At 71.2% G+C, this 55,566-nt stretch carries 54 protein-coding genes and 5 pseudogenes (2 of these 59 running past the window's edge); 11 read left to right on the top strand and 48 right to left on the bottom strand.

Features of this window, described 5'->3' with window-relative positions:
- The 7 genes in view from argF to argC are tightly spaced (at most 43 nt apart) and all read right to left on the bottom strand, a layout consistent with a single transcriptional unit that may run on beyond the window.
- Positions 1-802 carry the 5' portion of an ornithine carbamoyltransferase gene (argF, locus tag ABD907_RS10365; RefSeq protein WP_345216171.1) on the bottom strand. The gene continues 215 nt to the left of window position 1, outside the view, so only the first 802 of its 1,017 coding nucleotides appear in the window; its start codon is at positions 800-802; its stop codon lies beyond the left edge, outside the window.
- A gap of 4 nt (positions 803-806) precedes the next feature.
- Positions 807-2,075, bottom strand: coding sequence for an argininosuccinate synthase (locus ABD907_RS10360; protein ID WP_345216170.1), 1,269 nt, complete (start codon positions 2,073-2,075; stop codon positions 807-809).
- Positions 2,076-2,118: 43 nt separating this feature from the next.
- Entirely contained in the window at positions 2,119-2,670 is a 552-nt protein-coding gene (locus ABD907_RS10355) for an arginine repressor (protein WP_345216169.1), read from the bottom strand.
- Positions 2,667-3,890 carry an acetylornithine transaminase gene (locus tag ABD907_RS10350; protein ID WP_345216168.1) on the bottom strand — a complete coding sequence of 408 codons (1,224 nt, stop codon included), beginning with the start codon at positions 3,888-3,890 and terminating at the stop codon, positions 2,667-2,669. The genes ABD907_RS10355 and ABD907_RS10350 overlap by 4 nt, the downstream gene beginning before the upstream one ends.
- Complete coding sequence (gene argB, locus ABD907_RS10345) at positions 3,887-4,813, bottom strand: acetylglutamate kinase (RefSeq protein ID WP_345216167.1); 927 nt, start codon at positions 4,811-4,813, stop codon at positions 3,887-3,889. The genes ABD907_RS10350 and argB overlap by 4 nt, the downstream gene beginning before the upstream one ends.
- Positions 4,810-5,991, bottom strand: coding sequence for a bifunctional glutamate N-acetyltransferase/amino-acid acetyltransferase ArgJ (gene argJ / locus ABD907_RS10340; protein WP_345216166.1), 1,182 nt, complete (start codon positions 5,989-5,991; stop codon positions 4,810-4,812). The genes argB and argJ overlap by 4 nt, the downstream gene beginning before the upstream one ends.
- Complete coding sequence (argC, locus tag ABD907_RS10335; RefSeq protein ID WP_486334072.1) at positions 5,988-7,061, bottom strand: N-acetyl-gamma-glutamyl-phosphate reductase; 1,074 nt, start codon at positions 7,059-7,061, stop codon at positions 5,988-5,990. Before argC ends, argJ begins: the two co-directional genes overlap by 4 nt.
- 73 nt (positions 7,062-7,134) lie before the next feature.
- Here argC and ABD907_RS10330 point away from each other — a divergent pair, with 73 nt between their 5' ends.
- Complete coding sequence (locus ABD907_RS10330; protein ID WP_345216164.1) at positions 7,135-8,142, top strand: quinone oxidoreductase family protein; 1,008 nt, start codon at positions 7,135-7,137, stop codon at positions 8,140-8,142.
- Here the strand turns inward: ABD907_RS10330 and ABD907_RS10325 are convergent.
- The 4 genes from ABD907_RS10325 to ABD907_RS10310 all read right to left on the bottom strand — a co-directional run bounded on the left by ABD907_RS10325 (position 8,123) and on the right by ABD907_RS10310 (position 13,990).
- Positions 8,123-8,932, bottom strand: a complete 810-nt coding sequence (locus ABD907_RS10325) for an SDR family NAD(P)-dependent oxidoreductase (RefSeq protein ID WP_345216163.1) — start codon at positions 8,930-8,932, stop codon at positions 8,123-8,125. The two genes, ABD907_RS10330 and ABD907_RS10325, sit on opposite strands and share 20 nt — an antisense overlap.
- A complete protein-coding gene (gene pheT, locus ABD907_RS10320) occupies positions 8,925-11,585 on the bottom strand; it encodes a phenylalanine--tRNA ligase subunit beta (RefSeq protein ID WP_345216162.1) in 2,661 nt (886 codons plus the stop codon). Before pheT ends, ABD907_RS10325 begins: the two co-directional genes overlap by 8 nt.
- 1 nt (position 11,586) lies before the next feature.
- Positions 11,587-12,687 carry a phenylalanine--tRNA ligase subunit alpha gene (gene pheS, locus ABD907_RS10315; RefSeq protein WP_345216161.1) on the bottom strand — a complete coding sequence of 367 codons (1,101 nt, stop codon included), beginning with the start codon at positions 12,685-12,687 and terminating at the stop codon, positions 11,587-11,589.
- A gap of 286 nt (positions 12,688-12,973) precedes the next feature.
- Positions 12,974-13,990, bottom strand: a complete 1,017-nt coding sequence (locus ABD907_RS10310) for a hypothetical protein (RefSeq protein WP_345216160.1) — start codon at positions 13,988-13,990, stop codon at positions 12,974-12,976.
- A gap of 104 nt (positions 13,991-14,094) precedes the next feature.
- On the opposite strand from ABD907_RS10310, the gene ABD907_RS10305 reads away from it, so the two are divergent.
- Entirely contained in the window at positions 14,095-14,706 is a 612-nt protein-coding gene (locus tag ABD907_RS10305; protein WP_345216159.1) for a TetR/AcrR family transcriptional regulator, read from the top strand.
- Positions 14,707-14,724: 18 nt separating this feature from the next.
- Here ABD907_RS10305 and ABD907_RS10300 read toward each other — a convergent pair.
- Positions 14,725-14,895: pseudogene (locus tag ABD907_RS10300) on the bottom strand (SDR family oxidoreductase); the annotation flags it as partial.
- 253 nt (positions 14,896-15,148) lie between these two features.
- On the opposite strand from ABD907_RS10300, the gene ABD907_RS10295 reads away from it, so the two are divergent.
- The 3 genes and pseudogenes from ABD907_RS10295 to ABD907_RS10290 form a co-directional block, all read left to right on the top strand.
- Positions 15,149-15,376 carry a hypothetical protein gene (locus ABD907_RS10295; RefSeq protein ID WP_345216158.1) on the top strand — a complete coding sequence of 76 codons (228 nt, stop codon included), beginning with the start codon at positions 15,149-15,151 and terminating at the stop codon, positions 15,374-15,376.
- A gap of 352 nt (positions 15,377-15,728) precedes the next feature.
- Positions 15,729-15,977 (top strand): annotated as a pseudogene (locus ABD907_RS21100) (YfbU family protein); the annotation flags it as partial.
- Positions 15,978-16,003: 26 nt separating this feature from the next.
- Positions 16,004-16,330: pseudogene (locus ABD907_RS10290) on the top strand (YfbU family protein); the annotation flags it as partial.
- 56 nt (positions 16,331-16,386) lie between these two features.
- Here ABD907_RS10290 and ABD907_RS10285 read toward each other — a convergent pair.
- Positions 16,387-16,842: a DUF5946 family protein gene (locus tag ABD907_RS10285; protein ID WP_345216157.1), complete on the bottom strand. Its 456-nt coding sequence runs from the start codon at positions 16,840-16,842 to the stop codon at positions 16,387-16,389.
- Positions 16,843-17,305: 463 nt separating this feature from the next.
- On the opposite strand from ABD907_RS10285, the gene ABD907_RS10280 reads away from it, so the two are divergent.
- From ABD907_RS10280 to ABD907_RS10270, 3 genes and pseudogenes are all read left to right on the top strand, one after another.
- Positions 17,306-20,158 (top strand): RHS repeat domain-containing protein, encoded by a 2,853-nt coding sequence (locus tag ABD907_RS10280; protein WP_345216156.1) that lies wholly within the window; start codon positions 17,306-17,308, stop codon positions 20,156-20,158.
- Positions 20,155-20,841 carry an RHS repeat-associated core domain-containing protein gene (locus ABD907_RS10275; protein WP_345216155.1) on the top strand — a complete coding sequence of 229 codons (687 nt, stop codon included), beginning with the start codon at positions 20,155-20,157 and terminating at the stop codon, positions 20,839-20,841. Before ABD907_RS10280 ends, ABD907_RS10275 begins: the two co-directional genes overlap by 4 nt.
- A 638-nt stretch (positions 20,842-21,479) precedes the next feature.
- A pseudogene (locus ABD907_RS10270) lies at positions 21,480-22,038 on the top strand (recombinase family protein).
- A gap of 334 nt (positions 22,039-22,372) precedes the next feature.
- On the opposite strand, the gene ABD907_RS10265 reads toward ABD907_RS10270, so the two are convergent.
- From ABD907_RS10265 to ABD907_RS10190, 15 genes and pseudogenes are all read right to left on the bottom strand, one after another.
- Complete coding sequence (locus ABD907_RS10265; RefSeq protein ID WP_345216154.1) at positions 22,373-22,936, bottom strand: dihydrofolate reductase family protein; 564 nt, start codon at positions 22,934-22,936, stop codon at positions 22,373-22,375.
- Positions 22,933-23,427 carry an SRPBCC family protein gene (locus tag ABD907_RS10260; RefSeq protein WP_345216153.1) on the bottom strand — a complete coding sequence of 165 codons (495 nt, stop codon included), beginning with the start codon at positions 23,425-23,427 and terminating at the stop codon, positions 22,933-22,935. Before ABD907_RS10260 ends, ABD907_RS10265 begins: the two co-directional genes overlap by 4 nt.
- Entirely contained in the window at positions 23,427-23,813 is a 387-nt protein-coding gene (locus ABD907_RS10255; RefSeq protein ID WP_345216152.1) for an ArsR/SmtB family transcription factor, read from the bottom strand. Before ABD907_RS10255 ends, ABD907_RS10260 begins: the two co-directional genes overlap by 1 nt.
- Before the next feature lie 1,136 nt (positions 23,814-24,949).
- Positions 24,950-26,722, bottom strand: a complete 1,773-nt coding sequence (locus ABD907_RS10250; protein ID WP_345216151.1) for an ATP-dependent nuclease — start codon at positions 26,720-26,722, stop codon at positions 24,950-24,952.
- A gap of 140 nt (positions 26,723-26,862) precedes the next feature.
- On the bottom strand, positions 26,863-27,594 hold the full coding sequence (locus tag ABD907_RS10245) for a hypothetical protein (RefSeq protein ID WP_345216150.1): 732 nt from the start codon (positions 27,592-27,594) through the stop codon (positions 26,863-26,865).
- Positions 27,595-27,671: 77 nt separating this feature from the next.
- Positions 27,672-28,049 (bottom strand): hypothetical protein, encoded by a 378-nt coding sequence (locus ABD907_RS10240; RefSeq protein ID WP_345216149.1) that lies wholly within the window; start codon positions 28,047-28,049, stop codon positions 27,672-27,674.
- 168 nt (positions 28,050-28,217) lie between these two features.
- Positions 28,218-28,664: a DUF4913 domain-containing protein gene (locus ABD907_RS10235; RefSeq protein WP_345216148.1), complete on the bottom strand. Its 447-nt coding sequence runs from the start codon at positions 28,662-28,664 to the stop codon at positions 28,218-28,220.
- Positions 28,661-30,041: pseudogene (locus ABD907_RS21250) on the bottom strand (type IV secretory system conjugative DNA transfer family protein); the annotation flags it as partial. The gene ABD907_RS10235 and the pseudogene ABD907_RS21250, both read right to left, overlap by 4 nt.
- 31 nt (positions 30,042-30,072) lie before the next feature.
- Entirely contained in the window at positions 30,073-30,702 is a 630-nt protein-coding gene (gene thpR, locus ABD907_RS10220; RefSeq protein WP_345216145.1) for an RNA 2',3'-cyclic phosphodiesterase, read from the bottom strand.
- Between the two features lie 66 nt (positions 30,703-30,768).
- Positions 30,769-31,794 (bottom strand): ABC transporter substrate-binding protein, encoded by a 1,026-nt coding sequence (locus ABD907_RS10215; protein ID WP_345216144.1) that lies wholly within the window; start codon positions 31,792-31,794, stop codon positions 30,769-30,771.
- Positions 31,791-32,726, bottom strand: a complete 936-nt coding sequence (locus tag ABD907_RS10210; RefSeq protein ID WP_345216143.1) for an ABC transporter ATP-binding protein — start codon at positions 32,724-32,726, stop codon at positions 31,791-31,793. Before ABD907_RS10210 ends, ABD907_RS10215 begins: the two co-directional genes overlap by 4 nt.
- Entirely contained in the window at positions 32,723-33,772 is a 1,050-nt protein-coding gene (locus tag ABD907_RS10205) for a FecCD family ABC transporter permease (RefSeq protein ID WP_345216142.1), read from the bottom strand. The genes ABD907_RS10210 and ABD907_RS10205 overlap by 4 nt, the downstream gene beginning before the upstream one ends.
- A 4-nt stretch (positions 33,773-33,776) precedes the next feature.
- Positions 33,777-34,832 carry a FecCD family ABC transporter permease gene (locus ABD907_RS10200; protein WP_345216141.1) on the bottom strand — a complete coding sequence of 352 codons (1,056 nt, stop codon included), beginning with the start codon at positions 34,830-34,832 and terminating at the stop codon, positions 33,777-33,779.
- A 9-nt stretch (positions 34,833-34,841) separates the two neighbouring features.
- Entirely contained in the window at positions 34,842-35,861 is a 1,020-nt protein-coding gene (locus ABD907_RS10195; protein WP_345216140.1) for a siderophore-interacting protein, read from the bottom strand.
- 150 nt (positions 35,862-36,011) lie between these two features.
- On the bottom strand, positions 36,012-36,422 hold the full coding sequence (locus tag ABD907_RS10190) for a nitroreductase/quinone reductase family protein (protein ID WP_345216139.1): 411 nt from the start codon (positions 36,420-36,422) through the stop codon (positions 36,012-36,014).
- Between the two features lie 114 nt (positions 36,423-36,536).
- Here ABD907_RS10190 and ABD907_RS10185 point away from each other — a divergent pair, with 114 nt between their 5' ends.
- Positions 36,537-37,199: a hypothetical protein gene (locus tag ABD907_RS10185; protein ID WP_345216138.1), complete on the top strand. Its 663-nt coding sequence runs from the start codon at positions 36,537-36,539 to the stop codon at positions 37,197-37,199.
- Positions 37,200-37,258: 59 nt separating this feature from the next.
- Here ABD907_RS10185 and ABD907_RS10180 read toward each other — a convergent pair whose 3' ends face one another.
- From ABD907_RS10180 to ABD907_RS10115, 14 genes are all read right to left on the bottom strand, one after another.
- Complete coding sequence (locus tag ABD907_RS10180) at positions 37,259-37,945, bottom strand: nucleoside/nucleotide kinase family protein (protein WP_345216137.1); 687 nt, start codon at positions 37,943-37,945, stop codon at positions 37,259-37,261.
- A complete protein-coding gene (locus ABD907_RS10175) occupies positions 37,942-38,826 on the bottom strand; it encodes a TrmH family RNA methyltransferase (RefSeq protein ID WP_345216136.1) in 885 nt (294 codons plus the stop codon). Before ABD907_RS10175 ends, ABD907_RS10180 begins: the two co-directional genes overlap by 4 nt.
- 32 nt (positions 38,827-38,858) lie before the next feature.
- Positions 38,859-39,239 carry a 50S ribosomal protein L20 gene (rplT, locus tag ABD907_RS10170; protein WP_345216135.1) on the bottom strand — a complete coding sequence of 127 codons (381 nt, stop codon included), beginning with the start codon at positions 39,237-39,239 and terminating at the stop codon, positions 38,859-38,861.
- A 27-nt stretch (positions 39,240-39,266) separates the two neighbouring features.
- Positions 39,267-39,461 (bottom strand): 50S ribosomal protein L35, encoded by a 195-nt coding sequence (gene rpmI, locus ABD907_RS10165; RefSeq protein ID WP_345216134.1) that lies wholly within the window; start codon positions 39,459-39,461, stop codon positions 39,267-39,269.
- 107 nt (positions 39,462-39,568) lie between these two features.
- Positions 39,569-40,186, bottom strand: coding sequence for a translation initiation factor IF-3 (gene infC / locus ABD907_RS10160; RefSeq protein WP_345216185.1), 618 nt, complete (start codon positions 40,184-40,186; stop codon positions 39,569-39,571).
- 335 nt (positions 40,187-40,521) lie between these two features.
- Positions 40,522-42,612, bottom strand: coding sequence for an NAD(+) synthase (locus ABD907_RS10155; protein WP_345216133.1), 2,091 nt, complete (start codon positions 42,610-42,612; stop codon positions 40,522-40,524).
- Between the two features lie 25 nt (positions 42,613-42,637).
- A complete protein-coding gene (locus ABD907_RS10150) occupies positions 42,638-43,432 on the bottom strand; it encodes an SseB family protein (protein ID WP_345216132.1) in 795 nt (264 codons plus the stop codon).
- The gene (priA, locus tag ABD907_RS10145; protein ID WP_345216131.1) at positions 43,429-44,160 is read right to left on the bottom strand and encodes a bifunctional 1-(5-phosphoribosyl)-5-((5-phosphoribosylamino)methylideneamino)imidazole-4-carboxamide isomerase/phosphoribosylanthranilate isomerase PriA; all 732 of its coding nucleotides are present in this window, start codon (positions 44,158-44,160) and stop codon (positions 43,429-43,431) included. The genes ABD907_RS10150 and priA overlap by 4 nt, the downstream gene beginning before the upstream one ends.
- Positions 44,161-44,213: 53 nt before the next feature.
- On the bottom strand, positions 44,214-44,864 hold the full coding sequence (hisH, locus tag ABD907_RS10140; protein WP_345216130.1) for an imidazole glycerol phosphate synthase subunit HisH: 651 nt from the start codon (positions 44,862-44,864) through the stop codon (positions 44,214-44,216).
- Positions 44,861-45,595 (bottom strand): hypothetical protein, encoded by a 735-nt coding sequence (locus tag ABD907_RS10135; RefSeq protein WP_345216129.1) that lies wholly within the window; start codon positions 45,593-45,595, stop codon positions 44,861-44,863. Before ABD907_RS10135 ends, hisH begins: the two co-directional genes overlap by 4 nt.
- Positions 45,592-46,197 (bottom strand): imidazoleglycerol-phosphate dehydratase HisB, encoded by a 606-nt coding sequence (gene hisB, locus ABD907_RS10130; protein ID WP_345216128.1) that lies wholly within the window; start codon positions 46,195-46,197, stop codon positions 45,592-45,594. The genes ABD907_RS10135 and hisB overlap by 4 nt, the downstream gene beginning before the upstream one ends.
- On the bottom strand, positions 46,194-47,381 hold the full coding sequence (locus ABD907_RS10125; protein ID WP_345216127.1) for a histidinol-phosphate transaminase: 1,188 nt from the start codon (positions 47,379-47,381) through the stop codon (positions 46,194-46,196). Before ABD907_RS10125 ends, hisB begins: the two co-directional genes overlap by 4 nt.
- Positions 47,382-47,396: 15 nt before the next feature.
- Positions 47,397-47,966, bottom strand: a complete 570-nt coding sequence (locus ABD907_RS10120; RefSeq protein WP_345216126.1) for an NUDIX hydrolase — start codon at positions 47,964-47,966, stop codon at positions 47,397-47,399.
- 6 nt (positions 47,967-47,972) lie between these two features.
- The gene (locus tag ABD907_RS10115) at positions 47,973-48,764 is read right to left on the bottom strand and encodes a methyltransferase domain-containing protein (RefSeq protein ID WP_345216125.1); all 792 of its coding nucleotides are present in this window, start codon (positions 48,762-48,764) and stop codon (positions 47,973-47,975) included.
- Positions 48,765-48,918: 154 nt separating this feature from the next.
- Between ABD907_RS10115 and ABD907_RS10110 the strand changes: the two genes are divergently transcribed.
- Together ABD907_RS10110 and ABD907_RS10105 are read left to right on the top strand one after the other, a co-directional pair.
- The gene (locus ABD907_RS10110) at positions 48,919-49,341 is read left to right on the top strand and encodes a YccF domain-containing protein (protein WP_345216124.1); all 423 of its coding nucleotides are present in this window, start codon (positions 48,919-48,921) and stop codon (positions 49,339-49,341) included.
- A 135-nt stretch (positions 49,342-49,476) separates the two neighbouring features.
- Positions 49,477-51,732 (top strand): RecQ family ATP-dependent DNA helicase, encoded by a 2,256-nt coding sequence (locus tag ABD907_RS10105; RefSeq protein WP_345216123.1) that lies wholly within the window; start codon positions 49,477-49,479, stop codon positions 51,730-51,732.
- 27 nt (positions 51,733-51,759) lie between these two features.
- On the opposite strand, the gene ABD907_RS10100 is transcribed toward ABD907_RS10105, so the two are convergent.
- The 6 genes from ABD907_RS10100 to ABD907_RS10075 all read right to left on the bottom strand — a co-directional run.
- Positions 51,760-52,197: a GNAT family N-acetyltransferase gene (locus ABD907_RS10100; RefSeq protein WP_345216122.1), complete on the bottom strand. Its 438-nt coding sequence runs from the start codon at positions 52,195-52,197 to the stop codon at positions 51,760-51,762.
- Positions 52,198-52,291: 94 nt separating this feature from the next.
- Positions 52,292-52,984: a winged helix-turn-helix transcriptional regulator gene (locus tag ABD907_RS10095; protein ID WP_345216121.1), complete on the bottom strand. Its 693-nt coding sequence runs from the start codon at positions 52,982-52,984 to the stop codon at positions 52,292-52,294.
- A gap of 13 nt (positions 52,985-52,997) precedes the next feature.
- The gene (locus ABD907_RS10090; RefSeq protein ID WP_345216120.1) at positions 52,998-53,438 is read right to left on the bottom strand and encodes a VOC family protein; all 441 of its coding nucleotides are present in this window, start codon (positions 53,436-53,438) and stop codon (positions 52,998-53,000) included.
- Between the two features lie 90 nt (positions 53,439-53,528).
- Positions 53,529-53,999 carry a nitroreductase family deazaflavin-dependent oxidoreductase gene (locus tag ABD907_RS10085; protein WP_345216119.1) on the bottom strand — a complete coding sequence of 157 codons (471 nt, stop codon included), beginning with the start codon at positions 53,997-53,999 and terminating at the stop codon, positions 53,529-53,531.
- Complete coding sequence (hisD, locus tag ABD907_RS10080) at positions 53,999-55,348, bottom strand: histidinol dehydrogenase (protein ID WP_345216118.1); 1,350 nt, start codon at positions 55,346-55,348, stop codon at positions 53,999-54,001. Before hisD ends, ABD907_RS10085 begins: the two co-directional genes overlap by 1 nt.
- Before the next feature lie 39 nt (positions 55,349-55,387).
- Positions 55,388-55,566, bottom strand: partial view of an HNH endonuclease gene (locus ABD907_RS10075; protein WP_345216117.1) — the 3' end only. The gene runs 1,195 nt beyond the window's last position; only the last 179 of its 1,374 coding nucleotides appear in the window; its start codon lies off the right edge, out of view — the gene reads right to left on this strand; its stop codon occupies positions 55,388-55,390.

The following is a 55,566-nucleotide window of genomic DNA, read 5'->3' as shown; positions in this document are numbered from 1 at the left end:
CCAGGAGCCCGGAGCTCACCTGGTAGTCGCGCAGCAGCGCGACCCGCTCGTCCCAGGCCTCCTTCTTCTCCCCCATCGACACCCAGACGTCCGTGGAGACGAAGTCCGCCCCGCGAACGCCCGCTCCGACGTCGTCCGTCACCGTGACGCGGGCCCCGGTACGGGCTCCGACGTCGCGTGCCCGGGCGACCACCTCCGGCGCCGGCTGCAGGCCGAGGGGTGCGACCAGGCGGACGTCCATCCCGAGCAGGGCGCCGGAGACGAGGATCGAGTGCGCCGTGTTGTTCCGTGCGTCGCCGACGTAGACGTGCACCATCTCGCCGAACGGTTTGGGTGCGCCGCCGACCACCGGCGCGTGCTCACGCATGGTGAGCCCGTCGGCGAGCATCTGCGTGGGGTGCCACTCGTCGGTCAGCCCGTTGAGCACCGGGACGCCGGCGTGCTCGGCCAGGACCTCGAGGTCGGCCTGGCTGCTGCCGCGGTACTCGATCGCGTCGTAGAACCGGCCCAGCACCCGTGCGGTGTCCTTGAAGGACTCCTTGTGACCGATCTGGGAGCCGCTCGGGTCCAGGTAGGTCACGTGCGCGCCCTGGTCGAAGGAGGCGACCTCGAACGCGGTCCGCGTCCGGGTGGAGGTCTTCTCGAAGATGAGCGCGATGGTCCTGCCGGTGAGCCGCTGGACCTCGGTGCCGGTCTTCTTCTCCGCCTTCAGGTCGGCGGCGAGGTCGATGAGGCCGACCCACTCCTCGGGCGTGAGGTCCAGCTCCTTGAGGAAGCTGCGGCCGCGCAGGCTGGCAGTCATCCGGTCACTCCGCCCCACCGGCCGCCGTCCCACCTGCCGCCGTCCCGTCGGCCGCGGCCTCGCGGGCGGCGGCCAGCTTCGAGGTGAGCCCGTAGATCTCGATGAAGCCTCTCGAGTGCGACTGGTCGAAGGCGTCGCCGGTGTCGTACGTGGCGAGGTTGAAGTCGTACAGGCTCTGCTCGGAGCGGCGCCCGGTGACCGTCGCGCGCCCGCCGTGCAGGACGAGGCGGATGTCGCCGGAGACGTAGCGCTGGGTGTCGTCGATGAAGACGTCGAGCGAGCCCTTGAGCGGGGAGAACCACTGGCCGTCGTAGACCAGCTCGGTCCAGCGCTGGCCGACGGTCTTCTTGAACCGGGCCTGCTCGCGCTCCACGGTGACGTTCTCGAGCTCCTGGTGGGCGGCGATGAGTGCCATGGCACCGGGCGCCTCGTAGACCTCGCGGGACTTGATGCCGACGAGGCGGTCCTCGACGATGTCGATCCGGCCCACTCCCTGGGCGCCGGCGCGGCGGTTCATCTCCTCGATCGCCTGCAGCGGGGTGACGCGCTCGCCGTCGATGGCGACGGGGACACCCTGGTCGAAGGTGATGGTGGCCTCGTCGGGGAGCGGCGGGTAGGTCGGGTCGTCGGTGTAGCTGTAGACGTCCTTGGTCGGCTCGTTCCAGATGTCCTCGAGGAAGCCGGTCTCGATGGCGCGGCCCCAGACGTTCTGGTCGATGGAGAACGGGTTGTTCTTGGTGGTGGCGATCGGCAGGTTGTGCTCGTTCGCGTAGTCGATGGCGACATCGCGGGTCAGGGCCAGGTCGCGCACCGGGGCGAGGCACTTCAGGTCCGGCGCCAGCGAGGTGATGCCGACCTCGAAGCGGACCTGGTCGTTGCCCTTGCCGGTGCAGCCGTGCGCGACCGTGGTGGCACCGAACTGCCTGGCGGCCTTGACGAGGTGCTTGACGATGACCGGGCGCGAGATCGCGCTCACCAGCGGGTAGGCGTCCATGTACATCGCGTTGGCCTTGAGCGCGGGCATGCAGTACTCGTTCGCGAACTCCTCGCGGGCGTCCGCCACGTACGCCTCGACGGCGCCGCAGTCGAGGGCGCGCTGGCGGATGACCTCCAGGTCCTCGCCGCCCTGCCCGACGTCGACGGCGACGGCGATGACCTCCGCGCCGGTCCGCTCGCCGATCCAGCCGATGGCGACGGAGGTGTCCAGGCCGCCGGAGTAGGCAAGGACCACACGGTCTCGTCCGCTGTGTCCTTCGTTGTTCTGCTCGCTCATGGTTCTCCTGTGATGGTCCGGATGGTCGTGGTGGTGCTCGCGGTCAGAAGGCGCCCGGCCCTGGGCTCGACGTCGGGCCGGGCCCCGTTCGTCCTCGGCGGGCGAGGTCGAGGAGGCGGGCGGTCAGCGCCTGGGCGCCGGCGGTGTCGCGGACGACGACGAGCACGGTGTCGTCCCCGGCGATGCACCCGAGCACCCCGGGGAGCACGGAGTGGTCGAGCGCCGACGCGAGCAGCTGGGCGGCCCCGGGCGGGGTCCGCAGCACCACCTGGTTGGCGGTGGTGTCGGCCGAGACGAGCACCTCGGCGCACCAGCGCTGCAGCCGGGCACCGACCTGCTCGCCGTCCTCGGCCACCACCGGCGGCCCGCCGCCGCCCTCGACGGGCAGCGCGTAGATCTGTGCGCCGCCCGGGCCGCGCACCTTCTGGGCGCGCAGCTCGTCGAGGTCCCGCGAGATCGTCCCCTGGGTGGCCGGCACGCCACGCTCGGCCAGCGCGTCGCGCAGCTCGGACTGGGACCGGACGGCATGGTGGGCGAGGATCTCGGCGATCATCGCGTGGCGCGCGGCCTTGGTCCCGGCGGTCTGCGCCGTCATGCGGGCAGCCCCGCTCGGGCGAGCGCCGCGGGCAGCGCGGCGACGAGGGTCTGGGCCTGTGCGTCGGTGAGGATCAGCGGCGGCGCGAGCCGGATGGTGTCCGGGGCGACGGGGTTGACGATGAACCCGTCGTCGAGCAGCGCTGTCGCGACGTCCTTGGCGACGGCGGCGTCGAGCCGGGCCGCGAGGAGGAGGCCGGTGCCGCGGACCTCCGCGACGCCGTCGATGTCACCCAGGGCGGTCGCCAGGGCCTTGCCGGTGACGGTGACGTGGGCGAGCAGGTCCTCCCGCTCGATCGTGTCGACGACGGCGAGCGCGGCGGCCGCCACCACCGGATTCCCGCCGAAGGTGGTGCCGTGCTGCCCGGGACCGAGCAGGGAGCCGGTGTGCTCGCCGAGCGCGATCATGGCGCCGATCGGCATGCCACCACCGAGACCCTTGGCCAGGGTGACGACGTCGGGCACCACTGCTCCGCCGTCGATGGCGTGGTGGGCCATCCACTGCCCGGTGCGGCCCATGCCGGACTGGACCTCGTCGAGAACCAGCAGGGCACCCGCCGCGGTGGTCAGCTCGCGCGCCGCGGCGAGGTAACCCTCGGGCAGCGGCCGAACACCGGCCTCACCCTGGATCGGCTCGAGGAACAGCGCACCGACGTCGTCCCCGAGTGCCCGCTCCAGGGCGTCGAGATCGCCGAAGGGCAGGAACTCGACACCGCCCGGGAGCGGCTCGAAGGGTTCGCGGTACGCGGCCTTGTGAGTCAGCGACAGGGCACCCATGGTCCGGCCGTGGAAGGCGCCCTCCAGGGCGAGCACGCGGGGGCGCTGACCGCCCCCGTGGCGGCGGACCAGCTTGAGGGCCGCCTCGTTGGCCTCCGTGCCGGAGTTGCCGAGGAAGACGCGCGAGCCGGTCGGCGCGCCGCCCGGGGTGACGATCTGCAGCAGCCGCTCCGCGAGGCGGACGTGCGCGGGCGTGGTGAAGAAGTTCGAGACGTGGCCCAGGGTGCCGAGCTGCTCGGTGACGGCCTGGAGCAGCGCCGGGTGGGCGTGGCCGAGCGCATTGACGGCGAGGCCGCCGAGCAGGTCGAGGTAGCGGTTGCCGTCGGCGTCCCAGACGTAGGCCCCCTCGCCGCGCACGAGGATGCGCTGCGGGGCACCGAAGGTGTTCATCACGGCGCCGCGGTAGCGCTCGGCCCAACCGGCGTCGGGCGGCTCTGGCGTCATGACTCCTCCTCGGTGTCGCGCTCGGTGTCCGGGACCACGAGGGTGCCCACTCCGGCGTCGGTGAAGATCTCGAGCAGCATGGAGTGCTCGCGGCGCCCGTCGATCACGTGCGCCTGCGGCACGCCGCCTTGCACGGCCCGCAGGCACGCCTCCATCTTCGGCACCATCCCGGACTGCAGGGTCGCCAGCATGGGCTCGAGGTCCCGGGCCTGGATCTCGGAGACGAGCGAGGACGTGTCGGGCCAGCCGGCGTACAGCCCCTCGACGTCGGTGAGCATCACCAGCTTCGTGGCGCGCAGGGCGACGGCGAGCGAGGCCGCCGCGGTGTCCGCGTTGACGTTGAGGACCTGCGTGGGCTCGTCGGCGTCGATCGCGACCGTCGAGACCACGGGGATGCGGCCGGCGTCGAGGAGATCCTCGACGGCCTGCGGGTCGACGTCGACGACGTCACCGACCAGGCCGACGTCGGTGGGCCGGCCCTCGACCAGCGCCTGTCGGCGCTCGGCCTGCAGCAGCCGCCCGTCCTCGCCGGAGAGCCCGACGGCGTGGGCGACGTCGGCGTTGAGGAGGGAGACGAGCTCGCGCTGGACCTGTCCGGTCAGCACCATGCGCACCACAGACATGACCTCGGGGGTGGTCACGCGCAGCCCGCCGCGGAACTCCGTGTCGAGGCCGACCCGGTCGAGCATCGTGGAGATCTGCGGGCCGCCGCCGTGCACGACGACGGGGCGCAGCCCGACCTGGTGCAGGAACAGGATGTCCGCCGCGAAGGCCCGCTTGAGGTTGTCGTCGACCATGGCGTTGCCGCCGTACTTGACGACGACGCGGGCGCCGGAGAAGCGCCGCAGCCAGGGCAGCGCCTGGATGAGGACCTCGGCCTTCTGGTACGGGAAGAGGTCGCGCGCGGTGTCGAGCTCGCTCATGAGGAGTACGCGCTGTTCTCGTGGACGTAGTCGTGCGTGAGGTCGTTCGTCCACACCGTCGCGGCGGCGTCGCCGGCGTGCAGGTCGACGTCGATGCGAACCTCCCGCGAGGCGGCGAGGTCGACGAGCGCCACAACCTCACGGCCCTCCCCCGCCCCGTTGCGGCAGACCGTGACGCCGTTGACGGTGACGTCGACGGCGTGGGGGTCGAAGGGGGCGACGTCCTCGGGCACGGTGCCCGCGGCGGCGAGGATGCGTCCCCAGTTGGGGTCGTTGCCGAAGATCGCCGCCTTGACGAGGTTGGACCGCGTGACGGCGCGCGCGACGGCGAGGGCCGCGTCTTCGCCGGTGGCGCCGGAGACGGTGACGGCGATGTCGTGCGAAGCGCCTTCGGCGTCGGCGACGAGCTGTCGGGCGAGGTCCCCGCAGACCGCGGTCACGGCGTCGGTGAGCTCCTCGCGGCTCACCGCGGCGCCGGACGCGCCGGAGGCGAGGAGCACGACGGTGTCGTTGGTGGACATGCAGCCGTCGGAGTCCACCCGGTCGAAGGTGACCCGGGTGGCGGCGCGGAGGGCGGCGTCGGCGTCGGCAGGGTCGACGGCGGCGTCGGTGGTCAGGACGCTCAGCATGGTGGCGAGGGCGGGGGCGAGCATGCCGGCACCCTTGGCCATGCCGCCCACGGACCAGGTGGCCTCGCCGCTCCGCCGGTGCACGACCGCCTCTTTGGCGACCGTGTCGGTGGTCATGACGGCGTGGGCCGCGTCCGTGCCGCCGTCGCCGGACAGGGCGCCGGCGGCGGCGTCGATGCCGCCGAGGAGGGCAGGCATGTTCAGCCGCTCGCCGATGAGCCCGGTCGAGCACACGACGACGTCCGCGGCGGAGATCCCGAGGGACTGCGCGGCGTGCTCGGCGCTGCGGTGGGTGTCGGCGAAGCCCTCCGGCCCGGTGCACGCGTTCGCGCCGCCGGAGTTGAGGACGACGGCGGAGACGACCCCGTCGCCGACCACCTGGCGCGTCCACAGCACGGGGGCGGCCTGCACGCGGTTCGTCGTCAGGACGGCCGCGGCGACCTGGTCCGGGCCGTCGTTGACGACCAGGGCGACGTCCGGTCCGCCCGAGGCCTTGAGGCCGGCGGCGACGCCGGCGGCGCGGAACCCGGCGGGTGTGGTGATGCTCATGGCGCCACCCCCACCGTGCTCAGGCCGGTGCTCTCCTGGAGACCGAGCGCCAGGTTCATCGACTGCACGGCGGCGCCGGCGGTGCCCTTGCCGAGGTTGTCGAGGGCGCAGAGGGCGACGACCCGTCCGGCGCGCTCGTCGACGGCGACCTGGACGAGAGCTGCGTTGGAGCCGGTGACCATCGCGGTGGTGGGCCAGGTGCCCTCCGGCAGGAGGTGCACGAACGGCTCGTCGGCGTAGTGCTGCTCCCAGGCCGCCCGGACTCCTCCGGCCGAGGCACCCGTGGCGAGCGGGGCCGTTACGGTGGCGAGAATGCCCCGCGAGACGGGGGCCAGCACAGGGGTGAAGGAGAGCCGCACGGTCTGCGCGCCGGCGACGCGGAGGTTCTGCTCGATCTCCGGGACGTGCCGGTGGGTGCCCGCCACGCCGTAGGGAGCGAGCGAGCCGATCGCCTCGCCGGCGAGAAGGTGCGGCCGATAAGACTTCCCGGCGCCGGTGTAGCCGACGGCGAGGACCGCGACGACGTCGGAGGCGTCCACCACGCCGGTGGCGACGCCGGGCTGGAGCGCCAGCGTGACGGCGCTGACGTTGCAGCCCGGCACAGCGATACGGGACGCGGTCCGGAGGTTTTCGCGCTGCCGGTCGCCGGTCTCGGCGCGCAGGAGCTCGGGCATGCCGTAGGGCCAGGCACCGGGGTGGCCGTGAGATCCACCGCCGTAGAACTGCTCCCAGTCGGAAGCGCTCTCGAGCCGGTGGTCGGCACCGCAGTCGAGCACGAGGGCGTCGGACCCCGCGGCATCGAGCGCGGCGGAGATCTCGCCCGAGGCACCGTGCGGCAGGGCGAGCACGACGACGTCGTGCCCGGCGAGGACGTCGGCGCTGGTGGCCTGCAGCACCCGGTCGGCGAGCGGCACGAGGTGCGGGTGGTGCTCCCCGAGCCGCTGGCCCGCGCTGGCGTGCGCGGTGAGCGCCCCGATCTCGGCGTCGGGGTGGTTCAGGAGCAGGCGGAGGACCTCGCCGCCGGCGTACCCGGAGGCGCCGGCGACCGCTACGGTGAATGACACCTGCATAACAATACAGTTGATTGCATTTCGTGTCACGTGGCCTTGGTGCGAGCGCACCGTCCGCGCCATGCTGGTGACCATGCGCGCCATTCATGCCACCGAGCCCGGTGGACCCGAGGTCCTGTCCGTCGTCGACCTGCCGGACCCGGAACCGGGCGCGGGTGAGGTGGTGGTCGACGTCGCCGCCGCCGGCATCAACTTCATCGACACCTACCGCCGGTCGGGCGTGTACCCGATGGACTTCCCGCACGTGCCCGGCTCCGAGGGGGCCGGAACCTTGAGCGCCGTCGGCCCCGGTACCGACGGCCTCGCGGTCGGCGACCGCGTCGCCTGGGCGGAGGCACCCGGCTCGTACGCCGAGCGGGTGGTGGTCGCCGCCGACGCCACCCTCCCCGTGCCGGCGGGCCTCGACCTCGAGACGGCGGCCGCCCTGCCGCTGCAGGGCATGACGGCCCACTACCTCGCGACCTCGGCCTTCCCGCTCCAGGCGGGCCACACCGCGGTCGTCACGGCCGCCGCCGGGGGCGTCGGCCTGCTGCTGACCCAGCTCGCCAAGGCGCGCGGGGCCCGGGTGATCGGCACCGTCGGTTCGCCGGAGAAGGAGGGGCTGGCCCGCGCGGCCGGCGCGGACGAGGTGATCCGGTACGCCGAGCTCGACGACATGACGGCCGAGCTGCCCCGGATCGTCCGGGAGCTGACGGACGGTGCCGGTGTCGAGGTGGTCTACGACGGCGTCGGGAAGGACACCTTCGACGCCTCGCTCGCGTCGCTGCGCCGTCGGGGCACGCTCGTGCTGTTCGGCGGTGCCAGCGGGCAGGTTCCGCCGTTCGACCCCCAGCGCCTCAACGCCGCGGGATCGGTGTACGTCACCCGCCCGAAGCTCGGGGACTACACCGTCGAGCGGGAAGAGCTGCTGTGGCGGGCGAGCGAGATCTTCGACGCCGCCGCCTCCGGATCCCTGGACGTCCAGGTCGGCGCGCGCCACCCGCTGGCGGAGGCCGGCACCGCGCACGAGGCGCTCGAAGGCCGCGCCACCACCGGAAAGGTCCTGCTGGTGCCCCGAGGTCTCAGCTCGGCCAGCCGGTGACCCGGAGCTTGCGCGCAGCCTCGAGGTCGCGACCCAGCTGGGCACGCAGGGATGCCGGAGTGTCGGTGCCCGCGCGCAGGTAGCGACCGGAGAGCTCGTCGACGTCGCCGCGGGCGATCGTCACGGCGAGCTCGACGACGTCCTCGACGTCCGTCCACTCGGTGCGGTTCCGGTGGGCCTCCATCGAGCGCGTCATATCGGTCACCACGACGCCCGGCGCGAGCTCGAAGGCCCGCAGGCCGCGCTCGTACCCGCCCTCGTGGATCGCGCCGCCGATGCGGAACATGGCGGTCTTGGACACGTAGTAGGCGGTCGCGCGGGCGCTGTCGCGGGTCCCGGATCCGGAGTTGAGGTCGATGACCCGGCCGCCGCCGCGCTCGAGCATCCCGGGGACGACGGCGCGGGCGAACAGGAAGGGTCCGCGCACGTTGGTCTCCACGACGGACCACCACTCGTCCGGGTCGGCATCCCACAGGGGGACCTCGGCGTCGATGCGGCCCGCGTTGTTCACGAGCAGGTCGACCGAGCCGAGATCGTGCTCGACCGCGTCGACCGCCGCCGCGACGGCCTCCTGGTCGGTGACGTCCGCCGTCGCGGCGACCGCCCGGCGGCCGAGGCCCCGGACTTCCTCGGCGACCTGCTCGAGCCGGTAGCCGTCGCGGGCGACCAGCCCGACGTCGAGGCCGGCCCGGGCGAGGCCGACGGCGAGGGCCTGTCCGATGCCCCGCGAGGCGCCGGTGACGAGTGCCGTCCGGGCGGGGGGCGGGGAGAGCTGCTGCTGATCAGCCACGGAGCACCGCCCCCGATCGCTCGCCGGCGACCTCGACGATCCGCTCGCGCACGGCGGCGGTCTCTTCCGCCGTCAGCGTGCGGTCGACGGCTCGCAGCCGCAGCGCGAACGCCAGCGACTTCTTGTCCGCGCCGAGCTGGTCGCCGGTGTAGACGTCGAAGAGGCGGACCTCCTCGGCGAGCTCGCCCGCGCCCTCGGTGACGGCGGCGAGGACGTCCGACGCCGGGACGTGGGCGTCGACGACGAGGGCGACGTCCTCCTTGGCGAGCGGGAAGGTGGAGACCGGGTCGACCTGCACCGGCTCGGCCGGGCTCGCGGCCAGCACGGCGTCGAGGTCGAGCTCGAACGCGGCGGTGCGGGCGGGCAACTCGAGCGCGGCCGTCACCCTCGGGTGCAGCTCGCCGGCGTGCCCGACGACGGTGCCGTCGACGACCAGCTCTGCACACCTGCCGGGGTGCCACGGCGCGGTGTCGCCGGCGCGCACGGTGAGCTCGACACCCACCGTCGCGGCAACCGTGCGGGCGGTCTCCAGGGCGTCCGCCCAGTCGGCCGCCCGGCCGGTGCCCGTGACGGGACCGACGCCGTCGCGCACTCGCTGACCGGCGAGCACGCCGGCGAGGTGCCGCGGCTGCGCCGGGACCGCCGTGGCCAGGGCGGCGAGCTCGTCGCCGGTGGGACGGCGATGCACACCCGGCGCGGCGCCCGCGCGGACCGTGGCGGGGTGGGTGACCAGGCCGATCTCGAAGACGGCGAGGTCGCTCGTGCCGCGTGAGACGTTGCGGCGCGCGGTGTCCAGCAGGCTGTCCAGCAGCGAGGTGCGCAGGTACGGCGCGTCCTCGGCGATGGGGTTCGCCAGCTTCAGCATGGTGCGCCGCGGGTCGCCGTCGGGCAGGCCAAGCCGGTCGTGGACGTCGCCGACGAACGGGTAGGACAGCACCTCGACGAGTCCGCGCTCGGCAAGCGCGCGGGCGACGTCGCGGCGCTGCCGCTGACCCACCGTGAGACCGTGGCCGGCGGGAGCCGGCGGGAGCACGGACGGGATCTCGTCGTACCCGGCGATCCGGGCGACCTCCTCGACCAGGTAGGCCGGGCCGACGAGGTCCGGCCGCCAGGTGGGCGGGGTGACGCTGACGAGGCCGGCGGCCGGGTCCCCAGTCGCCGCACCGTCGGCCGCGACGGTGGTGTCGCGGTCGGCCGTCGCCTCGACGGTGCAGCCGATCTGCTCGAGGATCGCGAGCACCTGCGCGCGGGGGTAGTCCACCCCGACCAGGCGGGCGGCCTCGGCGGGGTCGAAGAGGATCGGGGACACCGCGGACGTGTCGCCTGTGTTGTCCACGTCGCCGACGGCCGGGTCGGCGGTGCCGCCGCCGTGCTCGACGAGCAGGTCGACGGCGCGCTGCGCCGCGACGTCCTGCAGCCGGGTGTCGACGCCGCGCTCGAACCGCTTGGCGGCCTCGCTGGGCAGCTTGTGGCGGCGGGCGGTGCGGGCGACGGTGGTCGGGTCGAAGTGCGCGGCCTCGAGGAGCACGTCGGTGGTGGCGTCCGAGACCTCCGTCTCGGCGCCGCCCATGACGCCGGCGAGGCCGAGAACCCGGGAGCCGTGGGCGCCGCCGGGCGAGTCCGTGATGAGGAGGTCCTCGGGGTCCAGCCGGCGTTCGGCGTCGTCCAGCGTGGTGAGCTTCTCCCCCGCCGTGGCGCGCCGCACGACGATCGGTGCCGCGACGGCGCCGAGGTCGTAGGCGTGCAACGGCTGGCCGAGGTCGAGCATCACGTAGTTGGTGATGTCGACGGCGAGCGAGATCGGGCGCATGCCGGCCTGCACGAGCCGCCGGACCAGCCAGGCGGGGCTCGGCGCGGTCGGGTCGATCCCGCGCACGATCCGGGTGACGAACCGGTCACAGCCGGGGCCTAGATCAGACGCCGGGGCCCCTGCGTCGTCGACCTCGACACCGAAGGCGTCGGCCGTCGGGGTGGGCGGCGCCGTCGGGAGGTTCTCCGGCAGGGCCGGGTCGGTGAACTCCGCGCCGGTCGAGTGCGAGTACTCCCGGGCCACGCCGCGCATGGAGAAGCAGTAGCCGCGGTCCGGGGTGACGTTGATCTCGAGGACCTCGGCACCGAGGCCGAGGAGCGCGAGCGCGTCGGTGCCCGGAGCGGGGACGGCATCGGCGCCGAGCATCTCCTCCAGCACGATGATGCCGGCGTGGTCCTCCCCCAGGCCGAGCTCCCTCGCGGAGCAGATCATGCCGTCGGAGGTGTGCCCGTAGGTCTCGCGTGCGGCGATCGCGAACGGCCCGGGCAGGACCGCGCCGGGCAGCGCGACGACGACGTGGTCACCTTCGGCGAAGTTGTGCGCACCGCAGACGATGCCGCGGGAATCAGGAAAAGCCGGCGCTCGGTCCTCACTCCCCGAACCGGGGGGATCGTTGTGCTCACCGACGTCGACCCGGCAGTACCTGATGGACTTGCCGTTCGAGTGCTCCTCCTCGACGAGGGAGAGCACCTTGCCGACGACGACGGGGCCGGTGACGGCCGGCGGGACGATCTGCTCCTCCTCCAGGCCGACGCGGACGAGATCGGCGGCGAGCTGCTCCGCGGTGGTGCCGGACGGGACCTTCACGTGCTCGGCGAGCCAGGACATCGGGACGTACGGCATGTCAGTTGCCCCTTCCGGTGGCGCCGAACTGCAGGGAGAAGCGCACGTCACCCTCGACCATGTCGTGCATGTCGGCGATGCCGTGCCGCAGCATGAGCGTGCGCTCGATGCCCATGCCGAACGCGAAACCGGAGTACACCTCCGGGTCGATCCCGGCGGCGGTCAGCACGTTCGGGTTGACCATGCCGCAGCCGCCCCACTCGATCCAGCCGGGCCCGCCCTTCTTCTGCGGGAACCACAGGTCCATCTCGGCGCTGGGCTCGGTGAAGGGAAAGAAGCTGGGCCGCAGCCGCGTGCGGGCCTCCGGACCGAACATCGCGCGGGCGAAGTGGTCGAGGGTGCCCTTGAGGTGGGCCATGGTCAGTCCCTTGTCGACGGCGAGCCCCTCGACCTGGTGGAACACCGGGGTGTGGGTGGCGTCCAGCGCGTCGGTGCGGAAAACCTTGCCGGGGCACGCGATGTAGATCGGGACTCCGCGCTCGAGCATGGCGCGAGACTGCACCGGCGACGTGTGGGTGCGCAGCACGAGGTTCGGGTCTCCCCCGGCGTTCGCCGGCGGGGCGACGTAGAAGGTGTCCTGCATCTGCCGGGCCGGGTGGTCCTTGCCGAAGTTCAGCGCGTCGAAGTTGAACCACTCGTGCTCGATCTCGGGGCCCTCGGCGATCTCCCATCCCATCGCGACGAAGAAGTCGGACACGTCCTCCATCAGGGTCTCCAAGGGGTGGCGCGCACCGCGCGGCTCCCGGGCCGTGGGGAGGGTGACGTCGACCGCCTCGGTGCGCAGCATCTGCTCCTCGGCCTCGACCTCGAGGTCTGCCTGGCGCGCGGCGACGGCCTTGCTGAGGCGGCCACGGGCCTGGCCCACGAGCTTGCCGGCCGCCGCCTTGTCCGCCTTGTCAAGCCCGCCGATGGCCCGGTTGGCCAGGGCGAGCGGGCTGCGGTCGCCCGCGTGAGCGAGGCGGGCCGCCTTGAGCTCCTCGAGCGTGGTGGCCGCGGCGACGGCGGCGAGGCCCTCCTCGACGGCGGCGGTCACGCCGACCTCGTCGAGCGGATGGAGGGGTGGTTCAGGAGACGACTCAGGTGTCTCGGGCGTAGATGTCATGCCTACCTTCCGGGCGGGTCGGGCGGCAGGTGCGCGTCGTGCGCGCGGGACCGCCAGCGGGAGATTCTAGGTGGGACGCCCGCCCGGGCACTGAGGTGTCTCGAGGCTCGTCTCAGGCAGAGCCGGACCCGCAGCCCAGGGCGGGCCCGGTAAATCGTCCGGCACGGCCGGTGAGGCGGTCGATCACCTCACCAGCGTAGCGCGATGGCGTGGCAGGCCGTCACATCGGAGGAGTGTTCCGTGATGGAACCGAGCACGCCCGCGCTCGCGACGACGCTTCGGTCGCCTAGGCAGGTACCGGCTGCGAGGCGGCAGACTGCCCGTCGCGCGCGGCGCGCGCCCCGTTCTCGCCACGGTGTACGGGAAGCATGGCCAGCACCAGGCCGACGACGAGCCAGCTCGTGAGCACGATCAGCGGCACGGTCGCTCCGGCGCCGTCGAAGAACGCCACGGAGCGCAGGGCGGTGCCGGCCGCACCCGGCGGCAGCAGTTGGCCGAGCGTTCCCCAGCCCTCGGGCAGCATCTCGGGCGCGCTGCCGGCGGCCGAGAGCGGGTTTCCCAGAAGGACCATCGTGGCCGCGCCCAGACCGAGGCCAGGCCGCCCAAGGAGCCGATACAGGCCGAGAAGCGTCGCGCCGACGGCACCGATCGCCAGTGCGGCCACCGCCGAGTTGGCCCAGTACGACCCCTCGAGCGAACCGAGCCAGCCCTGCAGCACCCCGACCGTTGCCATGCCGCCGGTCGCGGCGGCGAGGGCCACACCGACGACGCGCAGTCCCACCGTGCCGACGAGGGTGGCGAGGAGCGCTGCCGTCAGGATGCCGGCGATCACCAGTGGCAGGAGCCCGGCGGACAGGCCGATGCCTCGCGGATCGTCCGACGGGAGCGGGACCACATCGGTGACCCGGAAGGGTCCGCCCGCCTGGGGCGGCACTCCTGCGGCGAGCTGGGTCAGCATCTGTGCCACGGCGGGGCTCGCGGCCGACGCCGTGAGGATCTCGCCACCCTCCTGACCGACGACCACGGCGCCGTACACCTCGCGGTCTTGGACGAGATCCACCGCTGCGGCACGGTCGGCGACGGTAGAGATCTCGAACGCTTCGCGCCCGGCGCTCTCGACGAGCTGGGTACTGACCTGCTCGGCGAGGGGCGCCGGCGCTGCCACCGCGATCGGCAGCTCGTGGGGCTCGCTGCGCACGTTCGCCCAGGTGAATGCCGAGACGATCACCGCCACGACGGCGGCGACGGCGAGAACCAGACCGAGCACCGGCGGCAAGGTCGTGATGGAGCTTCGCGCACTCATGATTACTCCTTCTTGCAAGACGAATGTTCGTTCTCCTTGCAAAAGGATCCACCTGGTGGGTCGACCTGTCAAGAACGATTGTTCGTTTTTGCTAGGGTGGGAGCATGCCCAAGGTCACTGCCGAACACCGCGAGGCGCGTCGCCGCCAGATCCTCGATGCCGCGATGCGGTGCGTCGCCGCGGACGGGTTCCACAAGACGACGATGGCCGACGTCATCCGGGCGTCCGACCTGTCAGCGGGTGCCGTCTACGGCTACTTCCGGGGCAAGCAGGATCTCATCGCGGCGATCGCCGACGAAGCCGTCGGAGGCATCGGTGAGGCCATCGATCACTTCATCACCACGAGCGCGCGAACTCCGTCGCTGCCGAGCGTGATCGACTACGTGGCAAGCCGCGTGGAGGACATGACGCTCGTCCGCGGCGTGGACATCACGCGGATCGGCGTCGCTGCCTGGGCGGAGGCGGTTCGAGACCCGGCCGTCCGCGAGATCGCCGCGCCGAAGTTCCTCACGATGCGTTCACGGCTGTCCCGCGTCGTCGAGGGGCTGCAGGCAGAAGGTCGCTGGGACCCCGACGCCGACCCGAACCAGGTGGCCGTCGCGGCACTCTCGCTGATGCCGGGTTACGTCCTCCAGCGACTCATCGTCCGAGACGTGGCGCCCGACCAGTACGCGACGGCGGTGAACGCCCTGCTCTCGGGGTCGACCGAGGACTGATCGGGCGCCGCGACCGGCTCACACGGCCGTGTAGCCGCCGTCGATCAACCAGTACGCGCCGGTGACGAAGGACGCGTCGTCGGAGAGCAGGAAGCGGACGACCCTCGCGACCTCGTCGGGCTGACCGAGGCGACCGAGCGGGTGCTTGGCGACGAGGGCGTCGTACACCTCCGCGGGCAGGTTCTCGAGGCACCGTTGTTGATCGCGGCGACGCGCCATGGCGAACGACCTCGAATCACGCGGAATCGACAAAGACACCGTCGCCGCCCGGGTGCGGGCTGACTCCGACGACGCCATGCCCGCGGCCGTGTCCGTCAGGGGCGACGTGGGCCGCGGTCGCGTCCCGAAGGCTCGCAAGACCCGCGGCCGCGGGCCACAGGCCGAGCGCACGGGACTGACCCGGTAGGACGCGACTGGCTCGACGGGCATATACGGTCGTGGTGTGGAGGAGGCCCCTGGACGTGAAATCTTCGGTCGTACGTTAGATCTGCGTCTCGCCTGGTTCCTTACCGCCTGCACGGCCGTGATCCTCATGGAGACGGTGAACCCAGCCACGTTGAGTTTCGTCGTGGTGGCCGTGCTGAACTTGGTCCGCGTCTATCGCCGTAGCGGCGAGGCCCAACCGAGGCCGGCGTCCGGCAGCGGTCTGCGCCCGCACGGCATCAGTTGAGTGCCGGAACTCGGTTCCGGACCAAGCCGGCGGCGACATCGACGACGATCGGCTCTTAAAGGTCAGGCGCACAGGTGCGCGGTCCCGCGTGAACCGGTCGAGGACTCCCGGGCGCAGCTCTGCGCGGGCCAGGGATGCGGGCCCGCCGGCGGGCGCAGGTGCGGGCCGAGGCTTGTGCCGGCCGCGGCACCAAAGGGCGTACTGCGGCCCACGACGCGCAGCGTCCCATCGACGGGCAGGCCGGCCACCAGGGCGGTCGGCCGCTCCAGGGGCCCGATGACAGCAGCGCAGATGACGTCGAGGGTCGCGCGATGCTTGACCTTGAGCCAGGTCCGTCGAGGCGCCCGACTCGCTGACCGCGGTCGAGCGCCTGGAACTCTCGCTCCTGCACCGGATCCTCGCGCGCCTGGTGGTTGACGACCCGAACACCGAGGATGGCGACCGGGAGGACCAGATGCGAGCGAAGGTACTCGAGCGCGGGTGGGTGTCGGAGTACCGGGACGAGTTCGCGAATATCCGACCGGAGGTCTCCCAACGCGAGACGACGTTCGTGATGGACGTTCTTGAGATGTTCAGCCGGCTCGAGCAGAGCTATACGAGCGGCTCTCGCCCAAGGAACGCGCTGAACTTGAGCCAGGCGCTAAGTACGAGGTGCGGTTCCGCGGGTTCGACTTCAACGACCGGCTCGAGGGGCGTCTGGCGGACTACGCGCGGTACCTCATCGAGCGGGACATGTGGGAGGACATGGCCAAGTACTTCGACGACGAGCACGAGCGCGGCAACTCGCACGTGCCAATGTACGAGACGTACACCCGGATGCTTGGGGAGTTCCAGCCGCTCTGGCGTCGGCGCGTCGAGAACATGACGAAGATGACTCAGGACCAGTTCGCCCTTAGCGTCGAGGAGATGCGGGCGATACTCGCCGCGCGAGTGAACCCCTCGAACCGGCGCTGAGCCCATCAGGAGACGCCCGTAAGCCGATCCCCTTGTGGGTGCCCATTGGGCAGTCGTCACAGAGTTACGCCTCTGGAGACTTCCACAGTCGCTTCCGCCCACTCAATCATGCGGTCTTCATAACCCCCAGCCGGGAACGTCCCATCAACAGAGACGTTCTCAATCGCAACGGCGAACGGCGGTAGCAACACCTTGCCCTCACAGTGATCATTGACCGCAGAGGGCGCTGCACGGCTCGAGTGGCTGTTACGCCGTACGGCGGCGTTCTGCATCGCATGAACGGCCTCGATCCCCTGGTTTACGAATGCGGCCACGATCGCTCGCTGAGCAGGCAGAGCACTCGCCTTGCACCGGCTCGGATGCTGGGCGAAGTAGCACGCCACGTTGACCCCGTGGAACCTCCCGAACGGCTGTACCCGCGAATGATCGAGCGCCAGAAGGGTCATAAAGTGGTCCTCACAGATGCCGAGGTCGTTACTACCTCCGCACTCCGCGCACGTCGTCCGGTTCATCCCATCAAACTAAAGGCTCTCGCGACGTCAAGCTCAACCTTCCCGGCCTAGTCAAGGCTGAGCGTGTCCGGCGCGGCTCCGGTTATGGCACTGTGTCGGTTGAGGGTCCTTCTCCGGGACAGCGTTGACGACCTGGCGTGGCGAGACTAAGTCCGAGAAGGCGGAACGCCTCCGCGATGTCCGTATCGTTCGGGGTCATCGGGTGGAGGGCGAGAGAGCGGCGAGGACGGGGCTGAAGGCTGAGTCCCCCGCGCCGTGGGTCTGGTATGCCTTAGCGGTTACCCGGGCCGTCCATCAAGCCAGCGGGCCGCGACCCACACGATCCTCTGCCGCCGCCCTGACCGATCACAGGCTTTGCCGAAAATTCGACGTTCATTTCCCTCCGCGCCGGACGGTACGGGCTCTATGTTGTGCTAATCGCCCGGCGGGCAACGGCGTCCCTGGGGTTCTGCAGGGGCTTGCCATGCGTAGCAAGACGTTGTTGACGGCGGGGTTGTCTTCGGTGTTGGTGCTGGTGGGGGCGACCGCGGCGGTGGCCGCAGCACCGTCGGTGCCGGACTCGCTCGAGGTGGAGCTGACCGCTACCCACAGACCGGTGTTGACGGCCCGGGTCTCGGACCCGGACGGTGGCACCGTCTCGGGACAGTTCTTCGCTCGCCGGGCAGGTGCCGCCTCCTGGGACCTCATTGACGGGCAGACGGCGTCCGGGACCGCCGGGTCGGTGGTCCGGGCTACTTTGCCGGCTCTGCCGGCCGGGGCACGGGTGGAGTGGACGGTCAAGGCGTGCGACGCCCCGTCCTCGTGCTCGGCCGCGGCCCCGGTCGAAACCACGCGGGTCTCTCCCATGCTGGGGGCCGGGGAGCGCAAGAGCGCCACCACGGTGCCGTTCCAGCTCGGCGACCGCGTCCAGGCCGAGGTCGACGTCGGCACGGGAAACCTGCTGATCACTGCGGCCGGCCTGCCGGTGCCCGGGGTGTCGGGAGACCTGGACGTCGGGGTGGCCTACAACTCCCTGGCAGTGGGCTCCGGTGCCGAGCAGGACACCGCCTCCAGTGCCCTGGGTTGGGGCTGGACCCAGTTGGTCGGGTACGGGGTGACCCTGCGCGAGGGGTCCGCCGGGGCCGTGGTGTACTCCGGGCCAGGCGGGCTCACCGGCACTTTCGTCCCGACCGGGACGGGTGGGTACACCGCCCCGGCGGGCATGCCCGCCGACCTGGCCAACACCGCGGGCGGGTGGACGCTGACCGACCACGCCACGGCGTCGGTGCTGGTCTTCGATTCCGCCGGCGACCTGACCCGGGTCCTGGATCGCAACGGCAATGAGACCGTCATCACCCCCGGCGAGGACGGGGCAGCTGGATCGGTGCCCGAGAAGATCACCGGCACGGCCGGGCCCGCGTCCGCGCGGGTGGTTCACGTGGGCACCGGCCCATACGGGCGCGTCTTAGGCCTGTCCCAGAACAGCTCCGGGTCGACCACCCGGACAGTGGGATACGGGTACACCGGCAGCGACCTGACCACGATCACCGACCCGCTGAACCGCACGACGACGCTGACGTACGTGGGCCACCGCCCGGTCCGGGTCGACGCCCCCGGCGGGGTGACCACCCACATCGCGTACGACGGCAAGGGCCGGGTCACCATGGTCCGCCAGGTCAACACCAGCCCCGGATCGCCGGGGGACTCGATCACCCGGTTCGCCTTCCCCACGGACACCCAGACCCTGATGTCGGACCCGTCCCAGGAGGAGGCCGGGTCACCGACCACGGGGCTGCGGACGACCTACACGCTGACGTCTGACATGACCGGGTGGGTGACCCGGGCCGTGGACGCCCAGGGCCGGGAGCGGTCGGTCACGTTCAGCCCGCACTTCGACGCCGCCACACAGACCACCGGGACCGGGACGACGGCGGGGACGACCACGAACACGTACGGGGCCAACGACGGGGAGTCACTCACCGAGCAGACCTGGCCGACCGGGGCAGCCTGGGAGTGGGAGTACACCGGCACTACCGCGGCGACCCAGTACTCCCCGACATCGGCCATCGACACCGCCGGCAACGAGACCGTGCACACCTACACCGGTGCAGGCAACCCCGCCACGGTCACCGACCCCGGCGGGGCACAGGCCGCGGTGACGTACCACCCGGACGGGACGGTGGCCACCGCCACCGCCCCCGGGAACGCCGGTAACCCCACGACCTACACGTACAACACGAACTCCCAGCTCACCACGATCACCCCGGTCACGGGCAGCTCCCTGGGGACCAGGACATACACCTGGGACGAGTTCGGGCGCCTGGCCAGCGAGACCAACGGGCGCGGGGTGACCACCACCTACGCCTACGACAAGAACGGCCGGCGGCTCAGCGTGGACTACTCCACCACCGCGGCCGCCCCGGACATCACCTACACCTACAGCCCGGCCGGGCAGGTGACCACCCGCGTCGACACCTCGGGAACAACCACGTACGGGCACGACCAGCTCGGCCAACTGATCTCCCGGTCCCACTCCGCCGGCGGGGGCACCATCGCCTACGGCTACGACAAGGCCGGGCGGCTCGCGTCCACCACCGACACCCGGGGCACCACCAGCTACGAGTACGACACCGCCGGAGCCCTGGTCAGCATGACCACCCAGGTCGGGACGAAGCAGACCCTGACCAACTTCGCCGTCGACGACCACGGCCGGCGCACCGACACCTGGCTGGCCACCAGCCCGGACAACGCGAGCTGGGCCGTGCACTCCAAGACCGACTACGACCCAACAGGGCGGATCTCGAGAATCACCGCCGAACGCCGACCCGAGAGCACCGAGACCCCGATCACTGAGGTCGACATCTCCTATTGCTACACCACCGCCACGACAGCCCCGACCTGCACGGGCACGGCGCAAAACGACCGGTCGAACCTGCAGTGGCAGCACAACCGCCTCACCGACCAGACCACCACCTACACCTACGACACCACCAACCGGCTCACCGACGCCCACATCAGCGCAGGCACCAACCAAGACGGTGACCCCCTACCGCAGGTGACCTACGCCTACGCCTACGACACCCGCGGCAACCGCACCAGCCAGACCGTCACCACCGGGACCGGGGCCGGGGCGAGCACGACCACCCAGAACCTGACCTACAACCCCGGCAACCAGATCACCACCGCCGGCTACGCCTACGACGGAGCGGGGAACCAGACCACCGACCCCGCCGCCGGGACCATCAGCTACACCCCCGGCGACCAGATGGCCACCGTGGCCCGGGCCGGGAACACCCACACCTACACTACGCCGGCACCGACAACACCGAACTCGTGAACCAGACCACGCCGGAGGGCACCTACCGCTACACCTACGGGCGCACCGGAGCCACCGGCAAACCCACCATCGAGCAGGTCCGCCACGGCAACGACACCGCCTATCTAGAGAACGACCCCACCACCGGGCAACCCATCGTCCTGCGCACCGCCTCCGGGATGCAGTCCCTGTACATCTACGACCACCTCGGCTCACCCATCGCCCTGATCACCCAAGCCCCCTACCCCGCCTTCGCCTACACCTTCGACCCCTACGGGGCCGCCCAACTCACCGAGGACTCCGGCGGCTCAGGCACACACCAAAACCCCCTGGGCTACACCTCCGGCCTAAAGGACCGCACCACCGACTTCACCCTCAACGGCGCCCGCTACTACACTCCCACCACCGGCAGGTGGACCCAACAAGACACCCTCGACACCCCACTCGACCCAGCCAACGCCAACCGCTACGCCTACGTCGCCGGCAACCCCATCAACTACACCGACCCCACCGGGACCGCATCGGCTTGTGCAACCACAAGCTTCGTATTCGATCTTGTGGGTGCAGGTGCAACAGTCGCTGGAGGCGTTGCTTATGCCACCGGAGCCGCTGTTCTTGCCGGCGCCTCGCTCGCCGTGGGTGGTGCGGTACTTCCCGCGGCCCTCGCCCTAACCATTTACGGCTATGCTACTGGTGATTGTTGATGGTTGAACTTGCTTGGCTGCTTGTTTTCATAAGCGCGCTGACTCTGGGCGTTGGCGGTCTGCTGTTCTTAGTCGTCTCGTCGGTCGATCGCAAGTCAGAAAGGGGTAGACGGATCGCAGCAATGGTAGTGACCGCAGGTGTAATCGCCTTTATCTCCGCTCTTGTGCGCTTCTTCCTCCTGTAAGGCACGACTTCCAGCCGCCAGGGCGGGGCCCACGATGCTAGGGCTCCATGTGGGACCGGCCAAGGGAGCAATGATCAGCACCTGTGGATGGCTCTCGGCGAGGTGGCGTGAAGTGGGCGCACCTTCGACTGGTTCAACAGGCGACGCCCCTACGAGTACTGCGACGACCTCACGCCCACCGAGGCCGAGCAGGCTCACTACGCTCACCACCAGGCACCAGCAGCAGCTGGAGTCTCAAACTAAAAAGGTCTCCGGACTCGCCGGGCGGTTCATTGTGTACCGCGGCCTTCGCACCTTACTGGGGTGTCCGCAAGCCGGTCCCTCACCGGGACAGTGTTGATGACCAGGCGTGACGAGCTGAGCCGTTGAGTTGCTGCGGATCACATAGTCGCGTAAGACCCGCCCGAAAAAGTGCCCGGTGAAGGTGCGCTAAACGCTACAGGCGGGCCGGTGATGATCGGATACGCGCGGGTCTCGACGAATGAGCAGGACCTGACCGCCCAACGCGAAGCACTCGTGTCGCTCGGCGTCGCCGAGGACGTGCTTTACGTCGACCACGGCCTGACGGGCGCGACCCGGACTACGTGAAGCACTTGCCGCCTGCCGGGCCGGGGACACCCTCGTGGTCACCAAGCTCGACCGTCTTGCCCGGTCACTGCCGGATGCTCGAGACATCGCCGATGAGCTCACCTGCAAGGGTGTGACCCTCAATCTCGGTGGGAGCCTGTACGACCCGATCGACCCGGTCGGCCGGCTGCTGTTCAACGTCCTCGGGATGGTTGCCGAGTTTGAGGCCGACCTGATCCGGATGCGTACCCGCGAGGGCATGGCGGTCGCTAAGGCGAAGGGCCGGCTGCGTGGCAAGCAGCCCAAGCTCTCGAAGTCGCAGGAGGAGCACCTGGTTGCCCTGCATCGCGCGGGTAGCCACACCACCGCCGAGATCGCCGAGCTGTTCGGGATCGCACGCTCGACCGTCTACCGCGCTGTTCAGCGGGCGGGCGCTCAGGGTTGAGGTTCCGCAAGGTCGCTTGGCCCATGGGCTTATCCGGGCAACGCACCCCTGCCGAGGTCGAGAGCCCAACCAAGCCGGTCGAGTCCCTTGGGCGCCTGAGGCAGTTGCCCGGCGACCTTGCGCGGTGGTTGGTGCGAAGCCCTCTTCGGAGTTTGGTACGCGCCGCAAGCTCTGCGGCTGCGCTGAGGCGGACTAGAGCTCGACGCGGGAGCCTGCCGGTGACAACCCAGTTCACCGACACCGCTGGTTGCTCGAGATACGCCCCGGCCGATCGGCTATGAGCGCTCCGCACGTCATGGGGGCTCGCGCCCGGCGAATCAGGCAGGGCCGCGAGTCACAGTCCCAGTGGGCGGTACCGGAGGAGTACGACGCCGTTTCCGAATCGGCGTTCATCGATGAGCTCGAGGTCAACGCGCGCGTCGGTCGGTAGGGCCGGCTTTCCCCCACCGAGGACAGTGGGCAAGACGTACAGCTGGCACTCGTCAACCAGCCCGGCCTTGACTGCCTGGGACGCGAGGTTTGCACCCCCTACGGTTATGTCGCTTCCGGCCGCGGCCTTCAGTTCGCGCACTGCGGTGGGGTCGAAGTGGCGTTCGATTCGGGTGTTTGCGGTCGACGCGGCGGTCAGCGTCGTGGAGTAGACGATCTTGTTCGCCGCCTGCCAGGCGGTCGCAAACTCGCTGAAGAGGTCGGACTGGGCCGCCAGCGTGGCGTCGGTCTCCCAATGGGCCATCGTTTCGTACAGGCGCCGCCCGTAGAGGAACGTGCCCGCGGACAGCAGGAGGTCGGTGTGGGACCGGAACACCTCGGCGTCCACCGGAAAGAAGTCGACGGCGCCACGCTCGTCCTCGATGTAGCCGTCCAGACTCATGTTGTTCACGTAGATCAGCTTGGTCATGTCACGACACCTTCCTCATCGACCGCGATCCGGGCACTTGCCAGCGTGGCGTCCAGCTTGGTGAACGCCTCGAACCACCCCTGCTCGCTGGGGCCCGACAGGTGCGGCGGGAGCCACTGGCGGATCTCGAGTCGCGTGCGTCCCTCGCCCTCGTCGTGGAACTCGACTCGGAGTCTTGTTGCGAACGGCTCGATGTCCTCTTGCAGCTGGCCAGTTACGTGCATGACGCCCTCGAGCAGCTCGCCGTCCGTGACGTCTGTGAGATTGATGTCGATGTGGATGCGAAGGTCTGGGTCGTTAGCAGAGACCTCCGTCCACCGCTGATAGCCGCCGGGACGCACGTCGATGTCGATCTCCTCTCGCGGCAGCGAGTGGCCCATCGGTCCCCACCATTCCGCCAGGTGGTCCGGATCGGTGAAGGCTCGGTAGACCAGCTCACGTGGTGCGTCGAACACGCGCGAGATAGCGAGTTGCCGAGTTTCGGTTTCCATTAGAGCTCCTGGTTGTCGGTGACTTCGGGGTCGTTGGCCGTCCGGTCCGGTGCGCGTTCGGCGGCCTGCACCGCGGCAAGGTGGGCATCGAGTCGGTCGAGGGAGGAGTCCCAGAAGCGCCGGTAGCGATCGATCCAGTCGGCCGCGTCGCGCAGTGGGGCGGCCTGGAGGTGGCTCCCGCGCCACTTGCCCGACCGTGTCCGCGAGATGAGCGCGGCGCGCTCGAGCACCTTCAGGTGTCGCGACACCGCCGGCATCGAGATGGGGAGGGGAGCGGTGAGCTCGGTGACGGTGGCGTCGTGTTCGGCCAACTCGACGAGGATTGTCCGTCGAGTCGGGTCTGCGAGCGCTGAGAACACCGCGCTGAGCTGGTCACTGCCGGCCATCCAAACCCCTCACACATTTAACCGATATGTTAAATGAAACGCGAGTCGCGCTCTGCTGTCAAGGGGGAGGCGTTCAGCGGGCCGGCCCGATCAGTCGAGAAGAGGCGGGAGCCGAGGAGTACGCCACCCTGCGAGGACGGCGCCTGCGGGCCGGGCCCAGCGGCGGATGATCGCCCGGGTGTCATCAGGCCAGATGGGCTATCTCCCAGCACGCAGCGCCCGCTGCTTGTGTGGTCCCGGACATCGGCGCGCCTGGTCACCGAACGATGCAGATTCCAGATGGGAACGATCCACGCGCCGAGCGAACTTCTTCCGCTTGATGGCGCACGACACCAGGACCAACCCTCAGCCACATGCGAACCAGCGCCGGGCCAGCTTGGCGAGCGATCCGCTCGTGCACGCGAGCAGCAGGCACGCGAGGCCCGCTGACGCTTCGAAGCCGAGCGGCAGGCGCACAAGAGCGAGCCAAATGACGATACACGGAAGTCCGGGAGTGGCCACTCACAAGCGTTATGTCAACGCAAGTTGACATAACGGCTGCTATCGGCGTTTCGGACGGATAGCGTCCGTAGCCGGTCGGTGGCTGGAACGGTCGCGTGGGGACGTTCAGGCTTGCCCGCCGGGTGAACGTGCGGTTTCGTCAAGGTCTAGATTTCAGGTCGTGTTGTATGACTTCGTTCTCGGCGTTGTGGCTTCCGCGGTCACCGGCGTCGGCCTGTGGGCAGTGCTTCCTCGCGGCGCCGCCTTGACACGGACGTCGGTGGGTCCAGACGAGTGGACAGTCCGGAATGACTCACCGGTGCCGGTTAAGCTCACCTCCGTCAAGTGGCAGGGCGTCGACACGATGGAAGGCGACAAGCTCGTATGGCGTGAGGTACCAGCCGACGCGGAACATGATGCTGGAGTCGGCTTGATTCCGAATGACGATCAGCTGTACTACGAGTTGATCCTGTCGCGCGGCAGGTGGCAGGGCTTTGTCGTACCGCCGGGCGACGACCTGATCGCAACGGTGATTGAACAACCGCGTCCTGCGCATCAAGTACCGCCGCGCCGGCTGGACAGGAATCCTCGAGCGTCGGGAGATCAGTGTTCACGGCGGGACCTAGCGGTGCGCCCTAACACGCGATCCAACTCCATCAGAAGGGCGGCTCGTCGCTCGCCCACGGGTCTGCGGCCGCTTCCCAAGGGTCTTGGCCGCTCCAGGGCGCATCGGCGGGCGGAACCTGATCATCATCGCCACGAATCGCGCGCACCAGAGCGGCGAGCTGCTCACCCGGGGCACCGGTGAAGTCGGACTCTTTCAACCGCTCTGCTGCATATCGGGCTCGCAGCGGCTTCGACTCGCCGACGGAGCTCACGGCCTCCTCGTGGAGCTTTGCCCACTGATCACCGAATAGCGCCTTCATGGCGCCCTCGAAGTTCGGGTCCAACGTGGCGTATCCCTGGCCGATGGATAGCGGCTCACCGATGAGAGTCGCCAGCTCGGCGGGGTCACCTTCACGACCGAGCGCGGCCGCGATATCGCGGCGCTTGGTCACCAGGTCCGTTGCCTCTTTCCCAACCTTGTTCGAGTCGGTGTCGAATACACAGAAGCAGTCGATGCCGAGCGCGGTGTAGAGCCTGTGCCACTTAGGGATGTTCCCGATGCCCTCGACCGAGACGACCGCGACGCCCTCTCTCAGCACGTCGAGATCTCGCGCGCGAAGCAGCTCGGGCAGAGCGAACGCCTCGGTCGGCCCCTCGACCAGCACGCACCGCCGCGCGAACAGACCGCTCACGATCTCCGTCGTGGCGCCAGCCGCATAGAAGGGGCCGATGGTTTCAGGTGTGGTGCGGTCTGGGTCGGCGCCGCGCTCGACGAGCGCTGTCCTCAACTCCTCGCGGGACCGCTGGGCCACCCTCGTGGCGCCATCCGCGTCCTTGCGCACCATAGCCAGGCTCTCCGGCCGGGCTAGATCAACGAAGTGCGGCGAGTGCGTCGTGACAACCACCTGAAGACCAGGCGCGGTCAGACCGTTGAGCCGGGTCGCTAGCCAACGCTGCGCAAGCGGGTGAAGGTTCGCTTCAGGCTCGTCGATCACCAAGATGGTTCCCTCGGACCGGCCGTACGCCATCGCGTAGGCGTAGGCAAAAGCAAGGGCGAGCACCTGCGATTGACCAGTACCGAGCTCGTCGAAGTTCCGCGCCTCATCGGAAAGCTTGGGATGGACCCGCAGCGATCGGAAGAAGTTGCTCGGATCGTACGCGCTGAAGTCGACATCCAGTCGGTAGGGCAGATTCTGGCCGAAGTCCTCGGCGGTCTCCGCGAGCAGCCTCTTGAACTCGGCGAACTCGGGCACCCCGTTGAACTCCTCGAGCAAGCCCGCGAAAATTGCGGCGAGTTGCTCCTTACGACCAGGGTTGTCAAGCAGTCGCTCGTGGAACCGGTGCATGAGCTTGGAGAGCATCGTGTACTTGCTCGCGTAGCTCAGCTGGTAGTCGAGCCGCCGGTCCGCGTCGAGCACCGCCGCCGACAGGGCAGAGCGCATCTCGCGCCTCACATAGGACTTCCCGCAGAACTGGTTGCTGCACCTAAACCGGTACGTGGCCGGATTGCCGTCCTCCGCCATCTCCTGCGTGTCATATGTCCACCTGAAGTAGGACGCCTCGCCGCTCTGGCAGTAGGGGCACACGATCCCCGAGACCTCGGCGCCGATGTCCACGGCGATGCCGTCACTGTCTCGACCGTGGAAGTCGTGGTCATCGAGTCTTCGGGTGCCGGGCCACAGGTCACCAAAGAGAATGTCGAGCGCGCGCGTGACGTTGCTCTTGCCCGCGTTGTTCTCGCCTAGCAGCACTAGCGTCCCGGTATCGGGGAAACCGACCGTCACCCTGTCCTCGCCGATTGACCGCAGGTTCTGAACACTCAAACTCTGAATTCGTGGCGCCATAACTCCGCTCCGTTCTCTTCGTGGAGATCAAGTGTCGCGGTCCGAAGAACCTCCCGGGACGGATCTGCGTCATGGCCTATCGGGTGACATGCCGAACACGTGAAGCGATGCCCAATCCCTCAGTATCGCGGCCTGCCCTGGAGGATCTCGAGGTCCCAGTCGTCGGTGACGGCGCGGAACGCGGGCCTGTCGACGTTGAAGTCCTCGAGGGTCTTTGGATCGTTCTCGCCTGGGGTCAGGCCGTCGTCCGCGCGGCGGTCCCACCAGGCCCAGCAGTTCCCGTAGCCAGTCTTGGATACGAACTGGATGCCGAGTGGTCGGGAGCCGTCGAAGAGGGTCTGGCCGCGTACGTGCTCGGCGAGGAGGGTCGTTACCGCGCGGTTCTCCCCCGTGGTGCCGCTCAGGGTCAGCATGGGGACGCCGAGCCTCTTCAGTGGTTCCGCGAGGTCGAGTCCGAGCCGGTTCAGGGTGTCCTTGTGGTCGATCTGGACCCACCAACTGGTCGCGGGCATTCGTACCTGGTGCACGCAGCGGCTCATCTGCCAGTCGGCGCTGATTGCCCAGGGCCGTCCCATGCCGTTCTTGGTCGCCTCCGACTGGACTCGCTCGACGTAGTCATCGACAGACAATCCGACCGCGTCGGCGTCGGCCTGCAGAGCGATGCGCCTGGCTCGGAATGGCTGGAGTACCTCCGCGAACGCGGTCGTCTCGTGCTCGGCGAAGTAGACCGTGCGGCCGATGGTGTCGAAGCGGCCGCGCCGGTCTGCGGAGTTCTCGGGAAGCGGGCCGACGTGCGCATTCATCCGCACGGCGAGGATCCCTCCGGAACGGGTGTACTTCTCCAGTGCCACACGCCAACCCTCTTGGCCGCGTGCGGGCACCAGGTACAACCCGGTCTCGGGGCAGATTCGAGGTTGGGTCGGCGCACTCACGCCGCGGGCGACCCATCGATAAAGGCCAGGGCGGCCCCCATGACGTCAGCGCTCCTGAGCTCACGCACCGCGGAGACCGGAGTGTTCTCGTCCAGTCGCGGATTCGCCCCCACGAGCCACGCCAGCGCGACGTTGGGGCCTTCTGCCTGTTCCAGCATGTGCCACACCCGATAACCAAGCCGGAGTTGGTTGACCGTCCGCAGCCGTGGCTCTGGCCCGTCGGGCCGTGCCCACCGCGCCGGCTGGCCCCGGTCCTTCGTGCCCGTCATCGCCTGAACGACGGTCGTCCCGACGTTCTCGTTCAGCACACGCACCAGGTCGTGGATGTCCAACCGAGTCGCATCGGCGTGGGTGGTCTCGACATCGCCTCTCATACTGACAACCTACCTCGACTCCATCACGAAAGCCACTAGAAAGCCAGGTCCGCTTCGGTCACGAGATCTCATGATCGCGACCGGAGGCCGGCAAGGTAGGGGCTCTCCTTGACGTCGAGCAGCGCCTCCCGCCAACGGTCCTGATGGACAGGCGTACACGATCGTTGCTCATGTCGGGGTGTCTCGTTCGTCGGGGAAGAGGCCGGCGGGTGGTTCGGTGTACGGCAGTGGCTCGTCGCGGTTGTTGGTGTCTTTGACGCCGTGGAAGGTGCCGTCGGGGTCCATGAGGGCGGGCATGTGGTGGTCGGCGTGGTCTCGCCACCAGAGGCTGGCGCCGGTGGCTGGGTCGAGGCGGTGGTGTTCCCAGGCGCGCCAGAGGGCGTCGAGGCGGCTGATGGCTTCGCCGTACTTCCACCACTGCGCGGCCCAGACGCGGCGCTGGCCGTCGATGCGGCGCCGGTACTGGTAGCGCAGGTATTCGCGCACGAACTCATCGACGGAGCCGTAATAGAGCTGCGGCGCGTCCTCGGCCGCGGTGCCAGACGCGCTGCCGGTCGCGCTGTCGTCGGCCGGGCCGTCTCCCCAGTCGTCCGCCAAGTCGTCGGTGGTGGTCATGATGCCGGCTCCTGCGCGAGCGACGAGGAGACCGTCAGTGCCTCGGTCTCGGCTTCGCGGATGGTGCGTTCGCCTTGGGGGTCGTGCGCGGTGATGGAGGCGCGCACGGCGTCGGCGTGCGGGCCGCTCATCCAGGGCTGGGTACGGATCAGCGCCGGCCGCGAGCCCGATGCGAGGACGAGGGCGCGGCCTTTGGGCATGGCGGCGAGGTCGGCGACGTCGAGGATCCGTTCGCGCTGGAGCTGACGCGAGACGGTGCGGTGCCCGCGGCCCACGGACAGCGAGGAGGATTCGCGGTCGTACTCACCGACCATGCGGGAGAGGTCCTCGAGGAAGGCGGCTTCGCTGACCCCGCCGCCGTAGCACTTGATGTTGGCGGCGGACCACAGCTTCTTCATGCCGGACTCGCCCCAGACGTCTACGCCCTGGGACCAGGACTGCAGGATCGTCATCAGGACGATGCCGCGCGAGCCGTAGTGGCTGTACAGGTTGGGGAGCTCGCGCCAGCGGCAGACGTTGGCCGCTTCGTCGAGCACACCGAGCAGCGGTGTGGCGAGCCGCCCGCCCGGGGAATGCACGGCGAGGTCCTCGGCTGCCTCGACCACCGCCACCGTCAGGGCGGTCACCAGCGGGCCGGCGGTGCCCCGGCCTTCCTTGGACAGGCTGACAGGGTGCCGCCGTCGCGGACCAGCTCGACCGGGTCGAGCTGTGGCCGGGCCTCTGCCGGCCCTTCGGGGGTCACCCAGCGGGCGATCTGCCGGTTGGTCAGGCAGGACGCCATCTGTGCGCGGTGCCGAACACGCCCCCGCGCTGCCTATCCGGCGCGAGTACGACCCCGGCGACTTGGTCGGCGGTCAGGTCGTAGCCGTGCTCACGAAGGATGTCGACCCCTTCCTCGTCGCTCGGGCGGGTCAGCCAGGTGTAGACCTGGGTGATCGGGCGCCGATCCAGCGCGGCGGCCAGGAGCATCCCCGCGAGGAGGTCCTGGCCGGCTGGGTCGAAGTAGGCATCGGTGCGGGCGCCGGGATCTCGGGAGCCGGCGGCGAAATGCTCCGCGAGCTTTTGTGCCCTGACCTCATCGGTGACGTAGCTCAACGGGTTCCACCACCACGCGGCCGCCTCGGCGCAGATGCCCTGAGGGTCGAAGACCCACACCCGCCCGGACGCGGCCTCGCGCGGGCCACGGGTGGCGTCGACGACATCGCGCTTGTTCGAGGTGATCAGCACCGCGCCGGGCGCCTCGAGGATCGCCGCGATCGCCCGCGAGGTCGTCTTCCCCGTCCGTGGGCCCCACACGTCGAGGTCCATGTCCTCCCACGAGCCGTACAGCTGCCGGCCACCGTTGACGGTAGGGCCGATCGGCACACCCGGGGAGCCACCCGCGGATGGGCGCCATGGTGGTGGCCGACTACTCACCGCCGAGCACGACCTCCGCGAGCGGCGTGTGCAGCGCCGTGCCGCTCCTGCCGGCCCCGAGCTCGGAGAGCATGAGGTGTGCCGAGTCGGCGGTCCACGGAGGCCCGCTGTAGACGGACAGCGCCCGAGCGCGACGACGGAGCTCGCGGTCGCCGACGCGCCGATCCCGTGAGCGCGCGAGCGTGACGTGCGCGCGGCGACGGTCGCGAGGCACCGGCTCGTGCCCGCCGGTAGCGGTGTTTCGGTGACCAACCCCCTCACAGTCCGCCATCAGCCGCACGAGCTCGCTGCGCGACTCGCTGTGCCCGCGAGGTTCCTGCTCCTGCACGCCGACCCAGAGCGTCCGCCCGGAGAAGACCCCCGCGCCCCGCAGCCGGAGCGGCAGCGGCGGGAACGCGGCCACGGCGCTCCGCAGGTCACTCGTGAGCTCGTCCACCGCACCGGCCGGAACCTCGCCGAAGAAGGCCAGGGTGATGTGCCGCTCGCCCATCGGGACCCACCGCAGCGCGGGCCGGCCGGCCCCGGGCAGCGGTGCCGGATCCTGGTCGGTGACGGCGCGGACCGCCAGGTCGAGGTGCTCGCTCACGTCCTCGGGCAGATGGAGAGAGACATAGAGCCGCATCCGACAAGGATGCGACTGCTGATCCTCTCCTGGCGAGAGCGGGACGGTGATCGCGGGGAAGGCAGGTCACTCCACCTTGGCTGCGGCCTCGGAGATCGCGGAGACGTAGTCCTCGAGTCCCCATGTGATGGACAGCGCCGTCGGCGGGGACATCGCGGCGATGAGCTGGTCGCCGGTGATGTTGGCGACCGCACCTGCCTGCACCGCCGGGATGGCTTGCGCGTACGACTGGTCGAGGAAGGTCTGGACCTCCTCCTCGGTGCTGGCGTAGTTCACGAGGATGTCCGACTCGAGCCGGCTGGTCTCCTCGTAGCTGAGCTCGTAGACGAACGTGTCGCCACCGGCGGCGAGCTCCTCGACCGCGGGAGCGGACTCCAGTCCCAGGTCGAGCAAGAAGTCGACCCGGGAGTCCTGCGGCTTGTAGACGTAGAAGACGCCACCGACGTCCCAGACGGCAGCCACGGTCTTGCCTTGGATCTCGGGGTGGGCGTCGGCGGCCTGCTGGACCTCGGCGTCGAGGTCGCTCACGAGCGTCTCGGACTCCTCGGCCAGACCGAGCGCCTGACCGGTGATGGTGATGACGTCGCGCCACGGCGTCGTCCAAGCCTCCTCCGGATACGCCACGGTCGGAGCGATCTCGCTGAGTAGCCGGTACTGCTCCTCGGTGATCCCCGAGTACGGTGCCAGGATGACGTCCGGATCGAGATCGTCGATCTCCTGGTAGGGCGGCTCCTCGACGGCGGGCGGCAGCATCGTCGGCTCCTCGGCGGACTCGGTGAGCGCCTCCGCCACCCACGGCAGCCGGCCGTTCTCGTCCACTGCGTACGTCTGCTTCTCGATGCCTACCGGCACCACGCCCAGGGCGATCGCGGCCTCGGTACTCCCCCAGCCGAGGGTCACGACGTCCTGCGGCTCCTCGGGGATCTCTGTCTCGCCGAAGGCGTGCTCGATCGTGACGGGGCTGAACCCGCCACCGGCCGCGTCCTCGGTCGACTCGGTCGCTCCGCCGTCGTCCCCGCCGCCCGAGCAGGCGGTGAGAGCGAGCATGGTGGCGGCGGTCGCGGCTGCGGCCGCACGTCGGATGGGGGTCACGCGGATCTCCAGGTGGGTCGGGGGTCGTCGGTCATGGGATCGGTGGGCGTGGGGGCAACTGGCCCCACGGGAGTCACGGGGGTGTGGAACCGTCCGACGGGCACGACCATCGGCGAGGCGGTCACCGGATCCGGCACCACGCGCGCCGTCAGCCCGAAGGCCTCGCGCACCAGGTCCTCGGTGAGCACATCGGCCGGGTCACCGGTGTCCAGCACCCGACCCTGCGCCATGACGACGAGGTGATCGGCGTAGCGGGCCGCCATGTTGAGGTCGTGGAGCACCATGACGACGGTCGTGCTGCGCTGCCGGTTCTGTTCGTGGAGCAGGTCGAGCACGTCGATCTGGTGCGTGACGTCGAGGAAGGTGGTCGGCTCGTCGAGCAGCAGCACGTCCGGGTCCTGAGCGAGCGCCATCGCGATCCAGACCCGCTGGCGCTGCCCGCCCGAGAGCTCCTCCACGCGGCGCTCGGCAAGGTCCGCCGTGGCGGTTGCCTCCAGGGCGGCCCGGACGACGGCGTCGTCCGTGGAGGTCCAACGGCGGAACCAGCCCTGGTGCGGGTAGCGCCCGCGGCCGACGAGGTCGGCCACGGTGATGCCCTCGGGCGCCGTCGACTGCTGCGGCAGGATGCCGATGACCTTGGCGACCTCCTTGGCGGGACGGGAGTGGACGGCTTCGCCGTCGAGGAGGACGACGCCGGATCGCGGCTTCATCAGCCGGGAGAGCGCCCGCAGGAGGGTCGACTTCCCGCAGCCGTTGGCGCCGACGATCGCGGTGATCCGCCCGTCCGGGATCTCGAGGTCGAGGTCGCGAACGACGAGGTCCCGGTCGTAGGCGAGGCAGATGCCCTCGGCACGCACGTCGTGGCTCACGCTCTGACGCGCGCTCACCTGCTCCGGCGCCGGGCCACGCGTCGTGGGTTCGTTCTCCGTCATGCTGACTTCCCCCGGCGGTTGTCTGCGGCCAGGAGCCACAGGAGGTACGGCGCCCCGACGACGCCGGTGACGATCCCGACCGGCACGGCCATCGGCAGCAGGTACTGCCCGACCAGGTCCGCGGCCAGCACCAGGACGACGCCCACCAGGGCGCTCGGGACCAGGGCGAGGCCCGCCGTCGGGGCGAGACGCCTGGCGATCGGGGCGGAGACGAACGCGACGAACGCGACGGGTCCGGCGAACGCCGTGCCCGCCGCGGCGAGGGCGACGGCGAGCGCGAGGGCCAGGAGTCGACCGATCTCCGGACGCACCCCCAGACCACCGGCGGTGTCGTCACCCAGCTGCAGGATCCGCAGCGGTCCGGCCACCGCCCAGACGGCGGGCAGCAGCACGGCCAGGGCGGCGGCCAGGGTCGCGACGTCGCTCCATGGCGGTGTGCCGATGCTGCCGACCATCCAGATCAGGGCGTCGCGGACGTCGCTGACGTCGGCGCGCGAGACCAGGTACGCCAGGCCGGACTGGACCAGGAACGCGACGCCGACGCCGACGAGCACGAACCGGTAGCCGCTCACACCGGACCGCCAGGCGAGCACGTAGATCGCGATCGCGGCGGCGAACGCTCCGGTCAGGGCCGCTGCGGAGACGGCGGCGCCGGAGAGCCCGCCGACGAGGATCGCGGTGGCGGCGGCCAGCGACGCCCCACCGCTGACGCCGAGGATGTCCGGGCTGGCGAGGGGGTTGCGCAGCACGCTCTGGAAGATGGCGCCGGCCAGGCCGAAGGCGACACCGACGGCGGCCCCGAGCGCGACCCTGGGCAGGCGCAGGCGGAAGATCGTGAACTCCTCGTCACCCTGCCCGGCGAGCGTGCGCAGCACCTCGACGGCGCTCATGTCGGTGTCGGTCGTCAGACCCGACCAGGCCAGCACGAGCACCAGGACGCTCAGTACCGCCACGAGCACGCGGGAGCGCGGAGGACGCAGCCGCACGGGGCGCGGCACCGTGGTGGCGGCCCGGCCGGGTGGTGGGGTGGTGAGCGTGGTCGTCATCCGATCAGAGCCCCGCGAGCTTGACGCGGCGGACGATGGCGACGAGCACCGGGGCGCCCACGACGGCGACCACGATGCCGGCCTCGAGCTCACCGGGCTGGACCACCAGACGACCCACGACGTCGGCGGCGAGCAGCAGGACGGGACCGAGGACGAGCGAGAACGGCAGGATCGCCCGGTAGTCCGGACCGGTCAGGGCCCGTGCAACGTGCGGCACGACGAGGCCGACGAAGACGATGGGCCCGGCGATCGCAGTCGCGGACCCCGCGAGGAGGACGACGGCGACCGCGGTGATCACCCGCGACAGGGGCAGGTTCTGGCCCAGGCCGCGTGCGACGTCGTCGCCCAGGGAGAGCAGGTTGAGGGTGCGTCCGGTGAGCAGTGCGAGGACGGTGCCGACGATGATGAAGAGCCCCAGGTCCGTCAGCGCCTCGGTCCCGCGACCGGCGAGGGAGCCGACCGCCCAGCGGCGGTAGGCGTCCAGCGTGGTCCGGTCGGTCAGCAGCATCAGCGTGATGAGTGACGTGGCCCCCGCCGTGACCGCCGTGCCGGCGAGGGCCAGCTTGACCGGTGTGGCGCCCTCGCGGCCGATCGCGCCGACGCCGTAGACGATCGCCGCGGCGATGGCGGCCCCCGCGAGCGCGAACCAGATGTATCCGAGCGGGCTGGTGATGCCCAGCACCGTGACCGCCAGCGCGACGGCGAGCGCGCCGCCGGCGTTGACGCCGAGCAGGCCCGGGTCCGCGAGCGGGTTGCGGGTGATGCCCTGCATCACGGCGCCGGCCAGCCCGAGCGCGGCACCGACGGCGAGCCCGACGACGGTGCGCGGCATGCGCTGGTCCCAGATCACGTCGTGGTCGGTGTTGCCGACCTGCCTGTCCGTTATCGCCGCGAGCACGTCCGCTGCCGCGATGTCCCGGGCGCCGAGGGCGAGGGAGGCGAGCAGCACGGCGGCCAGCACCGCGAGGCAGGCCAGGAGGCCGAGAGACCTGCGGCGGGCGAGGGGGCTTCCGGTGGCGGCGAGTCGTGCCGCCGCCGCTGGTTCCTGGACGGCGGTCATCGACGGTGGCTAGGAGGCTTCGGCGCGTCCGATGCGCCAGTAGCCCATGAACGCAACCCGACGCCGGCAGACACCGACCTCGGAGACGAGGAGGCGCCGGAGCGTCCGGATGGTGCCTGCCTCACCGGCGAACCAGGCGTAGAAGTCGCTGCCGCAGCGTTCACCGCCGCGGCCGCACATGTCGTGCGGCAGGACCCGCACGACCGGGGAGTCCCAGAGGATCTCGGAGTCGATGTCGACGTCCTCGAGCTCCTGGACACCGGTGCCGAACGCGTTGCCCACCATGGCGGCGTTCCCGGAGATCCAGTCACGCACCGTGGGGACCAGGAGCTCGCCGTGCGGACGGTCCCCGCGGGGCAGCCAGGTGATGGTGGCGTGCTCGGGGAGGTCGACGTCGAGGAAGTCGGCACTGTCCGGCACCTCGACGAACGCCCGCGCGGTCCGGTCGGCGGGCAGTGTCTCGAGGATGGACGTGATGGCCGGCACGGCGGTCTCGTCACCGGCGAGCAGCAGCTCGGTGGCGGTGCCCGGGGACCAGTCGATGCCGACCGTCGAGTCCTTGGAACGCGCGTCCGGGCCGACGAGGACGGCCTCGTGGCCGGGCGCGGCCGAGCCGACCCAGCGGGAGGCGGGCCCGGCGTCTCCGTGAACGACCAGGTCGATGTCGACCTCGGCGAGCTCCGGACGCACGTAGCGCACGGTGTAGGTCCGGAAAGGCGGGCGCACATCGTCGGGCAGCTCGCGCCACTGGTGGTACCAGGTGCCGTCGAGGATGGTCTGCTCGTCCTTGGCGCCGACGTCGCAGAGGTATCCGTCACTCTCGCGCGGCAGCACGAGCTTGACCCGCTGGTCGAGGCGGTCGGTGCCGAACCACCGCAGGTCCTCGCCGGTGAAGGTGACCCGGACGAAGCTGGGGCTGAGCTGCTGCACCCGGGCGACGGTCACGGCGAAGGGCCGGTACGCGGGGCGGTCATCCTTGACGACGGCGGTCCCGGGATCCGGCGTCACCCGCACCTGTGAGGTAAGCATTGCCTCACCATATAACGTGACGCACGCATGCCGTAAATAGGGGCACCGGTTCTTCTCAACCCGTGGGAACCCGGGTCACTCGGCGCAGATCTGTCGGCCCAGCACCCGGCCGGCGCCGATAACCAGGACGGTGGTCACGTCAGCCGCTCGTCAGGGGTCGAGGCGGAAGACCGGGAAGACGCGGTCCTCGGCCGTCTTCTCGTACTCGGCGAACCCGCTCGAGAACTCCTTGAAGCGCTCCCAGACCACGTCGCGGTCGGTGCCCGTCAGCTCGGTGACACCCACCGTGAGCCGCTCGACGGGTTCGCCCGGCACCTCGATGTCCACGTTCTCCGCCCGCCGCAGGCCGAAGACCCAGGCGGGATGCTTGGGCGACCCGCCGGCGGTCCCGGCGACGTGCCGGGCACCGTCCTGGCGCACCGACACCAGCGGCACGACCCGTTCGCTGCCGTCCTTCTTCGGTACGTGCACGAGGACGAGGGCCTTGCCGAACTGCATGGGCTCGTTGACCTCGCCGGCGCTGGAGCGGAACGTGTCGATGATCTGCTGGTTGTGGTCCATGCCGCCTGCAAGGTGCTGGGCACGAGAAGTATTCCCGCAGGTCAGACCCTCGACGCGCACGCAGTGACCTGGGACGATCACCCGGACCCGCCGATCCGAGAGCGAGGAGTCCGGATGCAACGGTCGGGAACCGAGTCCTGGCTGCTGAGCATCAGCAGCGACGGCACGCCGCACGAGGCCCTGTACGTCCGGGACGCCCTCCGCCTCTGCACCAGCGGTGACCTCTCGCCCCCACGCGCCCTCGACGGCGTGCCGGACCGGTCGGAGCTGCTGTCCACCGGGGAACGGGGCCGTGCTGCCGCCCAGTGGCTTCCGTGGTGGCGGGCGGTGCTGGAGCTCGAGGCCCAGTTCCACGAGCCCGGCGTCCGCCCCTCCTCGACCGAGGAGTTCCTCGCCTTCGCGAGGGAGTCGCACGCCGAACGGGTACGCCGTCTCGGCGAGCCGCCGGACTTCGAGGCGATGACCGACTGGCCGGAGCTACGCAAGGCCGTCGTCGCCCTCCATCCCGAGGCACGGACATGGGCCGGAAGGGTCCGCGCGCCCAACCAGCGCGAAGGCTGGTGGGAACAGACCCGCGACGTCGCCGAAGAGGTGGCGCGCGCCTGTCGCGTCTCCCCCGGTGCGGTCCGGGGCACGGTCCAGGTCCTCGCCGTCGAGGGCTCCTGGTGGCGTCTCCTCGGCTCGGGCTCCGTCGTCTGCTCGGTCGCGGCCTTTCAGGACCACGATGTCGCAGCCGAGATCCTGCGCACGACATTCACGTCGGGGCTGGAGACGTAGGCGAGCTCCGCCTCGGACAACGTCAGACCATCTGAAGGGACCAGGGGCGCGCGAGGGCGCTAGCTCTCGCGCCAGCCGACGACGACGTCGGCGCGTTCGCTCGAGGCGGCGACGACCTCTGCGTTGCGCTGGTCGGAGCCGGCTTCCCACGCGGCGGCTGCGTCGGGGGTGCGGCCGTGCGCGACGTGCCGGGCGACGAGTCGTTCGCGGCGCGGGCCGTCGTCGACCTCGAGGTACCAGCACTCGTCGAGCAGACCGGTGAGCCGGTGCCAGGGCTCGGCGTCGAGGAGAAGGTAGTTGCCCTCGGTGAGCACGACCGGGACGCCGGCCGGGACGGGGACCGCGCCGGCGATCGGCTCCTCCAGGTGGCGGTCGAACCGCGGTGCGTAGACCATCGGCGAGTCCGGTCGCTGGACCCGAATACGGCGCACGAGGCCGACGTAGCCCTCGGCGTCGAAGGTGTCCGGGGCGCCCTTGCGGTCGGCACGGCCGAGCCGCTCCAGCTCGGACTGAGCGAGGTGGTAACCGTCCATGCCGACGACGGCGGTCGGCAGGCCCGCCCGCTCCAGCGCCCCGGAGAGCACCTCCGTGAGGGTGGACTTGCCCGCTCCCGGCGCGCCGGCGATGCCGACGAGCGCCCTGCCCGGCCGTCCGGGCAGGGCAGCCCGGTCGATGAGCACGCGGACGCGCTCCACCAGTGCGGCAACGTCGGAGGGGCCGGCCTCGAGCCGGACGGCTGCGCTCATGCCCGCTGCGCCCTCGCCGAGGCGTACAGGCAGACAGCGGCCGCGGTGGCGAGGTTGAGGGACTCGGCATGGCCGTGGATCGGCACACGGACCCCGGCGTCGCACAGCGCGAGCTGGTCCCCGGAGAGACCGTGAGCCTCGTTCCCGAAGACCCAGGCGACAGGTGCGGTCAGGTCCGGAGCGACCAGCGAGGTGGCGGACAGATCGTCGGGGGCACCGTCCAGGCCGGGCAGGCCGGCGAGCACGGCCCGGTCGAGCAGGTCGTCGAGGTCCCACTCCCCTGCGCCGTCGGCGGCCAGCACGGCCGAGCCGCAGCCTCGCAGGGTGTCGATGGCGTCGGCCAGGTCGACGCCGGTGATCACCGGTAGATGGAACAACGAGCCGGCCGTGGCGCGCACGACCTTGGGGTTGGTCACCTCGACGCTGCCGTCGGCGAGGACGATCGCGTCCGCCCCGGCCGCGTCGGCCGCGCGGATCACGGTGCCGGCGTTGCCCGGGTCGGTGACCCGGGCGAGCACCGCGACCAGCCGAGGGCCGGCGCCGCCGCGCAGGGCGCGCAGGTCTGCCGGGGACGGCTCCGTCATCGGCAGCTCCAGGACCGCGAGGACGCCCTGGGCGTCCTGGCTCATGGCGTCCAGTACCTCGGGGCTGGCCTCGTGGACGTGCAGCCCGGAACCCCGTGCGGCCTCGACGATCTCCGGGTGCCGGACCGCCGCGTCGTCCGTCAGGTAGATGTCACGGACCTGGGGCGAGGCGTGCCGCACGGCCTCGCGAACACCCTGCGGCCCCTCGACCAGGAACTGGCGGTGCCGCAGACGCGACGAGCGCCCGGAGAGTCGACCGACCCGTCTGACCCGCTCGGCGCGGGTGTTGGTCAGCATGTCTCCGGGCGCGCTCGTGTCGGGCGCGAGGTTCAGGCGGCCTTGGCGTTGACGTCCGTCGGCAGGGCGTCCTTGGCGACGACTACCAGGGCGTTGAACGCCTCGGGGTCGTTGACGGCCAGCTCGGCGAGCATGCGACGGTCGACCTCGACGTCAGCGGCCTTGAGGCCCTGGATGAAACGGTTGTAGGTCATCCCCTCGGCGCGGACCGCGGCGTTGATGCGCTGGATCCAGAGCCGGCGGAAGTCACCCTTGCGGGCGCGACGGTCCCGGTAGGCGTAGGTGAACGAGTGGGTCACCTGCTCCTTGGCCTTGCGGTACAGCCGCGAACGCTGGCCCCGGTATCCGGCGGCGCGCTCGAGGGTGGTGCGGCGCTTCTTATGGGCGTTGACCGCCCGCTTGACGCGTGCCACGTCAGTCTCCTTCTAAGTAGGGCGGTGTTACTTGCCGAGCAGCTTCTTGACCTGCTTCACGTCGGCCGGCGCGACGTCCTGGTCCTGCGCGAGGCGACGGGTACGTCGGCTCGACTTGTGCTCGAGGTAGTGGCGCGCGTTGGTCTGCTCGCGGCGGAGCTTTCCGCTGCCGGTGACCTTGAAGCGCTTCTTGGCACCGGAGTGCGTCTTGTTCTTCGGCATTTTCGTCCCTCCGGCACGCCTCTCGGCGCACCTGTGTTCCTCCCGGGGGCTCGTCCCGGGACGTGTGACGGGTCGATTCCCGACCCTCCCGCTACGGGCTGGGCCGGTCAGGCCCTAGCCTCGTCCGGAACGCTCTCGTCCGGCACGTTCTTGTCGGCCTTCTTCGCGGATCGCTCCTCGTCCCGCTTGCGGCGCTGCTCGCTCTTGGCCTCGGCCTTCTTCTTGTGCGGACCGATGACCATCGTCATGTTCCGGCCGTCCAGCCGCGGCGAGGACTCGACCGAGCCGAGCTCGGAGACGTCCTCCGCGAGGCGCTGCAGCAGCCGCATGCCCATCTCGGGGCGAGACTGCTCGCGACCGCGGAACATGATCATGACCTTGACCTTGTCGCCACCCTTGAGGAACCGCTCGACGTGACCCTTCTTGGTCGCGTAGTCGTGCGGGTCGATCTTCAGGCGGAACCGGATCTCCTTGAGGACCGTGTTCGCCTGGTTGCGCCGGGCGTCACGGGCCTTCATCGCGGACTCGTACTTGAACTTGCCGAAGTCCATGAGCTTGGCCACCGGCGGGCGGGCGTCCGGCGCGACCTCCACCAGGTCGAGGTCCGCCTCCTGCGCCAGGCGTAGGGCGTCCTCCACCCGGACCACGCCGACCTGCTCACCACCGGGGCCGACGAGCCGGACCTCCGGCACGCGGATCCGCTCGTTGATGCGGGGTTCGCTGATGCTGTGCTCCTCTTCGTCGTCTCCTCGGCCACCGCGGGGACGAAGAAGGCCTCCGTCGTGCGGTCGCACGCGGAGGCCTCGAGGTCTGTGCCGGTCCGGCGACGCGTACGCGCCACCAACCGCCACGCCGAGGGCGGGGCCCTCGGTGACCTGAACCCGGCCTCTTCCCGCCGTTCGGCGGTGCGAGACCCAGGTGGGAGAATCTCCGCTTGCGTGCCAGGGCGCGAACCCTGGCCGGTCGATCCACCAGACTACCACGCGAACCACCATGGCCGAGAGGCCGGCGCCGTGGTCCCGCGCACAGGTCCATCCGGTGGACGACGGCCGGGCGGCGGCTACCGGTACCGGTCCTGGTCGCCCGCTGGCGGCAGGGCGGCCTCCAGTTCGGCGACCCAGGCCCGCGCGGTGCCGTCCGACGGCGCGCGCCACTCACCGCGTGGCGAGAGCGCTCCGCCGGCCATGACCTTCGGACCGTTCGGCAGCGCCGAGCGCTTGAACTGGCTGAATCCGAAGAACCGCCGCAGGAACACGAGCATCCACCGGCGGACCTCGGAAAGGTCATAGCCGTACCGGCCGTCGTCCGGGAACCCGGGCGGCCACGTGCCGGCGTCCGGGTCGTGCCAGGCGTGGTGGGCCAGGAAAGCAATCTTGCTCGGCCGGAACCCGTACCGCAGCACATGGAACAGCGTGAAGTCGTGCAGCGAGTACGGGCCGATGGCGTCCTCGGTGCTCTGTACCTCCTCGTCCTCCCCCGCGGGGACCAGCTCGGGGGTGATGCGGGTGTCGAGGACGGACTGCAGCACCTCGACGGCCCGTTCCTCGACCTCGCCGGAGGCGATGACCCACCGCACGAGGTGCTGGATGAGCGTCTTCGGGACGCCGGTGTTGACCGCGTAGTGGGACATCTGGTCCCCCACGCCGTACGTGCACCAGCCGAGCGCCATCTCGGACAGATCGCCGGTGCCGACGACGATGCCGCCGCGGTCGTTGGCGAGGCGGAACAGGTAGTCGGTGCGCAGGCCCGCCTGGACGTTCTCGAAGGTGACGTCGTAGACCGGCTCGCCACCGGCGAAGGGGTGGCCGATCTTCTCGAGCATCTCCCGTGCGGCGGGTGTGATGTCGATCTCCTCGAACGAGATCCCGAGGGCCTGGCCCAGGGCGTGCGCGTTGGCCTTCGTGTGCTCCGAGGTCGCGAAGGCGGGCAGCGTGAAGCCGAGGATGTCGGCGCGCGGCCGGCCGAGGCGGTCCATGGCGCGGGCGGCCACCAGCAGGGCGTGGGTGGAGTCCAGGCCACCTGAGACACCGATGACCAGCTTCGGCGCGCCAATCGAGGCCATCCGCCGCTCGAGCGCGCTGACCTGGATGTTGAAGGCCTCGTAGCAGTCCTGGGCGAGCCGGTCGGCGTCGTCAGGGACGAACGGGAACCGGTCGACGTGGCGGCGCAGCCCGACGTCGGCGCGGGGAGCGTCGAGGCGGAAGGTCACGGTGCGGAAGCCACCGGTCCGGGTCTCGTGGGTGCGGCGGTTGTCGTCGAAGGTCCCCATGCGGAGGCGCTCCTGGCGGAGCAGGTCGACGTCGACGTCGGCCACCGAGCGGCGCGGCCCGTCCGGGAACCGCTCGGTCTCGGCCAGCAGGACGCCGTTCTCGTAGACCATGGTCTGCCCGTCCCAGGACAGGTCGTTGCTGGACTCCCCCGTTCCTGCCGCCGAGTAGAGGTAGGCGGCCAGGCAGCGGGAGGACGCCGAACGGCAGAGCAGGTGCCGGTCCTCCGCGCGCCCGATCGTGATCGGGCTGCCCGAGAGATTGGCGAGGACGGTGGCGCCGGCGAGCGCCGCCTCGGCGCTCGGCGGGATCGGCACGAACATGTCCTCGCAGACCTCGACGTGCAGCACCAGCCCGCGCACGTCCTCGGCCGCGAAGAGCAGGTCCGGGCCGAACGGGACCTGCCGGCCCGCCACCGTGACCGTCTCCCCGCGCTGGTCGTCGCCCGGGGCGAAGTGCCGGCGTTCGTAGAACTCGCGGTACGTGGGCAGCAGCGACTTCGGCGCCACCCCGAGCACCTCGCCGCGGTGGATGACGACGGCGGTGTTGTACAGCCGGTTGCGGTGACGCAGCGGAGCGCCGACGACGAGCACGGGCAGCAGGTCGGCGGAGGCCCGGGCGATCTCCTCGACCGCCGCCTCGACGCCGTCGAGCACGGGATCCTGGAGGAAGAGGTCGTCGATGCTGTAGCCCGAGAGGCACAGCTCCGGGAACAGCGCGACGGCGACGGTCTCGTCGTGGCAGGCGCGCGCCTCGGCGAGGACGGCGCGGGCGTTCTCGGCGGGGTCCCCGATGGCCACGGGGACGGTGCACGCGGCGACGCGGGCGAACCCGTGCTCGTACGCCGAGAGGAAGTCACGTCCGTGGCTGCTCGTGCTGGTCATGGGACCGAGTCTGGCAGGTTCCGCCTCAGGCCACCTGGGTGGGCGCCAGCTCGAGGGAGTCGACCCGCTCGCGCAGCAGCGGCTGCTCACCGAGGGCGCGGGAGGCGCGCGAGAGGACGTCCTGCAGCGTCTCCGCGTCGAGGCCGGCCTTGATAGCGAGCACGACCCGCAGCTCGGCCTTCTCGCCGCGCTCGAGCCGGACCCCGACGAGCTGGGTGATGCCGCGCAGGGCCTCGACCGCGGCGTCGGGCAGCTCGGGGTCGGTCCAGGACGGCGTCCACGGCTCCTGCTTCGCCAGCGCCCACACGGCGGGGCGCGGCACGAGGACGGCCGGCTCGTTGCCGGGGTCGAGGATCAGAAGCGAGTCGGCCTCCTGCACCGCCGAGAGCGCGGCCCGCGTCGCCTCGACCGGCACCGGCCGCGCGGAGGGGTCCCACGTGGTCATGGCCGGCACCGAGGAGAAGACGGGCACGGCGGCGCGTCCGTCGGGTGTGCGGACGGAGACCATGGCGGCGGAGGCCATGGCGTCGCCCGACCGGTCGCCGGAGCGGAACCGGTCCGCCGCGTGCTCGGTGACGCGTCCGTCGGCGTCGGTGCCCGGGTGCTCGTGCGCCACCACCGGCACGATCACGCGTGTGCTGCGCAGCGCCTCGACCACGGCGACCACGCGCTCGGCCGGCCCCGGCACGGCCAGCGCGTCGGCCATGGCGGGCTGCACGCTGCCGTCGTCGCCCGCGAACGGGTTCGGCTTGAGGTCGCGGCCCGCCCACGGCCGGCCGGCGGAGTCGGTGCCGGCACTCTCGGGGCGGTGCGAGGTCACGGCCTGCCCGCGACGTCGAGCGCCTCGGTGAGCGTGAAGGCGCCGGTGTACAGGGCCTTGCCGACGATCGCGCCCTCGACACCGGCGCCGGTCAGCTCGCGAAGCGTCGCGATGTCCTTGAGGTTGGCGATGCCGCCGGAGGCCACCACCGGGGCGTCGGTGCGCTCGCACACCCGGTCGAGCAGCTCCACGTTGGGGCCGCGGAGCGTGCCGTCCTTGGTGACGTCGGTGACGACATAGCGCGCGCAGCCGTCGCCGTCGAGCCGCGTCAGGACCTCCCACAGGTCGCCGCCGTCCCGGGTCCAGCCCCGCGCGGCCAGGGTGGTGCCCCGCACGTCGAGGCCGACGGCGATCCGGTCACCGTGGCGGGCGATGGCCCGGGCGGTCCAGTCCGGATTCTCCAGCGCGGCGGTGCCGAGGTTGACGCGGGCTGCGCCCGAGTCCAGGGCACGCTCGAGGGAGGTGTCGTCGCGGATGCCGCCGGAGAGCTCGACGGCGACGTCGAGCTCGTCGACGATCCGGGCGAGCAGCTCGTGGTTCGAGCCGCGGCCGAACGCCGCGTCCAGGTCGACGAGGTGGATCCACTCGGCCCCCTGCTCCACCCAGGCCGCCGCGGCCTCGGCGGGGTCGCCGTAGGCGGTCTCGGAACCGGCCGCCCCCTGGAACAGGCGGACGGCCTGCCCCTCGACGACGTCGACGGCGGGAAGAAGCTGGAGCGGCGGGTTCATGGCCTGCTTTCGAGTCGAGTCGGGTGGGGTCTGTCGCAAGCTGTCCGAACGGCTCAGGCGAGCGCGGCGACCCAGTTGCGCAGCAGCTGGGAACCCGCATCGCCCGACTTCTCGGGGTGGAACTGGGTGGCGGCCAGGGCGCCGTTCTCCACCGCGGCCACGAACGGGGTGCCGTGCTCCGCCCAGGTCACCCGCGGCGGGGTGAGCCGCGACTGCGGCGACATGCCGGCGGCGGGGTCGTCGAGGACGGCGTAGGAGTGGACGAAGTAGAACCGCTCGTCCGCGATGCCGTCGAACAGGACGGTGCCCTCCGGCGGCCGGACCGGGGACCAGCCCATGTGCGGGACGACGGGGGCGTCGAGGGGCTTGACCTCGCCGGGCCACTGGTCCAGGCCGAGGGTGCGGACGCCGTCCGTCGTGCTCTCGACGCCGGCGGTGAACATGACCTGCAGGCCGACGCAGATGCCGAGCACCGGGCGGCCGCCGGCGAGGCGCCGCTCGACGAGCATGTCGCCGCGCACCGACCGCAGACCCTCCATGACCGCGCTGAAGGCTCCGACGCCGGGGACGACGAGCCCGTCGGCGGCGGCGACGGCATCCGGGTCGGCGGTGAGCTCGACGTCGGCGCCGACCCGTTCCAGGGCACGGACGGCGCTGCGGACGTTCCCCGAGCCGTAGTCGAGGACGACGACCCTGGGGCTCATGGCTTCCTCCGTCGCAGTCCGCGGCCGAACAGGCGCGCCGCCTTCCACCGTGGCAGGGACCCCGACCGCTGATGACCCTTGACGGACCCCGGCCGGGTCCGGCCGAGGATGAGGTCCTCGACCACCTGGTCCGCGCCGGCGAGGATCAGGCCCGCAGGCACGTCCTCCTCCGGCTCCCCGCCCGTGTAGCGGCGGGCGCTGAGCTGGCCGGACAGCCCGGACTCGATGCCGACGTCCGTGGCCAGGTCCCCGACCAGCAGGACGACGCCGGCACGGGTGAGGCGTGAGAGGTTCGCCGCGAGGTCCTCGGCGGCCGGCGGGAAGCCACCGTCCTCACCGCCGAACAGCTGGGAGATGTCCCAGTCGTCGCTCGCCGGCTTTTTCTCCGGGACGATCTCCAGCGCCGCGACGGCGCCCGAGGACGACGGCACCACGTCGACGTCGATCCCGGCGATCGAGCACAGCCCGGCCAGGGCAGGCGCGGAGGCGACGGGTGTCAGGACCAGGGCCAGCCGCCCGGTCGGGGTCGTGTCACCGTCGGGTGCATGCCCGGGAGCGGCCTCGCCGGCCTCGGCCTCGTCGTCCGAGGGCTCGCGGGCGACGGGGACGTCGTCGAGGGAGCGCAGCATCCGCTCGATGTCCGCCTCGGTCAGCGGCTTCTCCTCGACCGGCCGATCCGGCTGGTCGCCGCCGCGCTCGTCGTCGGGTGGCTCGTTGCCGGGCGTGGTCACAGCGCCCCCTTGGTGGACGGGACGCCCTCCACGCGACGGTCGGGCGCGACGGCGGCGCGCAGCGCCCGGGCGAGGGCCTTGAACTGGGCCTCGACGATGTGGTGCGGGTCGCGGCCGGCGAGCACCCGCACGTGCAGGCAGATCCCGGCGTGGTGCGCGACCGACTCGAGGACGTGCCGGGTCAGGGAGCCGGTGAAGTGGCCGCCGATCAGGTGGTACTCCTGGCCGGCGGGCTCGCCGGTGTGCACCAGGTAGGGCCGGCCCGAGACGTCGACGACGGCCTGCGCGAGGGCCTCGTCGAGCGGCACGAGCGCGTCGCCGAAGCGGGCGATGCCGCTCTTGTCGCCGAGGGCCTCGCGCAGCGCCTTCCCGATGCAGATGGCGACGTCCTCGACCGTGTGGTGGACGTCGATGTCGGTGTCGCCGGTGGCGCGCACGGTCAGGTCGATGAGTCCGTGCTTGCCGAGGGCCGTGAGCATGTGGTCGTAGAACGGCACCGTCGTGGAGATCTCGGTCCGTCCCGACCCGTCGAGGTCGAGCTCGACGACGACGTCCGACTCCGACGTCGTCCGGGCCACGCGCGCGGTCCTGCCAGTGCTCACTTTCCGGCCACCTCCTCCAGGGCCGCCTTGAAGGCGTCCATCTCCTGCGGTGTCCCCACCGACACCCGTAGCCAGCCGTCCGGGCCGACCTCGCGTACCAGCACCCCGCGTTCCAGCAGACCATTCCACACCTGGTGCCGGTCCGGGAAAACCCCGGTGAGGACGAAGTTGGCGTCCGAGTCGGCCACGCGCAGCCCCCGCTCGCGGAGCCACGCGACGAGCGCGTCCCGTTCGGCGCGCAGCGAGGCCACCTGGGTCATCAGCTCGCCGCGGTGCCGCAGGGCGGCGAGCGCGGCGGCCTGGGTGACGGCGGAGAGGTGGTACGGCAGGCGGACGACGCGCAGGTGGTTCACGATCCGCGGGTCACCAGCGAGGTAACCGAGGCGGAGCCCGGCCATGCCGAAGGCCTTGGACATCGTGCGCGCGACGGCGAGGTGCGGGTGACGCTCGAGGAGGGTGAGTGCCGAAGGGGTCCCCTCGCGCCGGAACTCCCCGTAGGCCTCGTCGACGACCACGACGGCGGCCGTCGGCTCGCCGTCGGGTCCGGCCGGTCCGCCGTCGCGAGCGGCGACGCAGATGGCGTCCACGGTCTCCAGCGACAGGGCCGTCCCGGTGGGGTTGTTCGGGCTGGCGAGGAGGATGACCGACGGCCGGTGCTCGGCGATCTGGGCCACGGCGTGGCCGGCGTCGAGGGTGAAGTCCTCCTCGCGGCGACCGGTGACCCACTCGGTCAGGGTGTCCCGGGCGTACTCCGGGTACATGGAGTACGTCGGCGGGAAGGACAGGACGACGCGTCCCGGTCCCCCGTAGGCGAGCAGGAGGTGCAGCATGACCTCGTTCGAGCCGTTCGCGGCCCAGATCTGCTTGCCGGCGACGGTGACGCCCGACTCCACCCGCAGATACTCGGCCAGCTCGGCACGCAGCTCGTCGAAATCGCGGTCCGGGTAACGGTTCAGGCCGCGGGCCGCCTTCGCGACGGCGTCCGCGATGTCGGCGACGACGGCGTCCGACGGCGGGTGCGGGTTCTCGTTGACGTTGAGCCGCACCGGGACGTCGAGCTGGGGCGCGCCGTACGGCTCGAGGCCTTCCAGGCCGGGGCGCAGAGGCAGTCGGACGCCCGAGATCTCGGCAGAGGTGCTCACTCCGACGAGTCTAGGCCGCGCCGGACCGCGACCCGTCCGCATCTCATGAGGCACACCTCACGCCTGGTCCGTGGGCGTCGCGCCTGCTCGGCGCTCGCGCGCGAGCCGGACCAGCTCGACCAGGCCCGGTTCGGGGTCGGGGAGCGCGTCGACCGGCCACCAGGCCACCTCCAGCGACTCCTCGCTGGTCGCGTGCGCACCGTCCCGGTCCGCGACGGCGAGGAACCGCACGTCGAGGTGGTGCACGTCGCCGCGGTCGCCGCAGAACGGCACCGCGTGCTCGTCGAGGTGGACCGGCACCGGGTCCAGCGTCAGCTCCAGGCCGGACTCCTCGCGCGCCTCGCGGGCGGCCGCGTCGAGCAACGAGGCGTCGCCGGTCTCCGCGTGCCCGCCGAGCTGGAACCAGCGCCGGGCCTTCGCGTGCAGCGTCAGCAGCACGTGGCCGCCGTCGCGGGAGAGCACGATCGTGGACGCCGTCAGGTGGTCGGGCACACAGTGGCGGTACGCGCCGTCCTCGTGTGCCTCGAGATGGCGCACGTACCGCTCGCGCAGCCACGCCTGGCCGGGGTCCGGTGGGCGCCAGGCGCGGAGCAGGCCGGTCGCCCGGTCCCTGAGCGTGCCTGCCACGGCCGTTCAGCTCCGCCGTCGTCCGACGGCGAAGACTCGCCGGAACGGCATGGCCACGCCCATCGGGTTGCGCGGGTAGGCGGCCGCGACCGCGGTGGCGTACCGCTCGAGGAACGCGGCCTCACGCTCGGGCGAGAGCTGTCCGAGCAGCGGGCGCAGACCGGTGCCGCGCATCCACTCGAGCACCGGGTTCTCCAGGCGAGCCTCGGGATCGAGGAGGTGCACGTAGGTGGTCTCCCACGCGTCGATGTCCTCGCAACCCGCGTCGTGCAACGCGGCCGCGTACCCGGCCGGATCTTCCACGCCCGCCTTGCCGAGGAGCAACGGCAGCAGCTCCGCACCCTCGGGCATCGCGGCGACGAGCTCACGCATCACGGCGTGGCTCGGGGCGTCGGCGTTGCCCGGCACCTGGAGGGCGAACCACCCGCCACGGGCGAGGGCACCGACCCACCGCGACAGCAGCTCGAGGTGGCCCGGCACCCACTGCAGGACGGCGTTGGTGACGATGACGTCGACGTCGCCGGGCATGTCCCAGGTCTGGACGTCTGCCTCGACCCACTCGATGCGGCTGTCGGACTCCCGGGCGCGCTCGAGCATCTCCGGGGAGGAGTCGACGCCGATGACCCGGGCGTCGGGCCACCGCTCGGCGAGCGGGCGGGTGGAGGCTCCGGAACCGCAACCGAGGTCGACCACCACCCGCGGGTCGGTGGCACAAACCCGGGCGAGCAGATCGGCCACGGGCCGGGACCGGTACACACCGAAGCGTTCGTAGACCTCGGCGTCCCACGTGGTGCTCATCGTCTCCCCCGCCCTCGACGTCGTCGTGGTGATGCGGCGCTTATCTCGATATCAAGATAGTGCATCCCGCCAACGGCCATCATCACCCGGGTGACAAGCACCCAGGACAGCCGTGCACCTCCCGAGCGAGCGTTCGTTGTGCCAGGCTGGGGCGATGCGCGCGTTGCTGAACGTCATCTGGTTGCTCTTCGGCGGCCTGTGGCTCGCGCTGGGCTACGTGCTCTTCGGAATCCTCGCCTGCATCTTCATCATCACGATCCCGTTCGGTGTCGCCTCCTTCCGGATGGCGAGCTACGCGCTGTGGCCGTTCGGGCGGACCGTCGTGCGCAAGCCGACCGCCGGTACCGGCTCCGCGCTCGCCAACGTCATCTGGTTCCTCGTGGCCGGCGTGTGGCTCGCCGTCGAGCACGTGGTGACCGCGATCGCGCAGGCGATCACCATCGTCGGCATCCCGCTGGCCATCGCGAACCTGAAGATGATCCCCGTGACGGTCGTCCCGTTCGGCAAGGAGATCGTGCCGTCCGACGCCATCCCGTACGGGATGCAGCCGGCGCACTCCGTCGACCCGAGGCCGTGAGACCCACGGCGGTGCCCGGTCAGGGCGTCGCCGAGCTGCCGCCGCATCCACACGGCCCCGCCCCGTCCCCACGTGTGGATGGCGTGCGAGAGGCTCGGGGCGAGCGTGAGAGCGTGAGGCGATGAGGAGATCGACGTGACCGCCCAGGACACCACCGCGCCGCTGCGCGAGCGGGCCGAGACAGCCCTGCGCGCCCTGGTCGGGCGCGAGGACGCCACGCTGCGCGAGGACCAGTGGGCGGCCGTCGAGGCACTCGTGGAGGGCCGGCGCCGCGCACTGGTGGTCGAGCGCACCGGCTGGGGCAAGTCGGCCGTGTACTTCGTCGCGACGGCGTTGCTGCGCGCGGGGGCCGCAGACTTCCCGCCGGCCGGACCGACGGTCATCATCAGCCCGCTGCTCGCGCTCATGCGGGACCAGATCTCGGCAGCCTCCCGTGCCGGCATCCGCGCGGTGACCATCAACTCGGCCAACGTCACCGAGTGGGACGAGGTGCACGCCGCGATCGCCGCCGGCGAGGTCGACGTGCTCCTGTGCTCGCCCGAGCGCCTCAACAACCCGGCCTTCCGTGACGAGGTGCTGCCGAAGCTGGCCGCCAGCGCCGGCCTGGTGGTCGTCGACGAGGCGCACTGCATCTCCGACTGGGGGCACGACTTCCGGCCCGACTACCGCAGGATCCGCACGCTCCTCGCGGAGCTGCCGGACGGCATCCCGGTCCTGGCGACCACCGCGACGGCGAACTCGCGCGTCAGCGCCGACGTCGCCGAGCAGCTCGGCGTGCGCAGAGTCTCAGCCGAGGCCGACGGGGTGCTCGTGCTGCGCGGCTCCCTCGACCGGCCCTCCCTGCACCTCGCCGTGGTGCAGCTGGAGAACCAGGCCGCGCGCGTGGCCTGGCTGGGTCAGCAGCTGCCGCGCTGGGGCGGCTCGGGCATCATCTACACCCTCACCGTGGCGGCCGCCGAGACCGTGGCCGAGCAGATGCGCAGCTCCGGTCACGCGGTCAGCTCCTACACCGGCCAGACCGATCCGGGGGAGCGCGAGCGGCTCGAGGCGGATCTGAAGGAGAACCGTGTCAAGGCGCTGGTCGCCACCTCGGCGCTCGGCATGGGCTTCGACAAGCCGGACCTGGCGTTCGTCGTCCACCTCGGGGCGCCGTCCTCCCCCATCGCCTACTACCAGCAGGTGGGCAGAGCGGGCCGTGCGGTGGACCGGGCCGACGTGATCCTCCTGCCCGGGGCCGAGGACGAGGACATCTGGGCCTACTTCGGCTCGCTCGGCTTCCCGCCGGAGGTCTCGGTCCGCGAAACCCTCGCGGCGCTGGCCGAGGGCGGCACCATGTCGACCGCCCGCCTGGAGACCCAGGTGGAGCTGCGCCGGAACCGGCTCGAGACGATGCTCAAGGTTCTCGACGTCGACGGCGCCGTCCGGCGTGTCCGCGGCGGCTGGGAGGCGACGGGCGAGGCGTGGGCCTACGACCGCGAGCGGTACGACCGGGTCGCGACCGCCCGGATCGAGGAGCAGCAGGCGATGCTGCGCTACATCGGGCTCGAGCCGGACTCCTGCCGCATGGCCTACCTCCGCGAGCAGCTGGACGACCCTGACCTCACGGACGGCTGGCGCTGCGAGCGGTGCGACCTGTGCGGCGGCACGGACCTCGACACGGCGGTCGACGAAGCCGCCGTCAGCCAGGTCCGCGAGGCCTTGGAGCGCCCGGGCGTGGAGGTCACGCCGCGCCGCCAGTGGCCCACCGGCCTGGACACCCTCGGCCTGGACCTGCGCGGGAAGATCGCGGAGGACGAGCGCGCGTTGCCCGGCCGCGCCGTCGCGCGGCTGGACGGGCTCGGTTGGTCCGTGCCGCTGCGCGAGCTCCTCGAGCCGCGGCAGAGCGCTGCCGGCGAGGTCGCCGTGCCCGACGACGACGGCGAGCACGGCGACCGGGAGGCGAGCGGCGGCCGGGATGGGCTGCTGCCCGCCGTGCTGCGCCGGCCCGTCGAGCAGGTGCTGCGCGACTGGGCGGGCGAGCTGCGCACGGGCGAGGGTTCCCCCGGCGTCGACGGAGTCGTCGTGATCGCCTCCGCGACCCGGCCGCAGCTGATGGACCACCTGGCCCGTGGTGTGGCGCACATCCTGCAGGTGCCGCTCGTGGCAGCGGTGGCGCCGGAGCCGGACCGGCCACCCGGGCGGCACGACGTCAACTCCGCCCAGCGGCTGGCCGGCGTGCACCGCCGGCTGGGGCTGGACATCTCCCAGGCTGCGCTCGCCGGTCTACCTGGACGCAGCGTCGTCCTCGTCGACGACCTCACCGACTCGGGATGGACACTGACGGTCGCCGCCCGGCTGCTCAGGCAGGCAGGGGCGTCGGCGGTCTACCCGTTCGTGCTCGCGCAGCGCTGAGGGAGCGGCTCGGGCTACCGAGCGGCCTCAGAGCTCCTTGGAGAAGTGGTGCGAGGAGATGTGCATCCGCTCGCGCAGGTAGAAGCGGTGGGCACCGTGGCGCTGCACACCCGAGTCGAGCTCGATGACGGGGCAGCCGGCCGCGCGTCCGCGTGACTCCAGCTCGCGCAGCAGCACGGTGCCGACGCCCGCCGACCGGTTCTCGTTCGTCGTCACGAGGTCATCCACGTAGAGCTTGCGGCCCGGCTTGGTCGTCGCCAGGACGCGCCAGCCGGCCACGCCGACGCAGCGGCCGGACTCGAACGCGGCGAGGAACCGCAGTCCCTGCGGCGCCCCCTCGCGCAGGACCTGGTCGAGCAGCTCGTCGGTCAGGTGCGGACGGAGCTCGCGCAGAACTGGCAGGGCCTGCTCCCAGCGCGGGTCCCCGGCCTCGAGCTCGACCAGCTCCGGAGTGTGCGGCGCCATGGTTCTCCCGTCGACGGCGTGGTGGCGCTCAAGACCGTACCCCCGCGCCCCCGCCCGGTTGTCCCGTGCTCCCGGACCACGGGGCGGGCGGCAATCACGACGCGGCGAGATCATCCCGGCGCACCGGAGCCGGCCCCGGGTCGATGTGGAAGGTGGCCGCGAACCGCTCGAGCAGCGCCGGGTCGCCGTCGAGGACGTGGACCGTCCCGTGCTCGAGCGCCTCCGGTGCGGAGAGCTCGCCAGAGATGACCCGGCGGATGCCGGGCCCCGCCGTCAGCACGAGATCCGGCCGGTCGGCCGGTCCGGGAGCGACCTCGAGGGCACCGCCACGCACGGAGAGCGCGAGGACGACGTCCCCGACGTGCGCCTCGTAGACGGTGTCGGGCAGGCCGGCGGCCGCCTCGGCCACGAAGGACGTGCGGAACGCCATCGTCATCGAGTCGCTGGTGACCACGTCCCCCTCGGCGGGCTCCCCCATGGCGGTGAAGCCCCAGCGACCGAGGGCGAGGATCACGTCCTCCAGGCCCCGACCGAAGGGCGTCAGCTCGTAGACGATGCCGGAGCGGGCGGTCGGAAGCGGCACGCGACGCACGACGCCGCCCTCCTGCAGCTCCTTGAGCCGTGCCGCGAGGACGTTGGTGGGAATCCGCTCGAGGCCGCGCTTGAGGTCGCCGTACCGGCGCGGCCCGACGAGCAGGTCGCGCACGATGAGCAGCGCCCACCGCTCGCCGACCAGCTCGAGGGCCGTGCCGACACCGCAGTACTGCCCGTAGCTTCGCCCGGCCATCCCTCCGCCCCGCCTAGGACGCTCCCTGCTCCGCCGCGTAAGCCTCGGGCCCCTTCTCCTGGGCGACCGGGTCCATGTAGAGCACGCTGAACAGGTTGCCGTCCGGGTCTTCGAAGTCGCGGGCGTACATGAAGCCGTAGTCCTGGACCGGACGCGGCTCGGTGCCGCCGGCAGCGAGCGCCTTCTCGAGCATGCGGTCGACAGTCTCCCGGCTCTCGCTGCTCAGAGCGGTCTCGACCTGGAGCGAGGTCTTCGGGTCGGCGATCGGCTTGTCGGTGAACGTCGCGAAGAACTCGCGCTTGAGGATCATGAGGTAGATGTCCTCGTCGATCACGACGCAGGCGGCGTTGTCGTCGGTGAAGTTGGGGTTGATCTCCCACCCGAGACCCGTGAAGAAGGACTTGGCCCTCTCGAGGTCGGTGGTCGGCAGGTTCACGAAGATCTTGGTGCTCACGATGTCTCCTTCGACGCGGATCCCCGCTCTGTGCGGGCAGGAACCATACTTGCGAAAGGCAAGTGCACTTGTCAATAGCAAGTGCAGCGGTCAGGTGCGCGTCGGCTCGGTGGGCGTCCTCGTGATCCGCACGAGCGGCAGCGTCTCCCCGATGTCCTCGGGGAACGGGCCCGGCCGGAGCAGCACGGGGATCTCCAGCGTCCTGCCCAGCGCCCGCAACCGCGACGGCTTCTCCCGTCGGTACCGCTCGAACACCTCGCGCGCCTCGGGCGGCGGCAGCCGGCTCGCCCGCGCCGGCACCCCGCGCGCCCGACGGTGCCACAGCCGTACGCGCGGGTCCGCGAGGACGTTGCGGAACCACTGGGCCTTGGCGCCGTAGCCGGCGACCACGACGACGGCATCCACCTCGGCGGCGATGACCTCGAGGACGACGTGGCGCGACAGCCCCGACTTGCGGCCGGTGTGCTCGACCATCACCAGCAGACCCCGGAAGACCCAGCCGAACCCTGAGGTGAAGATCCCGATCGGGGCGCGAGCCAGCGGGCGGGGTATGCGGCGCATCAGAACCGTTCGTCCACTGCTTCGGCGTGTGCCGGCAGGTCCTCGGAGACGGCGAGGGCGCGCAGCGGCGCCGCGAGCTCCTTGAGCGCCGTCTCGCCGTACTCGACGACCTGCACGCTGCGGATGTAGGCGGTGACGTTCAGTCCGCTGGCGAAGCGAGCGGTGCCGCCGGTGGGCAGCACGTGGTTCGAGCCCGCCAGGTAGTCGCCGAGCGGCACGGGCGAGTACGGGCCGACGAAGACGGCGCCCGCGTTGCGGATCCGGTCCGCCACGCCGGACGCGTCGTCGGTCTGGATCTCGAGGTGCTCGGCACCGTAGGCGTTCGCGACGGCGACGCCGTGGTCCACGTCGTCCACCAGGACGGTCCCGGACTGCGGCCCGGTCAGCGCCGTGCGCATCCGGTCGGAGTGCCTCGTCGCGGGCACGCGGGCGGCGAGCTCGGCGTCGACGGCGTCGGCCAGCTGGGGCGAGTCGGTGATGAGCACGGAGGCGGCGGCCGGGTCGTGCTCGGCCTGGGACATGAGGTCGACGGCGACGTGCACCGGGTTCGCCGTGGTGTCCGCGAGGACGGCGATCTCCGTGGTGCCGGCCTCGGCGTCGATCCCGACCGTGCCCATGACGGCCCGCTTGGCGGCGGCGACGTAGACGTTGCCGGGGCCGGTGACGACGTCGACGGGCTCGCACAGCACCCCGCCGGTGCCGGCCGCGGCCGCGTCGGCGCGATCGACGTCGTCCTCCACCTTCGCGCCGTAGGCGAACATGGCGACGGCCTGGGCACCGCCGACGGCGTAGACCTCCGCCACGCCGAGCAGCGCGCAGGCGGCGAGGATGACGGGGTGCGGCAGGCCGCCGAACTCCTTCTGGGGCGGAGAGGCGATCGCCAGCTCCTCGACGCCGGCGACCTGCGCGGCGACGGCGTTCATCACGACGCTGGAGGGGTAGACGGCGAGGCCGCCCGGGGCGTAGAGACCGACCCGCTGCACGGGTACCCACCGCTGGCGCACGACGCCCCCCGGCACGATCTCGGTACTGGTCTCGCGCGGCAGCTGGGCGCCGTGCCCGGCCCGCAGGTGGGCGATCGAGGCCTCCAGGGCCTCACGCACCTCGGGGTCGAGGTGCTCGAGGGCGTCGGAGATCGCTTCCGCAGGAACGCGGACGTGGTCGGGCCGGACGCCGTCGAACCGCTCGGCCAGGTCGCGCAGGGCGGCGGCCCCGCGGTCCCGGACGTCGTCCAGGATCGGGCGGATGCGCTCCTGCGCTGCCTCGACGTCGAGCGCGGCCCGCGGCAGCGTCGCGGCGAGCTCGGAACTGGTCAGAGTACGACCCCGCAGGTCCGTGCGCGTGAGCATGTCCGCCAGTCTAGGTCGGGCCGGGCGCGTGGCCGGTGCTCAGGCCGCGCGGTGGGACCGCTCGAGCGGGTCGCCGCGGGCCACCCCGGGCGGGGGTGGCGCCGTCGAGGTGAAGGTGTGGCCGGTTGGCGTCCGCGTGGCGACGGCATGTCGCTGGGCCGCCGGATCGACGTGCTGCTGCCAGCCGGCCCCTTGTTTGGCGTGGTTGCACGCCTCGC

The sequence above is a fragment of the Georgenia halophila genome (assembly GCF_039541595.1).
Note: the sequence above shows the minus strand (reverse complement) of the source record. Positions and strands in the feature narration are given on the sequence as shown.

Bases quoted from the DNA above. Each gene is read 5' to 3' on its own strand.
- ABD907_RS10360 (WP_345216170.1), bottom strand. From the start codon at position 2,075: ATGAGCGAGCAGAACAACGAAGGACACAGCGGACGAGACCGTGTGGTC.
- ABD907_RS10355 (WP_345216169.1), bottom strand. From the start codon at position 2,670: ATGACGGCGCAGACCGCCGGGACCAAGGCCGCGCGCCACGCGATGATC.
- ABD907_RS10350 (WP_345216168.1), bottom strand. From the start codon at position 3,890: ATGACGCCAGAGCCGCCCGACGCCGGTTGGGCCGAGCGCTACCGCGGC.
- argB (WP_345216167.1), bottom strand. From the start codon at position 4,813: ATGAGCGAGCTCGACACCGCGCGCGACCTCTTCCCGTACCAGAAGGCC.
- argJ (WP_345216166.1), bottom strand. From the start codon at position 5,991: ATGAGCATCACCACACCCGCCGGGTTCCGCGCCGCCGGCGTCGCCGCC.
- argC (WP_486334072.1), bottom strand. From the start codon at position 7,061: ATGCAGGTGTCATTCACCGTAGCGGTCGCCGGCGCCTCCGGGTACGCC.
- ABD907_RS10330 (WP_345216164.1), top strand. From the start codon at position 7,135: ATGCGCGCCATTCATGCCACCGAGCCCGGTGGACCCGAGGTCCTGTCC.
- pheT (WP_345216162.1), bottom strand. From the start codon at position 11,585: ATGCCGTACGTCCCGATGTCCTGGCTCGCCGAGCACGTGAAGGTCCCG.
- pheS (WP_345216161.1), bottom strand. From the start codon at position 12,687: ATGACATCTACGCCCGAGACACCTGAGTCGTCTCCTGAACCACCCCTC.
- ABD907_RS10310 (WP_345216160.1), bottom strand. From the start codon at position 13,990: ATGAGTGCGCGAAGCTCCATCACGACCTTGCCGCCGGTGCTCGGTCTG.
- ABD907_RS10305 (WP_345216159.1), top strand. From the start codon at position 14,095: ATGCCCAAGGTCACTGCCGAACACCGCGAGGCGCGTCGCCGCCAGATC.
- ABD907_RS10285 (WP_345216157.1), bottom strand. From the start codon at position 16,842: ATGAACCGGACGACGTGCGCGGAGTGCGGAGGTAGTAACGACCTCGGC.
- ABD907_RS10280 (WP_345216156.1), top strand. From the start codon at position 17,306: ATGCGTAGCAAGACGTTGTTGACGGCGGGGTTGTCTTCGGTGTTGGTG.
- ABD907_RS10265 (WP_345216154.1), bottom strand. From the start codon at position 22,936: ATGACCAAGCTGATCTACGTGAACAACATGAGTCTGGACGGCTACATC.
- ABD907_RS10260 (WP_345216153.1), bottom strand. From the start codon at position 23,427: ATGGAAACCGAAACTCGGCAACTCGCTATCTCGCGCGTGTTCGACGCA.
- ABD907_RS10255 (WP_345216152.1), bottom strand. From the start codon at position 23,813: ATGGCCGGCAGTGACCAGCTCAGCGCGGTGTTCTCAGCGCTCGCAGAC.
- ABD907_RS10240 (WP_345216149.1), bottom strand. From the start codon at position 28,049: ATGAGAGGCGATGTCGAGACCACCCACGCCGATGCGACTCGGTTGGAC.
- ABD907_RS10235 (WP_345216148.1), bottom strand. From the start codon at position 28,664: ATGACCACCACCGACGACTTGGCGGACGACTGGGGAGACGGCCCGGCC.
- thpR (WP_345216145.1), bottom strand. From the start codon at position 30,702: ATGCGGCTCTATGTCTCTCTCCATCTGCCCGAGGACGTGAGCGAGCAC.
- ABD907_RS10210 (WP_345216143.1), bottom strand. From the start codon at position 32,726: ATGACGGAGAACGAACCCACGACGCGTGGCCCGGCGCCGGAGCAGGTG.
- ABD907_RS10205 (WP_345216142.1), bottom strand. From the start codon at position 33,772: ATGACGACCACGCTCACCACCCCACCACCCGGCCGGGCCGCCACCACG.
- ABD907_RS10200 (WP_345216141.1), bottom strand. From the start codon at position 34,832: ATGACCGCCGTCCAGGAACCAGCGGCGGCGGCACGACTCGCCGCCACC.
- ABD907_RS10195 (WP_345216140.1), bottom strand. From the start codon at position 35,861: ATGCTTACCTCACAGGTGCGGGTGACGCCGGATCCCGGGACCGCCGTC.
- ABD907_RS10190 (WP_345216139.1), bottom strand. From the start codon at position 36,422: ATGGACCACAACCAGCAGATCATCGACACGTTCCGCTCCAGCGCCGGC.
- ABD907_RS10185 (WP_345216138.1), top strand. From the start codon at position 36,537: ATGCAACGGTCGGGAACCGAGTCCTGGCTGCTGAGCATCAGCAGCGAC.
- ABD907_RS10180 (WP_345216137.1), bottom strand. From the start codon at position 37,945: ATGAGCGCAGCCGTCCGGCTCGAGGCCGGCCCCTCCGACGTTGCCGCA.
- ABD907_RS10175 (WP_345216136.1), bottom strand. From the start codon at position 38,826: ATGCTGACCAACACCCGCGCCGAGCGGGTCAGACGGGTCGGTCGACTC.
- rpmI (WP_345216134.1), bottom strand. From the start codon at position 39,461: ATGCCGAAGAACAAGACGCACTCCGGTGCCAAGAAGCGCTTCAAGGTC.
- ABD907_RS10155 (WP_345216133.1), bottom strand. From the start codon at position 42,612: ATGACCAGCACGAGCAGCCACGGACGTGACTTCCTCTCGGCGTACGAG.
- priA (WP_345216131.1), bottom strand. From the start codon at position 44,160: ATGAACCCGCCGCTCCAGCTTCTTCCCGCCGTCGACGTCGTCGAGGGG.
- hisH (WP_345216130.1), bottom strand. From the start codon at position 44,864: ATGAGCCCCAGGGTCGTCGTCCTCGACTACGGCTCGGGGAACGTCCGC.
- ABD907_RS10125 (WP_345216127.1), bottom strand. From the start codon at position 47,381: ATGCGGACGGGTCGCGGTCCGGCGCGGCCTAGACTCGTCGGAGTGAGC.
- ABD907_RS10115 (WP_345216125.1), bottom strand. From the start codon at position 48,764: ATGAGCACCACGTGGGACGCCGAGGTCTACGAACGCTTCGGTGTGTAC.
- ABD907_RS10110 (WP_345216124.1), top strand. From the start codon at position 48,919: ATGCGCGCGTTGCTGAACGTCATCTGGTTGCTCTTCGGCGGCCTGTGG.
- ABD907_RS10100 (WP_345216122.1), bottom strand. From the start codon at position 52,197: ATGGCGCCGCACACTCCGGAGCTGGTCGAGCTCGAGGCCGGGGACCCG.
- ABD907_RS10095 (WP_345216121.1), bottom strand. From the start codon at position 52,984: ATGGCCGGGCGAAGCTACGGGCAGTACTGCGGTGTCGGCACGGCCCTC.
- ABD907_RS10085 (WP_345216119.1), bottom strand. From the start codon at position 53,999: ATGCGCCGCATACCCCGCCCGCTGGCTCGCGCCCCGATCGGGATCTTC.
- hisD (WP_345216118.1), bottom strand. From the start codon at position 55,348: ATGCTCACGCGCACGGACCTGCGGGGTCGTACTCTGACCAGTTCCGAG.